The organism is Nesterenkonia haasae (assembly GCF_010119385.1).
Taxonomy (GTDB): Bacteria; Actinomycetota; Actinomycetes; order Actinomycetales; family Micrococcaceae; genus Nesterenkonia; species Nesterenkonia haasae.
Map to the genome: position 1 here is coordinate 460,046 of NZ_VFIE01000017.1, position 57,671 is coordinate 517,716.

Here is a 57,671-nt window from a genome sequence, read left to right on the forward strand (position 1 = left end):
CAGCGCCAGCCCGACACAGAACAGGGCCAGCGGCACCGCAGTGTTTCCGAGCATGGCGACTGGCTCATCAAACAGATTGGGCATCCCGAATGGGGTGAGAACTACCAACAGTGAAAGCACCATGAACCAGAACACCGGATTCAGCAGCAGACCTCGGCGCAGAATGGGCCAGAGCTGTCCGCGCCAAAGTTCGCCGAAGGAACTCGCGGAGCCCTCCCGAGCTCGGGTGAGCACCGCTGTGCGCACCAGCGGATAGCCGTTCATGAAGAAGATGTTGTGCAGCATGTGCACAATCCCCGCGGTCAGTCCGGCCTCGGGCCCGAGTACGCCGATGGAGATTGGAATGCCGAAATATCCAACATTGCCGAAACTACCGGCTAGGGAAACCGGTGCGGCCAAGTCCCTCGACAACCCACCGAGGCCGCGGCACAGGTAGTAGAGCCCTACGGCCAGCGCCGGGGTCACGGTGAGCACGATCAGTGGTGCCGCGAGCGGGAAACTGCCCACGGACGGAGCGGAGATGATGGAGGTGTAGATGAAGCACGGCAGAGCGAAATAGAAAACGAAAGCGTTCAGGTGAGGGATGGCCTGCCGGAAACGGGCGGCAAAACCTGCCGCGAATCCCAACAGGATCAACACGAACAGCGGGGCGATGACCCACAGCATCTCAGCCATCGGCAACCTCCCTCTTCGGCGCCCGCTGGAGAGTCCGGGGCAGCCCAGGCAGCCTGAAGGCGTCGTCGTACTTCCCCACCGGACCGGAGAGCGGATCAGCCGCCGGCTGACTCAGAATGTCGCGAATCACCAAGGTGAGAACCCAGATGAGAGTTCCCATATGGGCCACGATACCGAGCGCGTAGAGCGTCTCGAAGAAGTAGTGGCCTTCCCCGAATGACCCCTCTGAGGTGATCTTGGCACTGATCAGCCAGACGCTCAGCCAGTGAAAGACCTCAGCACCCTGCCAGATGAGGAAAACCCTGGGCCGTGGTAGAGCGAGAACTACCAGCGGGATGAGCCATATGACGAACTGCGGCGAGTAGACCTTACCGAGAAGGACAAAGCACCCAACTATCAGCAGGCACAGTTGAGCGATCGTGGGCCGCTGTGGGGCAGCTAGGCCCAGCCAGGCGATGCCGATACAGCAGAGCAGGAACAACCCATTGGAGATCAGCGAAAACTTCTCCCCCGACCAGCCGGTCGGAGCCAAGGCCAGCCACATGGACGAGAAACCTGGTTCCCGTTCGGAGGAGAAACGGTAGAACATGGCCCACTGTTCAGGCTGGGTGAGCATGAAGGGCAGATTGACCGCCAGCCAGGTCACACCCGCTCCGAGCGCTGTCACTGTCAAGGTTCGCCACTGGGCGGTGCGTAAGCACAGCACAATGATTGCGCCCAGGAACAGCAGGGGGTAGAGCTTCATCGCTGCCCCCAACCCAATGAGCACTCCCGCCGCCACGGGACGGTGACGGCCCCAGGCCAGCAGTGCGGCCGCTCCGAGGAACACTGCCCACATATCCCAGTTGATGGACACGGTGAGGATAATTCCTGGCGCAAGAGCCACCAACAGTGCATGGCGGCGGCGTTCCGGACTAAGCGACAGGGCGGTGATCAGGACTAGGCCGATCCAGCAGAGAATCACCGCCAGGTGGTTGACATCGTGGAAGGCCAAGATGCGTTCTGGGGTAGGACCCTGACCGGGAATCAGGACTGCGGCCACCCCGGCGACCACCCCAATGAGTACCGGGTACTCCAGAACTGCTTCAGGGGGAACGTGATCGATGAAAGGGAACGCGCCACCGGCGAGGCCACGCTCAACGAAGAGCAGGGGGAAATCCGAATAGCACAGGGCAAGGTGCTGCTCAGGATTCGTCCACCCGTTGACCCGGCACCATTGAACCGCCAGCACGGACAGCAGTGCGCCCACGACGGTCGCCGCCAGCAGGACCGTGACGGCCCGGGTAGATAGTCGTCCAACAGCCATCGATTAGCGGGTCCTTCGGTAGACATCGGCGGCGGACCAAGACGCCTCCGGGGTGGTAGTCAGTCCACGCAGCCCTTGCCAACCTTCGGCAGCGTTCCACCTTGCCGAAGGCTGATTGAGCTGGAACAGACTTGTGGTGTTGGGGTCGATGAAAATGATGTAGAGCAGATATCCTGCGGCCACGGCCAGGGCGATCCCCTGGACCAGCAAGGAGTCGACCCATTGAACAACTGATAGTTGCCCCACCATCGACAATAGTGTCATGACGGTGATCAGCAGAGTTACCAGCATCAGCACCCTGCCTCGGTAGACGTGGACCACAGCGAACAGCGGCAGCAGCCACAGCACGTACCAGGGTTGGATCACCGATGAGGCCAGCACAACGGTGGTGAGTCCATAGGCTGCCCAGAGCACAGGGTTGCCCAGTCGCGGCTGCAACAGCAGCCCCGCGAGGACAACAGCAGAAACTAAGCGAGCTGCGGCGTAGACCCAGCCGGCGACGACGTCGTGGTCCGGACCGCCGAGTAACTCCACAGACCAGCCCACCCCGAGACCAAGAAGGCCTACCGGTGCGCCTTGCAGCACGGCCGCACCGGCGCCGAGCGCGGCAGTGAACCAACCGATGCCGATGCCGATCAGCCAGCCCCCGCCGAAGAGCAGCAGGGCAGCCAGTGCCCCTACGAATGCCCACTCCCGGAACCGGTGTGCGTAGCTGGATGTCTTATTCAAAGTGAGCAGCACCGCGAAGGGCAACACCACCATAGCGATGGGTTTGACCGCCACTGCCGCGATCAGCAGCAAGGCGGCAACCAGTCTTTTGCCTCGCAGTGCGTACCAGATCCCGGTCAGCATCAGGCCGATCATCAGAGCATCGTTATGCGCCGCAGGAATGAAGACCATCAGGCTCAGCGGATTGAGCAGGCACAGCCACAGGGCCCAGGCTGGGTGGGACCCGAATGTCTGAGCGAGCTTCGGGATGATCAGCAGCATCAGCGCTACACCGAAGATGGCCAGCAGCCGGAACAACAGCACGGAGAGCTCCGGGACCCCACCGGTGATAAGCCAAATGCCCTGGGCGAGGAGGAGGAAGAGCGGGCCATAGGGAGAAGGGGATTCGGCCCAGAGCTCGTCGGCCCCCACCCCGAACCAGCCCGGTAGCTCGGAGACGCCCGCCTCGTAGGGGTTGAGACCCGCAGAGAGCAGTCCTCCCTGAGCCAGATAGGAGAACACATCCCGGGAAAAGATCGGGAAGCACGCGATCATGGGTGCGCCCCAGAGGATCACAGCTTTGCGCATGGTCGGCAGGGCGGCAGCGTCATCCCAGGACGGGATCCGCTGGGACAGTCGGAGCCAGGAGCGCAGCAGCAGCAAAGCTCCCACCACCAAGAGGACAGCGCAGGTGATGACACCTGCTGTTGTGGTCCGCAGGGGCAGCAGAGAGTTGTGCAGGGGCATCCAGGAGCCCGGAACCATCAGAAGCCATCCCACGCCCCAGGAGCCGACCATGATTAGCACGGCTGCCAGCAGACCCTGCCGCAGAGTATGTGAAATTTCCCCCTCAGGCCCACCGATTAACCACGAGGTCCCGCGAAAACTGCCCAGCGCCTCGCGAGCAGTGTCTGCAGCTCGGGAGACGCGGTTAAGGGGCAGCGGGGTCACCACTCAACACTATCGAGCGCACACGTGCATCTGAGAACCAGATGACTGTGGCGCCCACCACGGACACACCGATCGACACCAGCATCATCGCAAGGTCCACATCAAGGAACTGGTGAATGGAGAGCTGATCGGCGGCGCCGAAGGCGAGGAAGAACCCGGTGGCCCCGATGGTGAGCCAGAGTGGCCACCGCATTGGCGTGTCCGTGAGGTAACCGGCGGCAGCGAAGAGGGGCAGAATCCACAGCAGGTACCAGGGTTGGATCAGCGGAGAGAGCACGACGACGGCGGCGAAGGCCCACATCATTCGCTGAAAGATGCGCTGCTCACCTCCTCGGAACATCAGGTAGAGCACCACAATGATCGCGGTGATCCGCCCGATGAGGCTCATGGTGTCGAAGACGATGTCTGGTGACTGGTCCAGCAGCAGGAACACCACGGCAAAGGGGGCGGCGAGTATGGTCAACGGTGCCCAAAAGGTGGCCCCCGACCCTGCGCCCGCCAGAACAGACACCCAGCCGAGGCCGTAGCCGCCGATCATGCCGATGCCGATCAGTGTTCCGCCGGCCAAGCCGAGGGTGAGGAACCAGTAGGCGAAGCGTCGCGGCCAGCTGGCCCGGGAGCCGGCCCAGAGCAGGCCTATGAAGGGGAGCATGACCAAGGTGATGAGTTTGGTGCCGATGGAGGCCACGAGCAGCATCACGGCGGCGACTCCCCACAGCCAGTGGGCACTACTACCGCTGGTGCCGGCGCGAAGCGCGCACCACGTTCCGGCAAGTGCCAACCCCACCATCAGGGCATCGTTGTGTGCGCTCGCGATGAAGCTGATGATCAGCAGCGGGTTGGCGCCGGTGACCCATTGCGCACTGGCCGGATCAGTGCCGAGTTGCTTGGCGAGGCGGGGAACAAAGATCAGGATGAGGATCACGCCGAGTACACAGAGCAGTCGGAACAGGAGGACAGCAAGTTCGGCAGAGTCCCCCGATAAGCGCATCACGCCTGCGGCCAGCCAGAGAAACAGTGGGCCGTAGGGTGTGGCGTCTTCGGCCCACCCTATATCGGTGCCCAGTTGGAACCAGTTATCCAGCGCTGAGACTCCGGTGGTATACGGGTCCTCCCCCGCCAGGACAATTCTGCCTTGGTTCAGATAGGCAAAGAGGTCCCGGGAGAAGATCGGCACCGCCAGCAGCTGTGGCGCAGACCAAACCACTGCAGCGCTGGTAACAGTGGACAATGCGGCGGCGTCGCCGGTGCCGGTCATCACGTGTCTCAACCGGAGCCAGGCGTGGAAGAGAACCCAGCAACCGGCTGTGAGGGCAATAACGGAGACCGCGACCCCAGCGTGTTCGCTTCTGAGCCAGATAGCAGGTCCCCATCGGCTGAGCGGCGAATCGGTGACGAGCCAGCCCACACCGACCGAACCGAGAAGAATTAGCACGGAGCCGGCTAGCCCGTAACTAATCACTGCGTACGCCTGTTTCGTCACCGCAGAGAGTCTACTTGGCGCTCACTGCGGAGCCGGTGTGGGTAGAGTGTCTGTCCGTGAATGAATCGACTGCTCAAGAGACTCCCTCCGGCGGAGGAGACTGGTCCGGCCGTATGGTCTGGATCGACTGCGAAATGACCGGACTGAGTCCGGAGAATGACGTGCTGATCGAAGTGGCCGCATTGGTCACTGACTCCGAGCTTACTGTGCTCGGCGAAGGGGTCGAGGTGGTGATCCGCCCAGATTTGGAAGCGCTGGCCGGGATGGAGAAGATTGTGCGCGATATGCACACTGCCTCCGGCCTGCTGGCCGAACTCGAAGACGGTATTGCTGTGGAGACCGCGGAGAAGAAGGTCTTGGAATACATCCAGCAGTGGGTGCCGGAAGCTGGCGTGGCCCCACTGGCGGGGAATTCGGTGCACGCAGATAGGGCCTTTCTCAGGGTGGGTATGCCGACTTTGACTCAACACCTGCATTACCGAATCGTGGATGTGTCCACGTTGAAGGAGCTGGCTTCGCGCTGGTATCCGCAGGTGAAGGCAGATGCGCCCAAGAAGACCGGGAATCATCGCGCAATGGGCGACATTCTGGATTCGATTGCCGAGTTGCGGCACTACCGGGAGCACATGCTTCGCTGAGCTCGCTCACGAACCGTTTCCGGTGTATGCTGTATTGGTTGCTTTTCCGGGGTTATAAAACCTGAAAAAGCCAATGGTGGGTGTAGCTCAGCTGGTAGAGCATCGCGTTGTGGTCGCGAGGGTCGCGGGTTCAAGCCCCGTCACTCACCCCATACGAACGAGGTTCGAACTCTAGACCAAGGGACCGTCCTTGGACGAGGTTCGGGCCTCGTTTTTATTGCGGGCACTCGAGGCCCACGTCGGTTAGGGGGTTATGGGTTATAGGCCAAAAACGTGTTGCTGGGGCGGGCGTGTTGACCCTGTTTTAGTGGGTTCTGCCGGCCCATCCTGATCTGTTCCAGAGGCCTTCTTCTGCTGTGGTTGCCTGGCCGTAGAGTTCCGGCCCGAGGGAGGGTTAGCGGCAAGAATGTGTGTACAGCCCGGGCGTGTCATGAGCGTCCTGCCCACCCTTTTCTGGCCCAGAGGCCTTCTTCGGCAGTGGCGGCGGTGCCGTAGGTTTCCGGGCTGAGGAGTTCGTCTTCTGTGGTTTTCTGGGGTAGGGCTTCAGTGGTCTTCTGTTGGTGGCGCTTAGCTAGGCTCCAGGGGTCGTGTGGGTGCTCTGTGAGTGTGTTGAGTAGCCAGTCCACAGCGGTGCGGGCATGCGCATCGGTGAGGCCTTTGTGGTGGCGTAGTAGGTGGGTTATAGGCAAGAATGTGTGTACAGCCCGGGCGTGTCAGGGTCTTCCGGCCCACCTTTGCGGGCCCATAGTCCTTCTTCTGCGGTGGTGGCGGTGCCGTAGCTCTGCGGACCGAGAGGTTCCTCCGGTTCTGGTTTGTGTTTGGCTGTTTGTTCGGCCGCTCGGTGGTGGCGCTGGAGTAGTTCCCGGGGGTCGTGTGGGTGTTCGGTAAGGCTGTTGAGCAGCCAATCGACTGCTTTGCGTGTATGGGTTTCGGGCATGCCCCGGTGATGACGCAGTAGGTGCTTGATGGCACTGTTCGGCCCGCCTTCTAACCGGGAAGTAGCCCGTTCCACTGTCCTGATGCCCTGACTGACATAGTCCTGGTCGAGGAAGGTGAATAAGGACTTATCTCGGATCAGTTGCCGGTAGAGGCCTTGGACTCGGCGCAGTTGGATGTGGGTGTACCACCAGTTTTGGTTCGGCTTGGCCCAGACTGGCCGTTCGAGGCCTTTCTTCGCGTAGGTGCGTTGTTTCAAGAAGCTGCTCCATTTGGCTTCCCACCAGGCGTAGTCGCCCATCCACGCTGCTGCGGCATCCAGGTCCTGGACCCGCATAAGCTCCCTGGTCAGGGCCAGAATCTCTTGGCCTGCCTCGAGTCTGGGGTTGAGTGTGGTGTGGCGGACTACTGCGGCGCGGATGTGGAAGAAGCAGCGTTGGATGCGGGTCCGGCGCCACTGTTGGTCCAGGGCTGCTCTGAGTCCGGTGCCGCCGTCGGTGACCACCACATCGGGGGCCGGGAACCGTTTGAACAGGGCTACCCAGGCTGCTTTGGATTCTCTGTCGCACCATTGCCAGCCGATCACGTGTTGACCGTTATGGGCGATGAGTGCGCACCAGCCGTTGAAATAGGTGCCATCGACGATGATCTGCCGATGAACTTCACCTGTGGGCTCTGGTGGGGGGACCTCGATATTCCAGCACCAGGCAGTGGAGAATCGTAGTGAGCGGCCGGTGCCGCCACCGGCCTGCCTCTGGCTGGTTTTGCCTAGCAGCCAACCCAGGAACGTGTTCAGCTGGGCCTTGCGGGTCACATCAGCCCGGGACTGGGTAGCGGAGGACCCGCATCCTTTACATCGCCACCGAGTACGCCCAGCACTGGTCTTACCGTTCTTCACCAGCTTGGTGCCACATACACCACAAACCGGCTGATTCGAAGCAGGAGTCACCCCACATGCTTTCAAAGCATGTACAAGCCCCTACATCGGCGTTATATCAACCATCCACGGCCATCCTGTACACACATTCTTGCCTATAACCCTAGTAGGTCTTTGATCGCTCGGTTGGGCCATCCCTCCAGCGGTGAGATCGTTCGGGCCACGGTCCGGGTTTGATTCTGGAGGAACTGGTCATCAAGCCAGGTGAATAGTGACTGATTGCGGATCAGTTGCCGGTAGAGGCCTTGGACTTGGCGCAGTCGGATGTGGGTGTACCACCAGGTTTGGTTCGGCTTCGCCCATGAGGGTCTCTCTGCTGCGGTTCTGGCGTAGGTGCGCTGTTTCAGGAAGCTTTCCCAGCGGGCTTCCCAGGATGCGTAGGAGCCCATCCAGGAGGCTGCGGCATCAAGGTCCCTGACCTGCATGAGCTCCCTGGTGAGCTTGAGGATTTCTTTGCCCGATTCGAGTCTTGGGTTCAGGGTGGTATGGCGTTTCACTGCTGTGAAGATGTGGAAGTAACACCGTTGGATCCGGGTTCTGCGCCACTGCTGGTCAAGTGCAGCTCGTAGGCCGGCACCACCGTCGGTGACCACCACATCAGGGGCCGGGAATTGTTTGAGTAACTGGACCCAGGCGGCTTTCTTCTCGGTATCGCACCACTGCCATCCGATGACATGGGACCCGGTGAAAGCTATCAGCACGCACCAACCCTGGAAGTAGGTGCCATCGACGATGATCTGCCGGTGGACCTCACCAGTAGGCGTTGGTTGGGGCACCTCGATGTCCCAGCACCAAGCGATCCGGGCCCGGAATGAACGTCCAGTGCCGCCGTCTGCTTGACGTTGGCTGTCTTTGCCTGGCAGCCAGTTCAGGAAAGCTTCTAGGTCGGCTCTGCGGGTTACATCAGGACGAGACTGAGTTGCTGAGGCCCCGCAGTGCTTGCACCGCCAGCGGGTCCGTCCAGCAGAAGTTGTTCTGTTCTTCACCAGCTTCGTGCCACATACATCACAGAGCGGATGATTCCTGGGATTAGTCACTGAACATGCTCTCAGAGCATGTTCAACCCCCTACATCGGCGTCATACCAACGATCCCGGCCCGGGCTGTACACACATTTCTGCCGCTTAACCCCGAGGGACTCCTCTGCCGGGGCGGGGTTCTTTGGTTGAGGTCGGTAGTGGTGTTCTTTAATGAGCTGGTGGGGTGGTGAGGGGTTTTCGCTGCGTAGGTAGAGAAACCATTCCACTGCCCAGCGCATGTGCTCTGCGGGCAGTCCTCGGTGATCGCGCAGCAGCAGCCGCAGTTGGGCGTTGATTCCGCCTTCGATTCTGTTGGTGGTGGAGGCGGCCTCGAAGCCGAACCCGGCCTCGAGGTAGGTAAACAGCTCCTGATGCTTCGCGCAGCGTTCTAACAGGCTGTAGGCCTTGCGCAGTCGGTCGTGGGTGTACCAGGAATTCTGCCCCGGGCACACCACCCCGGCACCGGCCCGGTGTGCTGACCCCGGTAGGTGCGGGCATAGATGAATGTCCGGTGACGCCATCGGTGATGAGCACTGCAGGAGCAGGAAACCGCTGTAGCAGGGCTTCCCAGGCTGGGCGTTTCTCGGTGTCACACCATTGGTAGCCGAGGCTGAGCGCGACCAACTCATCCAGCCAAGGCATGAGCAACTCTGCACGACCCTCACCGAGGTTTAGTCCCTGGGCCGGTTCGGAGTGCAGTTGTTCAGCGAAGTCCCGCGCATCGAGCCGGTCGGCTGGTGTTGCTGGACATAACGTTGTTGACGGCGGGTGGGTGCAGCAGGTTGGAGAGGTCTGCGCCGGCACGGAGTAGTGCGTCTGAGCGGATGGCGATGTCTCGCAGTCGGTTGTGGAGTGCTTTTCGGGCGTCTGTGGTGCTGTCGAGGGCGTGCAGGGATGTCATGACTGCTCGGATCGCGGGGATACGGTAGCCGCCTGCGCGGAGGGTGGCGACGATCCGGGCGTCTCTCACGGTGTCTGGCGGGTAGCGTCGCGCAGCGAGAGGCACGTCCCGTTCAGGCGTGATCAGCTCTTCCTGCTCCCAGAAGCGGAGCGTGGAGGAGCGCACACCGAGCGCGGTGGAAAGTTCGGTGATGCTCATCGTGTCGCCTGCCGCTGCGGGCATGTCGCGCGCGCTTTCATCGACGATGCTGTCGAGAGCACGAAGCGCGGCGACGGCATCGTCTCGGGAATGCGCGAGATCGACATGGAGCGCGACGATGCAGGCGATCGCTTCGTCTAAGGGCAAATGGTGTACGTCACGCATTGTCGCGCGGGCCGCCACGGGGCCAGCCGCGATAGCCAGGTCGCGGTAGGCGCGTAGTGCGGTGACATGGATGCGGGTGAACTGTCGGTATCCGTTGCTCTGCCGAACAGCGGGCGGGATGACACCCAGGTGGTCGAGGTCACGGACCTGCTGTGCCGAGTACCCAGAGACAGCAGCGAGCTGACTCGTTGTGTACTGCTCGGGCCCATAGGTCTTTGTGCGCCTCATACGATTAAACCCTCCATTAGCACTTCAACCTCATACTCGAACCATGTCTATGGAACAGATCCTGTCAGAAATCCGAACCTTCGACGGTCTCCTGGAACTCGCACCACTGCCAGGAAGCGAACATCCAGAGATCTCGTGGGGCGACTACTACTTCTACTACGCCCCGGACGGCCAGGTGCCACACAACCGCCAGCCATACGCGACGATCATCACGAAGAACTACCCGAACGACACAGAGAGTCGACTCGACCGCGACGGGCGTTGGCGGCTAAACATCCATGTCGGAGCGGAAGCCTTCACCGATCTTGTCGGATACCCACCCGATGAGATAGACGAATCCGGTGCGGGTTACAGCACTACAGATTCATTCCTTCCTCACCCCCTGTATGGCGCATATGGATGGGTATGTGTCGTCAATCCCGCAAGGGCAACCACCGCGGGTGCGCTGGAGGCTCTCCGCGTCGCCCATCTGACTGATCGGCGACGAGTGGAACGCCGGCACAGCCGCGGTGCCTCACGGAACGAATGAGCGTCAACCTTCATCGGAGTGCACCGCTGACGGTGGAGGGGCGGAAGCGGCTTGTCGAACGTTGCCGCAACCGCCCGATCGCTCATGTCGCTGCCGGGATGGGCATCTCCCGCGCAACGGAATCGTCGATGGTGGCGAGGATCGAGTTGCTGCGACTCGAGCACAAGTGGTCAGCGTCGCACATCCAGTTCGAACTCGCTCTCGAGGGCGTCAGTGTCAGCCATCGCACGATCTCCCGCATCCTGCTGGAGCTTGGCCTCAACTGGCGCAGGTTCATCGACCCGAACGGTGCCTCGAACCGCGAGCGACGACGGATCGTCGCTGAACGTCCCGGCCACATGGTGCACGTCGAGGTGAAGAGGGTCGGACGCATTCCCCACGGTGGTGGCTGGCGCGTCCACGAACGTGACAGTCCCGAGGCTCGCGTGGTCGAACGGATGAAGAAGCGCGGCACCCGCTGCGGATACATCAACCTCCACTCCACGCCGATGGGCACACCCGAGTGGCGTGGAGCGAAGCCCTCGACGACGAGAAGAGCGCGACGCGATGGAAAATCACCAACCGCTAAGGTGCGCTCGCCGAACGCTAGGTCATCGTCGACGGTCACCGAACGGTTCGCCACGAACCGCCCTCTGGGCAAAATTCGGATAGTGCGTGCCCAGTGTCCGTCCAACCAACGGATTGGTCGGACAGGCACCGCCCGGCGCAGGCGATGTCACGCCGCGACCGGGACCTCGGCCGTCGTACCGATCGGATGGCGTCGCCGGTGCCACCGATCCCACAACGCGAGCATGCTCGGAAGTACCACCGTGGCGGCGAAGAGTGCGAAGCCAACTGCGTAGACGGTCACTAGTCCGAGCTGGTGGAAGGGCGTGAATGTTGAGGTAATTAGTATGCCGAAGGCCGCACAGTTGGTGATCGCCGCCCCAGCCAAGGCCCCTCCTGTGTGTCGCATGGTTGAGCGGATTGCGTCGGCGGTGCTGGTGTGGCGCAACCTGTCTTCCTGAAAGCGGTTGGTCACGTGGATCGTGTAGGGCACGCCGGCACCGATCGCGAGACCGGTGATTGTGGCCGTGACTGGCCCTAGCGGGATGCCGGTGGCGCCCATGGTCGCGAAAGTCCACAGCACTACCAATCCGACCGGTAACACCGTGATGACACCCAGCAACGGCCGACGGTTACGGAACCAGTAGGTCACAACGAGCAGCACCAAAACCGCACCCAACGCCAGCAACAATGTGGTGATTTGTGACTCGGTCAGTGCTGTAACAATCTCGTCGTCGATGATTCGCTCGCTGGTGGCTACGACCTCAACGCCTGTCGAGACGAGCGGCGCCAACGCGTCATCAAGGTTTTCTCGCAGCGCCCCAACGTCAGAACCACCAACATTAGTCTGAATTGACATGCGGGTCATGTCGAAGTTGCCCGCATCGTTGCGTGCCAGTACGCGTTCTGCCTCGTCCGGTGCGACAGTGAGTAACGTGTCGTAGAGCCCGGCGACGTCCGCATCGGGATCGACGGTGAGGTCCTCCCCTAGCCCTGCGGCTTCGGCGGCTTCAATAAGAGCCTCCGGTGGGGAGTCTCGGTCGGCAGAGGCGAGCAGTGTTGCGAGCAGCCCCACTGGCGAGTCCGCCTGAGCAGTGCCTCCGAAGGTTTGGACACGGGGAACTTCGGAGAGCTCACCCAAGGAACTGACCAGTGCATTGTGGACTTGTGGTGTTGCTACGTCACCGGTGATCAGCACGTCGGTGGTCTCGTCAACGCGGCTGAACCGATCGGTCAGTTGCTCATATACGGCCATCGCAGGGGTATCGTCCTGCACGAAGTCGGTCACACTGAATCGAACTTCGAGTTGGCTCTGGCCCCACACACCAACTGAGCCACCCAGCACAAGCGTGACCAGCAGTGTCGGCACCGGCGCTCGCGCCGCCAAGCCCGCGATCCGGCCCATGATCCCAGGCAGCAGCCTTTCCCCGCCGCGGCCGAACGCCTGCCGGGGCAGTGTGGCGCGCTGCTCCGCGCGTCGGTCGATGAGGTAGCGGGTCGCGGGCACGAACGTCATCATGAGCACGAAGGATGAGACAATGCCGACAGCGGCCAGGACACCAAAATCGACCAGCGCTGGCACAGGGTTGAACACGCCCATCAGAAACCCCACAGCGGTCGTGACAGTCGCCAGCACAAGAGCGACGCCTACAGTGCGCACCGCACGAACGAGGGCATCGCCGACGCTGCGTCCGGCAGCCAACTCCTCGCGGTAGCGACCAGTCAGGTGGATCGCGTAATCGATTCCGAGCGCGATTAGCAGCACTGGCACGATCATGCTGACGTCGTTCATCGGCCCGATCCAGTCGAAGTAGCCGGGCCCGAGCAACACTCCGATGCCGTTCATCCAGATGATCGCCATCACGACGGTCAACAGTGTGAGCAGCACATCGGCGATGGTGCGCCGGATCCCCGGCAAGATCCGGCTTCCCACACCTGGCTTGACCCAATACACGAACCCGAGCAGAACAAAGATGATCAGGAACGCGGCCCCGAACAACTGGACGAGCTCGGTTGCGACCTGGCTTGGGTCGCCGATCAGCAACGCAACACTGAATGTCTCAGCCGAGTAGCCTTCCGGGAGTTCCGTGCCACGCACGGCCTCTGCGATCCGTGTATCTATTGCCAGTCTTGCCTCTTCCCGCTCAGCCTCATCGAGGTGCTCAGGTACCGCTTCGTCGAGTTGAAGGAACACGAGCAGCAGGCCGCTATCCGCCTGCGGCGAGGAATCAAGCGACGCATCGCTGGGCAGCTGGGTCATAGTGAAGTCCGCCTGCTCGGCTGGCATCGACTCGAGGGCGTCGGAGAAGATTTGGTTCACGGTGACGTCGTCGGCCTGGCTGGCGTCCATCCCCTGCTCAGCCAGTGCCAGCTGGACCGCGGACAGCCAGTGCATAACCGCGGGTCGCTCTGCAGTAGCGGAGAGTTCAACCTCGGCAGGCAGAGACGCCTCGATGGAGTCCATGATGCTGTCAGCGGCGGTGAGCCCATCGGCACTGATCACGTCATCCCCGTTGACCAGTACCTGGAGAACCCCTTCGCCAGACTCGTGGAACTGCTCCGCGATCGTATCGCTTGCCAGTACCTCTTGGTTGTCCGGCGCGAGCCCTTCGTTGCCGCTTGCGGACTGGGCCTCGCCAGAAAGGAGGGCGAATAGGGCGGTGAGTACCAAGGCGGTCAGGACCATCGTCGTGCAGATGGCAGCCCCACGTCGCGACCGCCGACGGGAAAGTCCGGTCCTGCCCTCAGCCCTGTCGAGGCGTCCCTGGGTTGTCATGCTGAAGTTTCCTTTCGCAGTTTCGCTGCAGGCGGTCATGGCTGAGTCCTTTCGACCCGAAGACAGCGAGCTACTTGCGGAGCGCCACCGCGATAACTTGCACGTGGGCACAGTCTGATGCGCCGCGGCAAGCAGCCGTTGCCATCATCGGCGGGCTTTGGGGTGGGGTCTACTGTACATGCTCAGCATGCACAGTTAAGAATAGGGTTGTCAACCCGAGCGGGTCAGCCGCGGGGCGTCTGGGCTCTCTTGGCGACCGGAGGCTGGACGACGACACGGTCGTCACGCCTTGACAGCGAAGCGACTAAAGGCCATCCCCGCGACCCGATCAGCTCCGCTGACGCGTTGACTAGAGCAGCAGGATCTTTTCCGCGTCCTGGTCTGACCGGGCTCTCAATCGGAGTCGATGATTTGACGGACCCGCTGGATGCACCTGCTACCTTGCTCGCGCCGGTGAGGCAAGTGCGCGGTCAACCCGGGTGGTCGCCTGAAGTTAGTACTCCCGATGCACGATGCTGATCAGCTCGTCGCGAGTGATGGAGATGCCACGATAGAAGGCGGCGTCGCGATGGAAGCGTTTGACGGCGAATGCTTGGCGCTTCGCGCGGAGGTCTTGGGGAGGGTGGGCGCTAACGAACGCCCCTTTTCCCGGTCGGGTGTAGATGAGATCGTCGGCCTCCAGCAGCTCCCAGGCCTTCTTGATCGTGATGACGCTGATGCCGAGTTCTCGGGCGACTGTGCGGATCGAGGGGAGCATGGCGTTGGGCTCAAGTCGACTGTCGAGGACCTGGGCGGCAAGCTGAACATGGATTTGCTCGTAGATCGGCATATCGCTGCGCTCGGAAATGACGATGTCCACGTGAAGAGTATCCCGTCTACAGGTTCACACGGTCGAACCGGCGTACCGAGAGTCGATAGGAAGCCGAGGTCAAGCCGAGGTAGACCAGCGCGCCAAGGGCGAGGACAAGCAGTTGTGGGCCGGCGTCGGCCGGATCGAGAGTGTCTAGAGTGTCGCCCGCGCCGGGAGTGAGAATGACCAGCAACTCGAAGACGCCGTAGGACACGAAGAACGTGATACCTGCCAACACGCCGGCACGGCCAATCTTGTATCCGGTTGCGAAATAGCCGGGCAGAAAAATCACATTGAACAGCCCGAGTGAGGTCAGAACCAACCCGAAGAATGCGTAGTTGCCGTCCATGCCCACGATGTTGCCATCGGGGTTGATCAGCGCGGCGCCGATCGCTACAAGGGCAAGTGCGGCGAGCTGCGCCATCTGGACTGCCATCACCGTCAGGTGCTTGGCGAGCACGACGCGGTTGCGAGGTACGGGCAACGAGATAGTGAATTCATGGTCCTTGTTTGCGTTCGCCTCAGAAAATGCCATGAACAATGCGAGCATGAAGTACGAAGCCCCAATGACCATCGGGTAGTTCGGGATCAGGTTGAACAGTGTCAATGCCACAACGCCCAAGTAAGCCGGAGGCACCACCAATCGGGCTTCCTTTAACAGCAGCGCGGAGGTAGTGCTCATTGGGCCCCTTCCAAGTCGTAGTACAGCATCAGCGTTTCCAGATTTGGACGCTCAGCGTGCAGCGACCCGACTGTGTCCAGATCTCCAAGATCATCGGTTCGCGCGAGCCCAGTAAACCCGAAGGCGTGGCTCTTGTGCCCGATCATCCGTCCCCGCAGGTCGTCGGTGTATTCGGCGGTGCTGCCCTTGAGAAGGACATGGTTCGCAATCAGATCGTCCTTCGTGTCATTCCCAATGATTCGCCCGTTACGGATGAACACGATGTAGTCGGCACATTTGTCTAGATCGCTAGTGATGTGAGTGGAGAAAAGCACGCCGCGCTCGCCATCCTCGACCACTTCCTGAAGCAGATCGAGCAACTCATCCCTGGCCACCGGGTCCAGACCGCTGGTCGGCTCATCCAGCAGGATCAGCTTGGCACCGTGCGACAGAGCCATCGAGACGCCGAGCTTCACCCGCATTCCGGTGGACAGTTCACTGATCTTCTTGCGAGCGTCGATCTCGAACCGGTCTAGAAACGCTCCGAAAGCCCGATCATCCCAGTCCTCGTAGAAGCGCCGGTACACGTCGACAACGGTGCGGATCGAATGCTTGGGATAGACATCAACCGGACCGAGCATGAACCCGATCCGCTGCTTTGCCTCAGCCTCGTGGGCGTGCAAGTCGCTCCCCTCGAAGGTGACCTTCCCAGCATCCGGGCGAACGATGTTCATGATCGACTTCAGGGTCGTGGTCTTGCCAGCCCCGTTCGCACCAATGAATCCGGTGATGTGGCCAGCAGGCACCTCGAACGAGACTTCCTTTAGTCTGAACGATGGATACCTCTTGGCCAGGCCGTCGACAACGAGCATGAACACCTCCGTAAACCACTGTGTATGTCCAGTATGAACAGTTGTTGAAGTCCAGTCAACTCGGTCGCCGACAGCTACTGGGACCCAGCAGCACCGACTCCCACCGGAACTCCCCCGGCGAGCAATCCTTCTAGCTCGAAGACGAAGGATCAACCGTTGCGCCACGCTTGGGGGACATGAGCGATGCCGGGTTTCGCCATGCGCCTTCGAACCGGTCAAGGTTGCGCCTGACCTGCGCCGGCTCCTTCGACAGGACCGCGTTGAACGGCTGCAACTCCACTACCTCGTCACACACGGGGTCGATGGTCAAGTCGCGCTCTGTGATAGTGCACGCGAAGTTTCGGATGCGCGGCGATCGCCGCCGGGGCATCGACTCGTCCGTGCGTCCGTGATCGGGGCGCGCCTGTCAACGCGGCCCTCGTCACTTCAAGGACCGTGAGTCACTGTTTCAGCAGATGCTGGCAACCTGGGAGCATGAAGCCTGTCGACGATGTGCTTGCAGCCGCCGCGAACGAGCACGAGCCGAAGGCGCGGGCTCGCCGGGACCCTACCGCCGCCGAACGGCTGCGGAGGGTGCATGAGGCTCGGATGAACCTGCTCCGGGAAGTGGTTGGCACCTTCTGTGACGATCCTGATGAGGTCGAGGCGCGGAGCCTCCTGGCATTCTGTACTGCGATCGGCGCATCTTACCTGACTGCCGACCACGGTGATCAGACCCGTCAAGAGGTTCTCACCTGGGCGACTGAATTGCTCCTAGGCTGCCAAACCCAAGACGCGCCCCGCTAAGCCCACAGTGCCCAACTGGGATCCCGCCATAGGGAGATGCGAACAAGCAGACGCATGGAAAGTGGAAGGGCATGAGAACCTGGAACGCCCACGAAAGTAGCGTCGACCTCGGCCTGTTCGGACGCTGGCCATCTGGATTTCCGCACAGTGGTGCGGTGCGAGCCGATAAGGACCGTGATGAGCGGTGCCTTGCAGCTGCACAGTCGGCTCGGAGATGGCACGGCACACCAGGATCACCGCAGCCACCGATATGCCGATCTACTTCGCCGACCCACACAGCACCTGGCAACGAGGCTCGGACGAAACGCCAACGGCCTGCTGAGCCAGCACTTCCCGAAAAGCACTGACCTATCGTTCTACGGCGCCGGAATCCTCGATAACGTCACCGCCAGACTCAACACCCCACCCCTCAAATGTCATGGATTCCGCAGCCCGACACACATGGGCAACTAGTTGCTCGACTCACCGCCAACAGATGCTGTTGCATCGACCGCGTGAATCAATCGACGGCGCGCGCCATAGCATCCTGAGCTCGTCGAGCGCGGTGGAGCGATGAGGATCACAGCTCCCGTGGGCCCGGTGCGGAGTTCAGGTGTGGGTGCCGACGTTGATCACTCGTCCAGATGAGTCGCCGTAGAAGAACCGACGTACACCCCACGTCTCGGTGGTCAGTGGATACACAATCTGGACATCCGATGCCACAGCCGCGGCGTGCGCCGCCTCGACGTCGTCGACGAAGACTGAGATGTCCGGGTTGACCGGTGCCGTTGCATCAGTTGTCATCAGACCGATCTGACGGCCGGTGTCATCGGCGAGGAAGACGATCCATTCCATATTCATCACCACCCGCATCCCGAGTACACCGGTATGTTCGTCAATCGCGGTGGCGAGGTCGTCAACGGTTAAGACGGGCGCGATTCGCTCGATCTTCATTCTACGATCCAACCACGTCCTACCGTCTCGATCCATAGATCGATTGACTACGGAACCCGGTTGAGTCACCGCTTCACATTAATGCGCGGCTGCGGCCCGCAGATTAAGCAGCCGTTCCCTGGTGCCCGATCCTGGCTGGGGACTAAGGAAGGCCAACCACGGTTCCGGATGGTCGGTGACGCGCATTGTGATACGGTCGAGCACCAGCCGGTCGACGGAGAGGTGGACGATCTCATTCACCCCCAAGGCGGTATCGCGGACCTCCTGCTTGCTCCGCAGCCGGGCTAACTGTGCGCTGTATCCCCGCAATAGTCGCCGGGACGGGGATTGCTCCCTCTCAACTCCGCTGACGCGGTACTCGGCCGAAGTGAGCACAGTGCCTTCAGCGTCATTGCGTTTATAGCAAGAGCCGAAGGGCTGTCGCGGCTTGGAGGGGAAGGACGCCGTTACCTAAGGCGGCGAGTTGCTGGTAGTCGGTCAGCCCACGAGCAGCGTCAGTTACCCAGCCCTGTTCGAGGCCCATCATCCACTCCACGAGCTCTGACGCAGGCCGCGGCCCCATCGCCTCATTTAAGAGCGCTGGTGCGGGCGCGGGTCGTCCGGTGATGTGTTCCCATCAGGCGATGGCTCGGGCGTAGCGTCCCTAGCTAAGAAGATGTCCTCGATTGGGGCCCACAGGGTCTCCGATTCGCCACTGTTCTTCGGTGAGCCGTGGGGCCCGTGGATGGTGAGGTCGATGATCTGATGCGACGGCGCGATCGTCCCTCGCCGTGACTTCACCTGCTCCAGGCTCTCCCCTCCACGGGAGTAGTCTGAAGCCAACGGGGTCCGGAATAGGGCGGTGGGCGAGGACGAACACACGGAAGCGGTGGTGAGGCACCCCGACGCGAGGAACGGGTGGGCCGATCCATCGTGCAGATTGCCTGAGGTCGGCCAGGCCTCCGCATATGGCGCCCATTGCCTGAAGAGGTCGGGTTGACTCGTTTCCCAGACTCCACGGGTCGGGATCCACGTCGCGAAGGGTTGCGGTTTCGGAGTTGCGTCGGTCATCAGTTGCTCCTTCCGGGGTGGGGCGGACAGCGGGTGCCGACAGCAGCCCGCGGAGGTTTTCGATCACGACGAAATCCGGCTGCAGCGCGACGATCGCCGCAGCCATGTTCGACCAGAGGCCAGATCGGATTCCTGACGCTAGACCGGCCTGTTTGCCCACAGTTGAGACGTCCTGACATGGGAACCCGCCACAGAGAATGTCTATCGGCGGCACGTTGTTCCAGTCGATGGTGGTGACGCCGCCGGGGGCTCGGCGCCTTGGGCCTGTGATGGGCGAAGACACGGACGATGGGTTCGTTGATCTCGGAGAACCATATGGTTTCGGCGTTGAAGACGTGCTCGACGGCGAGGTCGAGGCCGCAGTATCCAGAGCACAGCGACCCGACCCGCAGGCGACGTTCCAACGAGGAGATGTTGTCGTACATGAGGGCTCCGGCAGGTTGGTGACCCCGGACTCGAACTCTTTCCGGAGTTCATCGCCGGGCTGGTCACCTGCTAGGTGCACAGCCCTCAGCCGCCTACCAACCGAACTCGCATGCCGACGCCCACGAAGCCGGTCCACCGTCGAGCGTCACAGCGCTAGATGTCGATGCCGCCGATGGCCCACCTGATCCCTCGTCGTCACCTAGCCTTAGATCGATCACGCGTCTTGCAACTGAGGCGGCGTGGCAGTCGACTCGTGCAAGATAGAGAACATGACGATCAGCAAAGCAGACGAACCTTGGAAGGCCGCGCGGTCCTTGGGCGATCTGGCTGCCGCGACGATCGAGTTCCTGGAAGGTCGCCTTCCAGAGACGCCGCTTCACGGCGGGCCGCCACACTCCGAGAGCTCGCCGCTCATCCCCAGCTTGGTAGCTATGAAGCGTGCAGGGTTCGTTACCACCGATTCTCAACCAGGCTGGATGGACGAGTCCACGCGTTGCACCCAGCGTGCTTATGTTGAGGGGATCTGTAACGAGTCAACCGCAGCCAAGATCACGGAAGATCTCCTAGCTGAAGATCTCGTGGTCATCTCGTTTTCACCAGGCAGCGATGTCTACAGCAGCATCGCGGTTACGGTCGACCAGGGATCGCCATTCACCTTTCTTGGCCGGTGGTCTGTAGACGAGCTGGATCACCTCCGCAATGGCCACACTCAACTTGACGCTGACCTAGATGCCGCTTGGGCACTACAGATCTTTGACCCAACTTGGGCGCGCAACGATCGCTTCTGGCCCGCCGTTCTTCGTGCACTTGCCATGGAGTGACCAGGGACCGGTGCCCTCAGATCGCTCTCAGCCTCGGATAGGACTGTCCATCTAGTCGCAGTAAGGAGGCGACGGTGACGGTCTCGATGCGCGTCATGAGCTCGGGCGATGGCTACAAGTACTTGCTGCGCACCGTCGCTGCCGGTAATGGTGATCGGTCGCTGTCTACGCCGTTGACCCGCTATTACGCCGAGGAGGGGAGTCCGCCGGGCCGCTGGCTCGGGGCAGGACTACCCGCCCTCGGCGGCGGACGTATCAGTGCTGGCGATCAGGTCTCCGAGGCCCAGCTTCAGCCCCTCGTTGGGATGGGCCGTGATCCGGTCACCGGTGAAGCGCTGGGGCATGCCTACCCACAGTACGCCTCCGTGGTTGACCGGATTTAGCAGCGGATCGCCGACCTTGACTCATCGCTCGGGCCGGCAGCGAGAGCCGAAGCGGTGACAGCGACCGAGGCCGAGGAGACCACGTGAGGGACCCGGCGAGCTGTAGCGGGGTATGACTACACGTTCTCGATCCCGAAGTCTGCGAGCGTGTTGTAGGCGGTTGCCGATGCTGGGACGCAGGCTTTGATTGCCGATGCGCATCATCGGGCGGTTGCTGAGGTGGTGGCGTTCATGGAGCGCGAGGTTGCAGCCACCCGTACTGGCGCGTCCACTGGTGATTGTGCGGTTACGCAGGTAGACGTCGCAGTGCTCATTGCCACAGCTTTCGATCACTACGACTCGCGCGCCGGTGACCCTCGTCTGCAGACCCACGTCGTTATCAGCAACAAGGTCCGCGCCGTCCAGGACGGCAAGTGGCTCGCCCTGGACGGGAGACCGATGCACGCCGCCTCTCTCGGAGCTGTATGAGGCAGTCTTTGCCGACCACTTCACCGGCAATCGCGGTGTCGAGTGGCAGACGCGCGAGATGGGTCGGGACCGCAACTCCCACGTGGGCTATCACGAGCGTGTCCGAGGAACTGGTGGTCGAGTTTTCCTCACGCTCGCGCGACATCGATGCGGAGAAGGACCGTTTGATCGCCGCCCACGTCGAACGCCACGGGAGGCAGCCGGCCGGCGATGATCATCAAGCTCCGAGCGCAGGCCACGCTCACCACCAGGCCGGAGAAGCAGGTCCGCTCCTTGGCCGATCTGACGGCCGAATGGCGCCAGCGAGCCGGCGCCATTCTCGGCAGTGACGCGACAGAGTGGGCGCGAGCGGTGACCGCGGACGAGACTCCGCTGTTGCTGCGTGCTGACGACATTCTTCTTGATCTCATCGCAGTTCTTGGCCGCCGAGTCGTTGAGGTGGTCGGTGAGAAGCGCTCAACATGGCGGCGGTGGAACCTCACCGCCGAAGCCGCGAGGCAGACGATGGGCTGGCGTTTCGCGACCACCGGCGACCGCGAAGCCATCGTCGGGCTCGTCGTCGATGCGGCCGAACGAGCGTCCCTGCGGCTCACGCCTCCGGAGCTGGCCTCCAGCCCTGTGCTGTTTCGGCGCGAGGACGGCACCAGCCGGTTCCGCCCCAAGCACTCCACCGTGTTACTCCTCGAAGATGCTGTTGGAAGCCGAGGACCGCCTCCTCGAACGATCACGGGCCACAACTGCTCCCACGGTGCCGCTTGCCACGGTGGAACAGATCGCGCGGCGACCCGACCGTGAAGGCCGGGTGCTCGGTGAGGACCAGGCCGATGCACTGGCGAAGGTCGCCGTTTCCGGACGGACCGTGGACGTGCTGGTCGGGCCAGCCGGCGCGGGCAAGACCACAGCCGTGTCCGCGCTGCGACAAGCCTGGGAGACCGAGCATGGTCCCGGGTCCGTGGTCGGACTCGCACCTTCGGCGGTCGCCGCGCAGGTTCTCGCCGATGACCTCGGGATCGCGACGGAGAACACGGCGAAGTGGTGGACCAACCACCTTACCCACGGCACGACCTTCACGGCAGACCAGCTCGTCATCGTCGACGAGGCCTCCCTGGCCGGCACTTTGTCTCTGGATCGCATCACCCACCTCGCAGCGCAGGCAGGGGCCAAGGTGCTGCTGGTCGGCGACTATGCCCAGCTCCAGTCTGTCGATGCCGGCGGCGCCTTCTCCCTGCTCGTCTCTGACCGCGATGATGCACCGGAGCTGGTCGATGTGCACCGGTTCACCAATGCCTGGGAGAAGACCGCGTCCCTGAACTTGCGCCACGGGCGCAGCGAGGTCATCGACACCTACGCCGACCACGGCCGCATCGTGGGCGGTGAGACCGAGCAGATGATGGACACCGCCTACCCCGCCTGGCGCACCGACACCCAACACGGCAAGGCCAGTGTGCTGATCGCGGACGCCAACGAGACCATCACCGCCCTGAATGCCCGCGCCCGAGCTGACCTGATCCTCGACGGCACCGTGGACGCCACCCGCGAAGCCCCGTTGCACGACGGCACCGCCGCCGGCATCGGAGACACCGTCATCACCCGCCGCAACGACCGCCGCCTGCGCAGCGGAAAATCGTGGGTCCGCAACGGCGACCGGTGGACCGTCACCGACGTACGCCGAGACGGTTCACTCACCGCGCGGCCCGCCAGCCGACGCTGGGGCGGCTCGGTCGTCCTGCCCGCCGGCTACGTGGCCGAGCATCTCGACCTCGGCTACGCCGTGACCGCCCACCGCGCACAGGGCATCACCACCGACACCAGCCACGTCCTGGTGGACGCCTCGACCACCAGGGAGAACCTGTACGTTGGCCTCACCCGCGGCCGCCACCACAACATCGCCTACGTCACCACCGACAAGCCCGACGACGCACACGCCGAACCGCATCCGGGCGACAACCCTGACGCCACCGCACGCAGCGTGCTCTACGGAGTGCTCCAGCACTCAGGCGCCGAACTGTCAGCCCACGAAACGATCACGGCCGAGCAGGATGCCTGGGGTTCACTCGCCCAACTCGCCGCCGAGTACGAGACCATCGCCCAAGCCGCCCAACACGACCGCTGGGCCACCCTGCTCAGAGCCTCCGGTCTCACCGATGAACAGACCGAAGAAGCAATCGTTTCCGATTCCTTTGGTGCGCTCTCGGCTGAACTACGACGGGCCGAGGCCAACCACCACAACGTCGAGACCCTGCTCCCCCGCCTCATCAGCGCTCGGAGTCTCGATGACGCCGACGACATCGCCGCAGTGATTCACGACAGGGTTGCCAAAGCCACAGCACGCCCGGCTGGCTCTGGCCGCACGCGCAAGGCCCCGCGACTGATCGCCGGCCTCGTCCCCGAAGCCACCGGCACCATGAGCCCCGACATGCGCCGGGCGCTCAACGAACGCCGCGACCTCATCGAGACCCGCGCCGACGCACTGGTCGACCAGGCGCTCAACGAGCGAACGACCTCCTGGCTGACCACACTCGGTGAACCACCTAGCGACACGAGAGCAGCGAAAACCTGGAGACGCCAGGTGCACACCGTCGCGGCCTACCGCGACCGGTACAACATCACCAGTACCAACGCTCTCGGCCCGGTCCCGGACAGCACGGCCCAAAAGATGGACGCCGCCCGCGCCCGCGCGGCACTAGAGAGCGCTCATCGCTTGAGCGCCGGACAGGAAGCCAGGCCTCGGACGCCCCAGAAGGCGATCGACCGGCATGGGCTGGCACTGTGAGGCCTTCCGCCTGTCTGACCGCTCGCATACAGTGGAAGAAGAGGCAGGTCCTCCTCAACTTCGGGTCCTTCGGGACGGCCCACTCTGTGGGCGCTCATACACGTACTGCCGCACCAGACGGCCCAACGTGCATGAGGAGATCAGACACCATGTTCCGCCTACTATGGTCCGCCAGCGTCGCTACCCGGTACTTCCTGCGCCGCTACATGCCCACCAACATCGCCCTCGATGCGATCCGCACCCGCCGAGGACTCAGATGGGGCACCCCTGCCATGCTCCTCGCCATCCCGTACCTCTACGCGGCCAGCATCTGCGTGGCGGTTGTCGAGGACGATGGTCCTGGCTGGCTCAATCTGCTGGTGATCCTGCTTGTTTGGAACGCGCTGAAGTTCGTGATCATGGGGCCCGTCAGCCTCGCGATCCTGGTAAGCACGCGCCTGTCCGAGCGACGCCAGTGGCAGATCGACACCATCTGCACTGACACGAATCAGATCGCTCCCACGTTCACTGCGAGGCGGCCCCACAGGGTCTGAGCCCAGCCAGATCTTCGGGGCGCGAACTACGACTCAAGCTTCATCCGCAGGTAGCTGTGGCCGCAGAGGCCCTGACTCGGTCGAAGGTCCGGTCGGACGAGTAGACTCGTCTTGGTCCGTCAGGCCAGCTCAGGGGCTGGAGTTCTGGGTTCGATTCCCATTGCTGCGGTTGCTGCGGGCGTCTTCGTGGTTCTCGTATTCACTCGGTTCGTAAGTCTGATGTTCACGCTGAACGATCCATCGGAAACCAGGAAGCACAAGGCTAAGGAGGCGCCTATGAACAAAACAAGGGTAGCGCTCAATTCTCTTACTCAGACCGCGTGGGCGCTCGGGGTATCCGTATCGGCTGGTCTGCTGCTCCTGACCTGACGGCTCAGACGACGACCTTCGGTTCCCAGTTGGGCGACCGGGGGAAATCGTCATCAGAGCGCCATCCCTCCGGGCACTGCCACGGCGGGCCCGTCGGCGCCTGACTGTCGTCCCACCTCCACACATCGGGGTGGCGCCGTTTGCTGCTTGTGGATGGGCGAGCTGCGTAGCCGAGGACTCGACCGGCGGGTAGCTTGTAATGCCACCAGCACCCTGTCTCATCGTCTCCAACTGTGAACGAGGCTGGGTCGAGCCCCACCTTGCGCGCGACGTCCGATCCAACCGTGCTTGCGTGGAATGCATCTTGACCCAATAGGACATCGTTCGAGTAAGCCACGTCGAAGTCCCAGGCGAACTGGTGGATCTCCGGGATGTGTCTGTCGTCGACGAATCGTCCTAGGTCGTCCACGGCTTGAGTGCCGGCCACCTGTTCTTCATGCTGTCTGCGTAGTCGCGCACCGGCATCATCAGCGACCCGCGGGAAGTACTCGGCTAGTGCTGCGACCAGCACAATCGTTTTGGTGGAGTTCACGCGCGTGGCATAGGTGAGGTCACGCCCGTGCAGGACACCGTGACGTGAGACGAGCCCGTACCTGCCCGATTCCTTGACGTCGGTAGAGAACACTCGACGGACAATCGGTAGGTTGGTCTCCATTCCTGACAAAGTCACGTCATCGAGATAAGGATCGGTATTGGCCTTGGAGAAGAATGACTGGCCAGTCAGGTCTCTACTAATCCCATCGATCTGAGCCAGAATGATAGGAATCGACGCCTCATAAGCACGTGCTTGGTGATGGGCGATCGCCTTCTCAATTAGATTGACGCGCTCCCAGAGCACCTGCTTGAACGGATAGTGGGAATTCGACCATCGCCGGATCGGTGTCGCTGCGTGCTGGAGCCATATCCGGTTTTCGGTGTTCCAGACGTCTGTGATGACCTCATCGAGTTCGGAGGATCCGGCTCCTGTGGCCGCCAGCTTTAGAGCGCGGAGTGTGCCCTTCATGTGCCAGCGTTCGCTCATCGCTCATCCCAAGGGAGCAAACACCGCGACAGCCTCAGCGATCTGGGCCGCGCTCGGATGCGCGGCAACACCGAGACGCCGCGCGACCTGTTTCGCCTGCTCGGACCTACCCATGCCAAGACGTCCTTCCCTGATCCCCCTAGCATCTCAGTCGAAACCGACCCTCGCCTCTGCCTCCTCGCGCGAAGTGTGTCCCTGACACGTGCCTACAACATGGCGAGCGGTCGCGGACCACATCTCTCCGGCGTTAGCACACAATGGACGAGGCGCTACTTAGAGGCGCGGATTCTTGCCACGGCGTGTCGTCTCGTCCGCGTGGCATTCGGCTGAAATGATGATGAAGTGATCTAGGTTCGTCGGTAGGGGTCCGCGTGAGCGCATTCGATGAGATAGGTCGGCGCGCGGACGCGAGCGGACCTGAGACGATCCGCTTGCTGCGCCAACTCGGAGCACAGGTGACTCGCACATCGTCCTTTCCTCCACCGAGCGGGCACGCGAGCTGGAGCGCTGACGCGGTTGACGACCTCCTTGCCGACATGTTCTCGCAAGAGAGACGGGCCAAGGTCTTCGTGCTTGCCTGCTACACCCAAGCGACCGACCAGGCATCCCTTGAACGGCTCATCTTGAAGGCCATTCGGAACTTTCTGATTGATCAAGCCAAGGGGACGGAACGCGGAAAGCTTCGTCGTCGCCTGGACACCCTGCTCTCGGAGGACACCCGCTTCATTCGCCCTCCTGACTTGAAGGGCATCCGGGCCTGGGCGCTACTGAACCACCTCCTTGTTCTGTGGCAAGGAGATATCGACGAACTCCATGAGGCCGCGGCCCGCGTTCGCGGTTACCAGATTCTGAGCTGGAACAGCGCCGGAAAGACTCCAAGAGGAACAATCATTGCCCTTACCGCCGTCTGTCATGGAGTGATCGATCATGCGGACGGTTCTGTCCGCGATGAGGACCTGGCCAAGGTGGTTGAGCGCCGGTTCGCGCTACTCGCGCCGCCGGTCTTCATCGAGATGCCTGACGGCTCTTCAGCCGCTGCGGTGGCTGCTCGGGTCGTGAATAGCGATGATCCTTGGACGAATCTCGGCCTGCAGGAGCGAGCAGAAGAGCTTTGGGTGACCCTCAGCACGGAGGAGCAGTCGTTGCTGCCTGTGCTCGGGTGCGGCATGAACGAACGGAGAGCCGCTACAGGATTGGGGCGCGCCGCGACGCAGGCACTTAGCGATGCTCTGGCCGATCGGCTGAGGCTCGCCACATTCGATGACGAGGATCGTGAGGAGATCGTCCTGCGAATGTTCGAGATCGCGGCCAAGGGTTCCGAATCAGGTCGTCTGTCCCAGGTGGGATCGCATATGTCGCGATCGCCGAGAAAGGAGCCGATGTGACTCGTGACGATGCACCTCGACGATCCAGACTTGAAGATGCCGCTGCAAGCGTCGCCATTCCCGAGGATCTGCACGCGGCATGGACCGGTGTCGCACCAGAGCTCTCGGTCGGGCAAGTCTGGCGTGCGCGATGGCACGACCGAGTCCAACTTGTCGTCATTCTCAGCACCGACCAACGAACCACTGTGTTGCCCTTGTCGTTCGACCTCGACTACGCCGACACCAACAGCGCGAGCATCGCCGCCGAGGCCGGTCCGTTTGGCCTTCCGACATTGGCTTGGCGCACCCTCAAGCGGGGCGTACCCAATGCAGTCCTTGACCGGTTCGCTGGTTGGTTGGAATCCGAAGTCACGGCAGCTCTCCTTGCCGCGGAGCCGGGCCAGGGCGGCGACGATCGCGCTACACCACATCCGGTGCGCGTGTATCAGGCATTGATCGAGGACACTATGGATGAACTCTCCGCTGTTCGATGGCACGGGGACGGTTCCGGGGAACTAAGCACTATGCTGCAAAACTCGGATCTGAGGATCCAAGACGTCGCGGATACCCTGGGGACGACGCCACAGAAGGCGCTCGCCATCTGGCGCGGGCAGATCCCCCTCACCAATGAGGAGGCCAGGAAGCTTGCACCTGGACTAGGTGAGCCAGTCGAGACGATATTGGCCGCAAACCCCACCCCACCATCGAAACTGATCGACTGCCTAGAAAACCCCCGACGCCACCATCAAGTCCTTGCCTACGCCGCTCAGCGTGGCGGCGATGTCGCCACCGCCTATCGCGACCTTTCACACCAAACATGGGCTCTTGCTGCACGTCAGACGGGTCAGAAGGCCACCAACTGGGATCGCCGCCTCGACACACTCTTCGCGGCGGTCCTTGATGAGCACTGAACAGAGCCGCCCGATCGCCGTGCCAAAGAGTCTGGTCATCGAGCAGGTCACTGCAATGCTCGACCACATTGACATGTCCGAGCCCGAGCTTCGTTCTCAGCTGTTCGAAGATGCCATTGCTACATTTACGGCGAGGGACGACATCGACGTGCGCTTGGTCCCCGACCGGGAGGTCGATGCATCCAGATGCAGCGTCGCAGGTGGGTACCTCGCAGATCAGATGCCTCCCGTACTGGCGATATCAGAATCGGCTAGTCATGGTCGACGAGCCTTCACCGCGCTTCATGAGTACGGTCACCATCTCCAGCAGAGCGTCTACGACCTCATGGAACGCCCCACGCAGCAACCTGACGGCGGGCTCGCGTTGGAGGACGCCGCTTGCGACTTCTTTGCCTCTGCCCTCCTACTACCCAAGGACCTGGTTCAACAACACATCGGTGAAAAGGGACCCTCTGCAGCGAGCGTCGTGTCCTTGTGGCAGGCCGCGCCGCAGGTGTCCAGAGCCGCCGTATGCGTCCGCGCTGCCCTAGCACTCCGAACACCCGGTCACGTAACGCTGCTTGACAATCAAGGTGAGGTGGTCTTCTCTTCATCCCGCGAACTGCCTCCACTCCGTCGAGGCAGTGATCAATCACGAGTGAGCATCGTTGATGCTGCCCTGCGCGCCCCGGAACGCACGATCGACGGTGAGGCTGAGTTCTACTACCGTGACGGCATCCGTGGTCAAGAGTTGTATGCGCAGGCCGCCGATCTCGGTGGCATGACCGTCGTCGTCTCGGTCAGTGACCGAGCGGCCTGGCGCGTCCTGTCGCTACCGCGAAGAGACAGCGGCCCAAAGGGCGCATTCAGAATCTGCGAGCACATCGCTTGCGGACATGAGTTCCGCACGTTCGACCCACCGTGCGCGCAGTGTGGAGCTCCTACCTGCCCTGAGTGCAGACAGTGCAACTGTGCATTCCGAGTCCAAGAGAAACAGTGTCCGTCCTGCTTCCTGCTGAGGTCGACTCAGCAGTTCGACCCCGCTACCGGAATATGTCTTGAGTGCAGTTGATCCCGGGCGTCGTCACGCAGAACGAATTACGTCGTCCGTCCCCTGTAGAGCATCGAGGTGATGCTTCGCGTGGGACTCCAAGCCGGAAGAGTCACCAGCTCACAGTCTCGGCAAGGAGAACACCATGACAACCATCAGCCCCACGATCACACTCGAACAGATCCTCAAAGAAGCACGCCGAAGGATCGAGGTCTCTGACGACGAACTCGACGAGGCCCGTAAGCGCCGCACTGCTATTGGCGCTGTGCTGCTTCAGGAATTCCCGGGGAGCCGGACCTACGTCAATGGCAGCATCGCCCACGGGGACGCACTCACGCCGCTGACCGATGTCGACCTCGGCATTGTCGTACCTGACCCCGACCAGCAATACCGTCCCGGCAAGCGCGGCCCGAAGGACCTCAAGGAGCGTGCCGCAGAAGCCATCCGCGCGGGTCTCAAGCAGCGGTACGGCGACCTGGCAGTGGAGGTGAAGGGACGCAAGCGATCCATTCTCGTACGCTTCCGCGACCCGGTCGCCCCAGGCAAGCCGGACTTCACCGCAGACGTGATCGTCGCCATCGACAATCCCGGCGGCGCAGGTCTCTACATCCCACGGTTCGAGAGTTGGGATCGCTCGCACCCCGAAAATCACACCGAACTCATCGTCGCCGCCAACAAGATCACCGATGCATGCTTCGCCCGCGTCGTGCGACTTCTCAAGCACTGGAACCGGAGTAATAGCAAGTCGCTCTGCTCCTGGAACATCAAGGCTCTAGCACTAGGGTGCATCGACACACCGACCGCACTGATCGCAGGCATGCGCGAGTGGTTCCGATACGCCATCGAGGAGCTGTCACGCGGCGAGACTCCCGATCCCGCCGGAGTCGCCGCGAACCTCATCAAGCTCAACGACACCCGCACCGAGGTCGTGCGCCGGCTGAAGCGCTCTCTCGAGAAACTCGATCGAGCTATCTCCTACGAGAGGGCCGGATACATGACCCTGGCACATAACGAACTTGCCAAGTTCTTCAACGATCCCGAGATGCTTCCCGCACCCAGTCCTCTGGCCGTCCTGGAGGAAGAAGGCCGTCGCGTCGCTGCTGAGAAGGCCAATGACTCCAAGACCTTCGGCGCTCCCGCGCTCCTGACCGGCACCGGTCCGTCGGCTGGCCGAGACCGGGGAAACGTACGCTCATGGGGAGCATGATCCCTCGCTGGTACGGAGCCGATCCTGTCTGGACGCTTCCATTCCAGCGAGATGCGCGACGCCACTATGGCGACGAAATCACGGTGGATCTCCGGCGCGACCGGCTGATCTATCGCCACAGTGGCCTCGAAGTTCCCGGACGGGATCGGACAGTGCCCGTCACGATCCTGTTCGAGGCCCGACCGCTCTACGACACCTACGGACTCGCTGCACGGGACTATCCGCGAGTGTTCGCCGACGCCGGACTGGAATCCCCGCACCGAATGCCTGACGATGGCCTTTGTCTCTTCTATCCGGGGGACCCGCCGGACCGGCGGTGGACTGCAGAGGACGGCCTACTCGCTCTGCTCAACCTCACGGGGGACCACGTGTTCTTTGAGACATACTGGCGCCATACCGGCGGGCATCGCGGTGGAACGTGGCTGGCACCCGAAGCACCACACGGATATGAAGGGAGTCCACGATGAGTCCTACCGCACCTCCCTCCGAACATGTGCTCGCCATGATCGAACCGATCAGCTGGGACGGCATCGCGACGATCATCGCGGCACTCCTCGCGACCGTTGTCGCTGTTGCTGGCTACAGCATCCAACAACGAATCGCGCGTAAACAACGACGTGCAGAGATCTACAGCGAGGCTCTGCGCGCAGTCGAGGACTACTTGGAAGCCCCGTACCTCGTCCACCGTCGCGACGGATCAGCCGCCGCACGCCAGAGCATCACCACGCATATCAGTGACATACAGTCGCGACTGTCCTACTACTGTGCCCTTCTGGACATCCACGCGCATGCCGAGATAAGCACCGCATACAAGGCGTTGGTATCTGCTACAAGAGCTGAAGCCGGAAAGGCGATGCGGGAGGCGTGGGAAGATCGTCCAACACGACGAGACCGCGGCGTATCTATCTCTTCACGTCTCGACCGTTCCCGCAGTGATGAAGCCAAGAGAAGCTACATTACGGCTGTGAAAAAGAATGACGCATAAGCTCTGGTAGTTTCCAAAAACGGAGATCGGAAAGACTAAACGGAACAGCAGATAGAAATCCGTTCCACTGGCAAGACCTCGCCGACAGGCTCAAACCCTCTCCTCCGGCCCGGTGGAGATCAGCTTGCTCGCGCATCAGTCTGGACCGGACTGTGCTCTGGGTCCCGAGCATTCCTCACTGTCCTGGTCGCCGACACCGGGGAAGTGCTCATGCACGACCCGCAAGAATTTTTCTACGCATGGTTGCCCAAGAACGTGTTCCTGGCCGCCTGGGGCAGCCCGACCGGCTACTGACCGCACCCCTAATTCACACACACGTAACTCGCGGTGTTCAGGTAATCCACGAGGGGCAGTGTCGCTATAGTACCGGCCATGGCGTTAACCGAATCGGAGCGGGCGGCGCTAACGCAGATGCTTGACACCGCACCCGACCTAGACCGCTGGCGGCTCAGGGCCCACCACGTGGAGACACCAGAGAGTGGTAGCGACCTGGCGATCGATGATGAGATCTTCCCGTACATGGCGATTAGCCAGCTTGCGCGGATGTCACTCGTTCTTGCCGGCGAGCACCTCCGCCTGGCGCTTGATGCGATTCAGGCCAAGCAACTCTATCCCTCGTCGCACTTCACCGTGCTGCGTGGAGCACTGGTCGGCGCATCTCAGGCAGTATGGATCTTGGGCCCCGAAGATCGCGGTCAGCGCCGCGAGAGGGCGCTCACGGTCCTCGCCGAGATGTACGCCCAGATGGGCAAGTACTACGGAATCCTCGCCGGTACCCACCTCGATCAGGACGATCAGGGGAACCTTGATGATCAGCGGACGTGGTTGAGTGCGCGTCAGGCTAATGTTGCTGCGGTGCGAATGGGTAAGGCGAGCCTCAACCTCACTGAGGTCATCGGTGCAGCATCGGACCACGCTTTTGCGGACGGCCCACGTCAGGAAGGCGCCCGGCGCCTTTGGCGGGAGATGAGCGCCGACGCACACATCTTGGGCTGGTCGCTCTTTCAACGGTCCAACTTCGGAACGGCCGATCGACGAACTGGTGTTGGCGAGGGCCAGGCGCCCGGAAGTCCCGGTCACGTCGCGGAGCCGTTTGTTGCCTCATACCAACTGCTGAAGTGTGGATGGTTGCTGTTCGACCGCCGATGCGGAGCGCCTACCAAGTCTTGAAAATCGCCGAGTGACGTTACTCCGTTGAGGCCTCTCGGCGCCGGTAGGCCAACTCATGATCCCAATTACAGCAGCATGTCGCACGTGCGACGCTGAGTATCCTCTGCAGCCAAACTTCTCGAGCCCGTCAGGGCGTCGGCTTCCAGTCGATTTACTCTTCGGCGGTGCCCGTCCACCTTGGGTCATCCGGATCTCGGCTGCTCTAGGTCAGTCCAGATACGTGGGGCTTCCGCACGACCCGCGGACAGGGGGCTGACCGAACCATGACTCTTTGAATCGGCCTGGGAGGGATGGAGTTCTGGCTTAGGCCGCAGCGGTTAGCTGAGCCCTCGGGGTTGATCGTAGTAGATCTACTCGAACTCCTCCGGTGGGAGGTTTCCGATGCTGGAGTGCAGCCGCTGCTGGTTGTACCAGTGGACCCACTCCGCGATAGCTTGCTCGACTTGTCGCCAGGAACTCCATGAGGGCCTCTGGTGGTCGATGACCTTGGTCTTGTACAGACCTACAGTGGACTCCATCTGCGCATCGTCCAGCACATCGCCGACGCTGCCGATCGAACCAGTGATCCCAGCATCCGTTGGCGTGGGCATTGAGGTTGGCTGGTCACGATGCTGAGACACCCTGAACCCATCGATACCCTGGAACGATGGAACCTGTCGATGCCCTTCGATCTGTAGAGACACGGCTGCGGCTAATCATCGCTGAGCGATTGGGGTCGGGCTGGGCCGACATGCTGCCAGACGGTCAGCAGCGACGGCTCCGCACGTGGCGCGATAACGATGCGAAGAAGCGGGGTCCGCATGTAAGCCGCGACGACCTCATCGACTACACCATGACGGGTGAACTTGGCAGAGTCGTCGTCGACAACTGGTCACTGTTTCAAGACGTATTTCCGGAGAGGGACGAGTTCAATTGGCTAATGCGCACAATTGAGAGCGTGCGAAATACTGTCGCACACAGCCGTGAGTTGCTTCCCTATGAGCGTGATCTCCTCTCTGGTGCCGCTGGCCGGATCAACCAACTCGTTGCGGCACATCGCGCAAGTAGTCACGACTCTCGTTCCTATTTTCCGTTGATCGAACGACTACAGGACGACTTGGGCAACAACTGGGCGAAGCACTCGACCGAGGAGACCGCATTCGGTGGCCGTGTGGACGTTGGAACCATGTTAATACTGCAATGTGCGTCCACACCGGTTCGTGGCAAGGTGCTCGTCTGGCAGCTCTGGAGAGAGCCTGACTGTCACTCCTTCATGGTTCCGGATCGCGACCCGGACATGACTACAGATGGTGAGAAAGTCGAATTCTCTTACGTGATACGCCCAGAGGATATCTCTGAAAACTTCGCACTTCATCTCACGCTCCGCACCAACTCGGCCTATACACGCTCCACAGGCTATGGGCAGGATTTTGACGACATGCGCCTCCTCACTTATTCGGTGAATCCCGACGACTAAGCCCTCTTATAAGCGCCTCGCCAAACTCCCTCTATTCATCTCCGAATCTCGACCCTGACCTCGACCAGCGCTGCACGAATGACCTTTCGATCAGCCCCCATTCGCCGACCGATGGCACGAAGCGAGAGGCCCTCACGGTAGAGCCTGACGGCTTCGGCCTGCTCGTCGACATCAAGCCCGGCACGCCGACGCGGAGTGTTGCGCCGCCGTAGGTGAGCGAACACGGTTGCGCGGTGAATCCCGTAATGTTCAGCCAACTCCTGGATGCCTGCACCTGCGAGATAGTCGCCGATCAGACTGTCGATCTCGGCGGCGGTAAGAAAAGTTTGAGCCGTCTCGATCCTCCGCACGATCGGCCCCCGAATGTCCTTGAATGGAGGGCCGACGGGGCGTCGCACGTCCCGGTAGACGCCCCGATACCAGCGGGTTGCCAGGGTTTTCGCCCGAGGGGGAAAGTTTGCGAACGTGTCACGTAGGGACCCCATACGAACGAGGTTCGAACTCTAGACCAAGGGACCATCCTTGGACGAGGTTCGGGCCTCGTTTTTGTTGCGGGCACTCGAGGCCCATTCAACGCGGCCTGGCCTCTGCGTCGCACAGGGCATCGAAGGGCCGGGCGCAGATGCCCGCGCAGTGCTCCAGCAGCTCCAGCGAGTCCTCTAGCGTTCTAAATCCATGCATGTCAGGGGCGTGCCATTGCGCATGGTTGGCCGCGTTGGGTGACACGGCGTCGGTATTAGGCGCTGTGGTCGAGGTGGGAGACGATCTCACGGGTGACGGCAGTCATGTCCGGGTAGGGGAATTGGTGGCCCACACCCTCCAGCCAGAGGTACTGAGCACCGGGAATAAGTTCGACGAGCTTCTCGGCGTGCTCCACCGGGATAAAGGTGTCTGCCGTGCCGTGGACGACCAGGGCCGGGACTCGGAGATTGGGCAACAGTTCGTATCGCGACCTGGTGGCCGCCACGGCAGCCTGGTGCTGGAGGATAGCGCGCAGATTGATGCCCCGGCGGTACCGCAGGTCATACAGCACGAGTTCGGTCAGCTCCTCGGCATGCAGGCCCTCGTAGCCGTTCCCACTGATCGTCTTCGCGATGACTTCCTTGACGAGGTTCTTCTCGCCGCCCATGAGTCGGTACCGCAGGAGGGGCAGCCCGGCCAGAGCCGATCGCAGCAGCGGGCCACTCCGCAGCCCGGGCAGGCTGGCGTCGGTGGGGTCGGCCGCGCTGGACATGAGCGTCATTGATGCCACCTTGTCGGGATGGGCTATCGCGATCTCTTGGGCGACGAACCCCCCGAGCGAGAGCCCGATCAGGTGTGCTCTGTCCACCTGTGTCGCATCGAGGACCGCGATGGCGTCAGCGGACATGTCAAGCAACGAGTACGCGTGCTTCCGGTCCCAGTCCTCCAGCCAATCCGAAGCACCGGTGCCGCGCTGGTCGTAACGGATGACCCGGTACCCAGCGCCGGTAAGTCCACGGATGAAGCTCGGCGGCCAGAACAGCGAGTTTCCCGCCATCGAGATATTCAGCAGCACGACGCCCTTCTCAGGCGCCCGGGCGGGTATGGCCTCGTACCAGATGCGCACGCCGCTGGAGTCCGCGTATCCCGTCTCACCAGCGACGACATGCGAGAGGTCGCTTTGCGACAGACGCTCAATGATCGCATCGGTGTCGGGCGGTAGCCTCGGTCCACCGCGCAGGAGCCAAGCCGCCACGGCCCCAAGCCCGGCGAGCACCCCAGCTCCTACGTACCGCATGATGAGCCAATTGTCTCAGAGAGCACACCCGGCAGAATCGACATCACGCCCTCCAAGGTGCCGAAACGCCTCCACCAGGGACCCATATTCTGGGCCGCTCCATCTCAGATTCCCTTGTCGTTCCGGTTCTCTTCAGGGTCGCAATGTCTGGGGGAATCCCGTCCATTGCAGTTCGGGTTCCAGATGGCTCATGTCGTTGAACATGACGATACTTGGGGGCAGCTCGGGCCGATTCTCGATCACGGTCAGCGCCGCGTTGGCACTGTTGAGTCCGAGCCACGGAGCTAAGGCGGTCTGGCTGCAAGTCGGAGTTCTTGATCACGAGGCGGCCGCTCGCGCCCGTGACGCCGGTCTCGACGTAGTAATGGACACCTGCCCTGCGATTGAAGCCCCCAAATTTGGTTTGTGACCCAGCGTAGTAAGTACGGGGTCATCACACCTGCGCGCCAACCCTCTGACCAGCAGATATGAAAGGATACTGTTGGTTGAGTCACAACTCCATCAGCTAAGTAGGGGACGAAATGCCCGCGAAACTCACCGTCAGTACCGAAACCAAGAAGTTCACCGCAGAGGTACCAACTGCTCAAGGCGAACTCATCGACACAATGATCAAGATTCGATTGGAGAAAGGGCTCTCCACTCCCCTTCTGATGGAGACTCCGGACGGTCAGCGTTCAGAGCATGTCGAGATAGCCACTGCCGACCAATACACAATGGAGTTTGGAGCAGAGGGCACTTCCTCCGTGACGACCGACGCCCTAGCCCATGAAGCAATGGAGGCCGATACCTACATTGATCAGGGAGGCTACATTCGGATCACTACCGATGAATTGTGATGCTCTCAGCACTAGCCTCACATCAGTAGCGCTCGAGGCTTCTCTAGGCACCACCTGAGCACGCCACGAGAGGACGAAATGTCAACGACGACGAGAATAGCGATCAATGGCTATGGACGGATTGGACGTAGCCTGCTGAGGGTCATTGAGGCACAGGGACAAGCCCTCGAAGTCGTCGCCATCAACGACCTCACAGATCCCGACTCGATGGTCAATCTCACAAAATACGATTCCATTCTCGGCCGATTCCCAGCGGTAGTCGCCAGGGACGGTGACTACCTAGTGGCCGGTCAACACCGGATCAAACTACTTTCTGAGACCGAGCCTGCCGACCTTCCCTGGGCAGAACTCGATATCGACATCGTCTTGGAATGTACTGGGCTCTTCAGAACCCATGAGACTGCCTCGCGACATATCGAAGCCGGAGCGAAAAAGGTCATTGTCTCTGCACCAGCCAAGGGGGCGGACGCGACTCTCGTGCTGGGCATTAACGAGTCGACCTACGACCCCGCCAGCCACACCATAATCTCCAATGCATCTTGCACCACCAACTGCCTTGCACCACTGGTCAAAGTCCTCAATGACGAATTCGGCATCGTCGAAGGTCTTATGACGACGATTCACGCCTACACCGCAGATCAGCGCCTACACGATGCTCCTCATAAGGACCCCCGGCGCGCCCGGGCGGCAGCGGTCAACATGGTGCCTACCTCCACCGGAGCAGCCAAGGGCATCGGTCTGGTGATCCCCGAAGTGGACGGAAAATTGGACGGTTTCGCCATGCGTGTTCCAGTGCCCACTGTCTCGGGCACCGACCTTACCGTCACCATCCGAAAACAGGGTGTCAGCGTTGATGACGTCAATTCGGCTTTTAAGAAAGCCGCTGCAGGACCTTTGGCCGGGCCGCTTGCGTACAGTGAAGATCCCCTTGTCTCGTCAGACCTCATTGCTGATCCACATGCCTCGATCTTTGATGCGCCCTTGACGAAGGTCATTGGCCAAACGGTGAAGGTCTTCGGCTGGTATGACAATGAATACGGTTACGCTTCCCGCATGGCGGAGACAGCCGTTTACATCGGCGAACGGCTTTAGGCCAAGTACCCTCAGCGACAACCATCGGAAGCGAGGAGTTGGACCATGCGAATAGGGTTACTCACCTCCGGAGGTGACTGTCCAGGCCTCAACGCCGTCATACGCGCCGCGGTCCTCCACGGCATTAAGAGCTATGGAGACGAGTTCGTAGGGTTCAAGGACGGATGGCGCGGACTCATCGAGGCCGACTATATGAAACTCTCCCGCCATGATGTGCGCGGCCTGGCCCGCGTCGGCGGCACCATCCTGGGAACCAGCCGCACACATCCCTACAACTACCCAGGTGGCGGGCCGGAGAACATGGCAAAGCAGTTGAAACGCCATGAGATAGACGCGGTGATCGCTCTAGGCGGTGAGGGAACTCTCGCCGGAGCTAAGCGCCTGGCCAATGAGGGTCTTCCGATAGTGGGTGTCCCGAAGACCATCGACAACGATCTCAACGCCACCGACTACACATTCGGATTCGACACGGCCATTTCCATAGCAACGGACGCTATGGACAGGCTTCGCACAACTGGTGAGTCTCACCACCGATGCATGGTTGCCGAGGTGATGGGTCGCCACGCAGGGTGGATAGCCCTGCATACAGGCATGGCAGCCGGTGCCCACGCCATTCTGATTCCAGAGCAGCGAGTCGGCATAGACCAGGTGTGCAAGTGGGCCGAACAGGTGCATTCCCGGGGCCGCTCTCCTCTTGTAGTCGTGGCAGAAGGGTTCATTCCTGAGGGCGCAGAGGAAGCCCTAGCCGGCAAAGGAGAGGAGGCTTCCGGTAGGCCCCGTCTTGGCGGAATCGGTGAATGGGTCGCCGCACAGATCGAAGAGCGAGCCGGCCTCGAAACTCGCAGCACCACGCTTGGCCATATTCAACGCGGAGGAAATCCCACCGGCTTCGATCGAGTGCTGGCCACCCGGTTCGGGATCAAAGCCCTTGATCTGGCGCATGAGCAAGCCTGGGGTTTCATGGCCTCCCTACGTGGCACAGAGATAGTCAAAGTCGACCTCACCGCCGCGCTGGACGGCCTCAAGACGGTCCCAACAGAACGCTACGACGAGGCGAAAGTCCTCTTCGGCCGGTAAGCGGTGACTCTGCGCAACCCTGTGCGCGCCCGCATCCGGGGCCGCACCTACAAAGAGGACACTTGGCGGCCACGATACAAGGGTACTTTGAGAGCCTCAGTCGCGAGAAAGACCGCAGCGCCGGCGCAACTAATGACTATTATCTGTGCGGCGCTGAGCGGCGCGGAGTCGACAACTTGCTGCAGGCGCGGTGCATAAATGAACAGTAGCTGCAGAACGGTCAGGCCAAGCACACAAAGCCAGGCGATGCGGTTGTTGAACAGTGCGAAAATCTTCAAGCGCCTCGCCCGTCAGAGCCGACTCTTCGGCGGTCAGCTCCTGGGCCTCGTTGAGTCGCAGATCGGCTGGTACTTTGTCGCCGGCGCGAAGCCGGACAAAGTCCCCGACCACCAGGCCAGTGGCGGGAACAGAATGCCACACGTCATCACGCAACACAGTGGCCGAGGGCGAAAGCATCTCACGAATACTCTCTAAAGCACGTTCCGCCCGGCCTTCCTGAAGAAACCCCACCGTCGCGTTGACCACCACCACTGCGACGATGACGATGGTGTCAATCCAATGCTGCAGCACGGCAGTGAGTACCGCTGCCCCGAGCAGCACATAGATCAACACATCATTGAGGTGGCGCAGGAATTGGATGACGACGCCAGTTTTCTCAGCAGCCGGCAATTCATTAGGTCCAAAATCGGCCAGCCTGTCCTGAACGTCGAGACTGCTTAGCCCTGAGCTGTGAGCAGCCCGATACCTCGTGAGGACCTCTTCGAATGGGAGTGCATGGGGATCTGACAGGTGCTCAAGCCTCACGTTGCTCCTGTTTCTAGAGGTCCTTCGGACGGACGAGAAAGTGGCTCTTCGACTCTATCTCGAAGCGGAGAGGCGCTTCTACGACCAGTAGAAACACGGTGAATCTCGCGATTACCAGCAAACGTTTAGGTGCCTTAGAGCATCCTTTCAAGTAAAGTCATATCGGCTTCTCGCAATTGCGTGAGAAGACACACTCAACGCACAGCCACTCCCTTGAAGAGGAACACCCATGACTGAGCCTTACTACACTTATCCCACTCCAGAGCAGGCACCTCCAGCGCGCAAAGGCCTGGGCATCAGCGCGATGGTCCTGGGAATCGTCTCGATCGTCTTAGCGTTCATCCCGTTCATTGGACTGGTCAGTTTTCTGCTTGGTCCACTGGCTGTCATTCTCGGCATCGTGGCCATCGTGAAGCACCGTGGTGAAGGTCAAGGCATCGCCGGTGTCATCACCGGCGCGATCGGTACCATCATCGCCATTGTCGGAATCCTCCTCACCAGCATGGTCTTCGACGCAGTGGAAGAGGAAAGCGAACGGCTCAACGACGACGTAGCCGATGCCGACCCTGATGACGACGAAGAAGTGGCCGAAGTTGAAGAAGAAGTCCAAGATCAGCAGGAAGAAATCGCCGAAGAGCGTGAAGAGGCTGAGGAAACCGGGACGGATGGGGACCAGGGGACCCGGGAAAACCCGCTGGCACCCGGCGAAACCGTGTCGAACGAAGAATGGGAAGTCACCATCCATGGTGTGACACCCAACGCAGACGACGAGATCGCGGCCGAGAATCCGTACAACGACCCAGCTCCCGAGGGTATGAGCTACATGATGGTCGATATGAGCGCCACATACCTTGGGGAGGACTCCGACACACCCATGATGGGCGTAGAGCTCTCATATGTGACCACCACGGGCGAAACAATTGCCAGTTACGACTACTCCGCAGTGACCCCGGACGCTTTCGAGAGCTTTGCTGAGCTGTACACCGGTGGAACCGAAACCGGGAATGTGGCACTTGTGGTCCCCACCGATGACGATGGAACGCTGCGTGTCCGGCTTGGTTTCCTCGACACCCAGGACTTCTTCTTCGAAACTTCCGAGTGATTGAAAGCTCAAATGGGCAACGGCAGGCACATTAGCAGCCTGCTGTTACCCTGAGCTTAACGGCAAGGTGCCGTTGATCAGGGAAGACATCTTGTCGACCGACCGGGCCATCGCCTCCTTTCGTTCTGACGCCTCCTCTGGATAGCCCCAAGGAGACTCTTGTCACAGCCAAAGCAGCACCCGGCAGCCGATCCTCGGCGCCAGTTCGCTCCCCGGACGGCGACCCAGCTGCCCTCAGGCAGCACCGCAATCGTGTATTGCGAAGGACAGTTCGGCGAGCAGGACGGCAAAACAGCCAACGGTCTTGTCCGTCACTCTGAGAAGTACGAAATCGTCAGCGTCATCGACAGCCGCCAGGCCGGAACAGATGCGGGTTCTTTCCTCGACGGCACGCCCAACGGCATTCCGGTCCTCACCGACTTGCGCCAGGCAATTGCCCACGCCGGTCACGTGCCCGACTACCTCATCTGTGGTGTCGCACCAGCCGATGGCCTACTATCGGCCGATCAGCGCGTCGTCCTACTGGACGGAATTGCCCGGGGTATGCACATCATCAACGGACTGCACGAGTTCCTCAACGACGACGCCGAATTCGCCGCTGCCTCACTCCTTGCCGACGTGACGATCACCGACATTCGACGGCCCAAAGAGAAAAAAGACCTTCACCTCTTCTCCGGGAAAATTTTTGATGTCACATGTCCGCGAATTGCGGTGCTAGGCACTGACGGCTCCATAGGTAAGCGCACCACCGCAACCCTGCTGGTGCAAGCTCTGAACGCCCACGGAATCAAAGCCGTCATGGTCGGCACCGGTCAGACGACACTCATCCAAGGTGGCAAGTACGGCGTTGCGCTCGATGCGTTGGTGCCCCAGTTCTGCTCGGGCGAGGTGGAGCACCAAGTAGTCTCCGCGTTCGAAGGGGAAAACCCAGATATCATCATCGTCGAGGGGCAGGGCGCCCTCAGCCACCCCGCCTACCTCACCTCAGCCCACATCCTGCGCGGCAGTCGGCCAGCTGGTGTGATCGTCCAACATGCCCCTAAAAGGCAGGTTCTGGGTGATTTCCCCATGGTGGCGATGCCCACTGCAGCACATGAGGTACAGCTTATTGAAGCCTTTGCCGACACCAAGGTTGTGGGGATCACGGTCAACCACGAACATATGACCGGCGAAGAGATCGGCGAAGCTATCAACGCCCTGGAACTCGAATTCGGCATCCCCGCAACCGACCCCCTGACCCGTCCCCTCGACCAGCTGGTCAAGATGGTTCTGCTCGCTTTCCCCGAACTCGAGACGACCATCGCATCGACTACCCGGTGACCACCCCCAGGCTGGAGACTGACCTCGACGCCATTACCCACAACACCCGCTCCCTGGCGAATCAGCTGGCACACCGCGGAATCGGTATCACCGGGGTTGCTAAGGCCACGCTCGGATCTCCGAACGTGGCAGCCGCCATGATTCGCGGCGGGGTCCGCGGGATGGGCGACTCCCGAATGGAAAACATCGCACGGCTGCGCGCAAGCACTCTGCAGAGCTCGCTCACACTGATCCGGTCGCCAATGCGAAGTCAGGCGGAGTGGGTGGTGCGAGAGGCCGATTGCAGTCTGAACACTGAGCCGAGGGTCCTGGATGCGCTCTCGGCTGCCGCTGTGCGCAGGCGCACCGTGCACGCTGTGGTGCTCATGGTTGAGCTTGGGGACTTGCGTGAGGGGGTCGCCAGCGAAGATGCTGTCGAAATGGCGAGCACCGTCGCGAAACGTCCGGGACTGCGACTGGCAGGCCTGGGGACCAACCTGGCGTGCAGAAGTGGCGTCATGCCTGACCAGAACAAGATGGATGAGCTCTCCAGTCTGGTCGAACAGGTCGAAACACGGGTCGGACACGGACTGACCGTGGTCAGCGGCGGGAACTCGGCCAACCTCGACTGGGCGCTGAGCACACCAGACACCGGCCGTATCAACGACCTGCGTATCGGGGAGTCAATCCTACTGGGGACTGAACCGCTGCATCGCCGCCCGCTCAGTGGGCTCCGCGCGGATGCGTTCACTTTGGTGGCCGAAGTGATCGAGCTCAAAACGAAGCCAGCACAGCCATGGGGCCAGACAGCACAAAGCGCCTTCGGAGATCTCCCCTGGCGTCCCCGTACCGGTTCGGTGCGCCAGGCGATTATTGCTCTGGGTCGCCAGGATGCAGATCCGGAGGGACTCACTCCCCCGGTTGGAATGACGGTCCTATCCGCCAGCAGCGACCACCTGGTCTTGGACGTCGGCGATCACGAGCTTGCAGTCGGCGACGACGTCGCCTTCGGCCTCAACTACAGTGCTCTGCTCCGGGCTATGACGTCGCCCTTCGTTCGCAGCAACGACCTGGGAACAGCCCCACACGGCGCCACCGTCGCGCCCAAGGACCCGTTGTTCACCAAATACGCAGCCTAACTTAGACCGGCTGCGGACTCCTCCGGGAGACTGTTATGGCCATGAGTGGCCCTACAAGGGGAATCACCACGGCGAGCACGATATAGGCAAGCTGTGTGCCGAAAGTCAGCTGCTGTGCCCGCAGGACGCTCCATACAGCCCATACAGCATCTCGAGAATCATCAAGACCCACGTTATAGCAACACAAGACTCAGGATCGATTTCCCATTTAAGATGAATAGATTGCCATCCACTTGTAGGGAGAACATGCGACCGCAGGTCCAACGTGTACGAATCAGCTCCGCGACGGCAGCTACCGTCGGATTGGCAGTTATAGCTTCGGGATGTTCTCCCGCAGAAGATGATGAGTCCGATACAGCCGCTGGTGAGGATGCCGGCCCTGGAGTCGCTTCGCAGACTGACGTACTGCCCGCAGATCGTCCAGTTTTCGGTGTAAATCCTGCCCATGGCTATCCCGGAGACCGCAGCGTTCGTCACAGAGGAAGCCAGCGCAGACCTCGGCATAGAGATCAAGCAAACCTGGTGGCGCCAAGTTTTCTCCGAAGAGACCAGGTCCCAGTTTCCGCACGTGCGACTCATCAATTGGTTCAACTGGGACAAGCACGAAGCCGAAGTTGATTGCTTGTGCGCTGGTCCGTCACTAGTGATGAAAAGACCGCTGAAGCTTTTGGGGACGACCTTCCCACGTGGCTGGCCACCGCCGACGACCTGCGGAGCGCCGAGTAACTCTGCGCCAAAGCAGTCGAAAACCTCTACTGCTCCGGCAATGCTGGTGGTTTCTTCGTGGTGAAGGAGATAGTGATCCAGCTGTGCGGATCCTCCCCATCCAGCCGAGCAAGGGCGAGGTCGCGTACGGCGTCCCAGTCTTCTAACGCTCTGGGCGGCTGCCCGGCTGGAACATAGAACACGATGTCTACGGTTCGTGCTCGACCCTGCTGGGACACATATGCCCGAGCATCGGCGAACCCTTCTGAATCAACAATGCTTGCGGCGACACCATCAGCGCGGGCCTTCAACTCTGGTGGCGTGACTAGGGAAATCTCTGCCACAGACTTTCGTAGCGTGGAAAACGGTATTGGAATGAGCACGAGTGCTACCAACGCCAACACCGCCGGATCTACGTAGGGCATGAGCCAGGCCGCGTCAGTGCCGTCAATCACCGCGCCCAGGCCGAAAGCGATCAGCAGCGCTGAAGTGACTCCCCCAGCCATGATCCACCCTTTGACGTCAATGGCTACCAAGGCGGACTGAATCTTCCGATTGGCCCGGCTTTCAACGAAGCCGATGACGCCGGTCAGGACCACGACAACCGCTGCATAGAGCACTGCGGGACCGAATTCCACTTCCCTGCCACCGGAGATCAGCGCGGAGACTGCCTGGAACAGGGCGTATGTCGCCACCGACATCATCAGCAGGGCGTTGACCGCCAGGACGATCGGTTCGAAGTGCCAAAACCCCATGTTGAAGCGGTACTGCGTCCGCCTTGACAAGGAATTCGTGGCAGATTTCGCGATCAATCCGGCCAGTGTGATGGAGACGATCGACATCACAGCATCGACGAGCGAGAAGACTCCGTCGAAGAGGATCGCGAAGGAGCCCGAAAACAGGCCAAAACTAATGCCCAGGGCAGAGACTAACAGCACCCCAGCCAGGGACAGTTTCAGCACCTGCTGCTCCGTGCGCAAGAAAACTACTTCCTTTCAGCTCACCACACCGGGACCAGTTCAGATGTACTGGCCTATCTGCTCGAAGTCTGGGCGGCGGCCCGTGCCGACTGCGCCCGCTCATCACTCGGGTTGGGCTCGTACCCAACGTTGGCCATCGCCATGGTATTCCAGCCAGGCCTGCTGTGACAGGTCTGATCTATTCCCGCGGCGTCGATCCCGGTCATCGGCCCGACCACCAGACCATGGGCTCGCAGGGCGATCACGAGGCTCATCGAGCCTGCCTCTTCAGCGGTAGCCGGCCCCGTATTGAGTCGGGACGTAGTCCAACGGGTGGTCAAAGTACTGGGCTGCCCGGAGCGGAAAGTGCGGGTCGCGAAGAGCCTCGCGGCCGATCAGCACCACATCAGCCTGGCCAGTAAACACGATGTGCTCGGCCTGAACCGGTTCGGTGATGAGGCCGACTGCCGCGACCGGCAGCCCCGTCTGCTCCCCGATGGCCGCTGCTAGACGAACCTGATAACCCGGCCCAATGGCGAAGCGGGCCGGTGCTGCGCCACCGCTGGAGACATCAATCATGTCCACACCGTGGTCCTTCAACCAGTGGGCCACCTGGATGGTGTCTTCCAGGGTGAGCCCCTCTTCGACCCAGTCGGTGGCGGAGACTCTGACCACGATGGGCACATGCCAACCCACACGGTCCCTGACCGCGTCGACGACCTGGAGCAGGAGCCGAGCGCGATTGGGCAATGAGCCGCCGTAGGCGTCGTCGCGAGTGTTACTCAGCGGTGAAAGGAACTCGTGCAGCAGATACCCATGGGCGGAGTGAACCTCGATCAGGTCGAAACCGGCTCGGACTGCTCGTTCCGCTGAATCGGCGAATGCCTCGACGATCGTGCCGATGCGCTCAATATCAAGGGCCTGCGCGGGATCCAGACCCGGGTAGGGCTCTGCTGTAGCCCCCACGGAAGTCCAACCGCCCTGCTCGACGGGTACAGAGCCGCTTTGCTCAGTGAACGGACCGAACGTAGATGCTTTGCGGCCGGCATGAGCCAGTTGGATGCCGGCAGCTGCTCCCTGAGAATGCACGAAGCTGACGATGCGTTCCAGGGCTTGTTCCTGTTTGTCGTTCCACAGACCCAGGTCTTCTGGTGAGATGCGCCCCTCAGCGGTGACGCTCGTCGCCTCGGCAATCACCACCCCGGCGCCTCCCCGCGCGAAAGATCCCAGGTGCGCCAGATGCCAATCGGTAGCCACTCCATCCCGTGCGAAGGCCGAATACTGACACATCGGCGGAATCCAGATTCGGTTCCGCACAGTCAGGCCGCGGAGTGTCATCGGCTCAAAGAGCTTCGGCTGCACACGTTTCATTGACGGTTGTTCCTTCCACCTCGGGGTCCACCATGTCTAATACCCGTCGGGGACAGTACATTCCCGGTCCGGTTCGGGCTCAGCGTGTAGCAGAATCAACTGTCTTCAAAAGTGCACGAACCGCAGGGGCTACTTGTTCTGTGAGCAAAGGTGCAAGATGCTCCGCTGGTGTCAGAGACTCAAGCGCAATCCACCGCAGCTCGGCGATCTCCGCTGCCGGCCGCAGCGAGTCCAGCAGGTCCAGACCAGTCTCGTCGAACTCCACGAGGAAGTTATGACACATCACGGCCGTGTTTGTCTCATTGGCGGCCTGGGCACTGAATGTGCCCAAATCGACGAGCTGTGCGGGTTGAAGGTGCAGACCTATCTCCTCCGCGACCTCGCGCACGGCGGTCTGCTGCGGGGTCTCCTGGAATTCCGGTTTGCCGCCGGGCTGCATGAACCGGTGAGTGCCTTCCTTACGCACCGTCAGTACCCGGTGGAAACGATCGAGGATCACGACTGCGGCCACTCGAATAACGTTCTGATGAGTCACTTGAACCAGCCTATAGAACTATCGCGCAGAACGGGACCGGAAAGATCCAAACTAAAGGCCCTGACCGGCGTCCCAAAGACGTTCAGAAGTTCCAGTGAGCAGTGCGTCCAAAGATGTTGCCTGAGCGTCCGTCAGGGAGGCGACGTAATCGATGATCCCCCGGCCCTGCGCGTGCCGCAGCAGCCTCGGCTCGTCGTCAGCGTCCAACAGATGAGGTTCATCCCTGCGGAGTCTGAACACATCCTCGGTTGCCAGCTCAACTAAATCCACCAGGCGGCGAGGCGCACGGCGCGCATCGTGGGCATCAGCGAGCCAAGCGTCGAATCCCAGCACCAGCCGCTTCAGTAATCGGGCCTGCCCCCGTTGGTAGACGGTGAGATCCGGTCGGTCCAGAATGAACCGTTCATGGAGGAACTTCAGCACTGCCACCTCATGCCAGGCTGCGCGGTTGAGATTCACGTGCCCCGACCGCACGTCAGGATCCGTGTGGACCTCCACTGACTTCTGCAGGTGACTGATCCACCTAGACGTAAACGTCGCCAAAGACCGTTCGGCTTCGCGCGAGCCGTCAAAAGGGGCCACCAGTAGGCCATCGACGACGTCTTCACTGACCAGGTCTACCGCTGCGGCAAACGCGTCCTGATCTGCGATCCACTGGTCCTTGGTCCGCAGTCTCCGCCACAGCAGCTCGAGGGAGCGGCCGGGCAGGCGTAGTGAACGGTTCAGCTCATAAGTCGTGAGCTCGTTGAGCTGAGTACGGTCCGCTCGCCATGCCTTGAACTCAGCGGAAATCGCCGACTGATTCAACAAACCTGCCCGGTAGAAATCGTCCAGGTCGTGAAGTGAATACGCAATGTCGTCGGCGATATCCATCACCGAACATTCAACAGTCTGCTGCCGGGCACGGATCTCCGGGTACGCCTGCCGGGCCGTACGCATAGTGTGCAGGTCCAGTGTGTACACCGCGAACTTCTTGGCACCCCCACCCTGCGGGTCTGGCGACAAACCGCGCTCCAGGTGGGGACCCGAGTGCTGGCCAGCGCCCTCGGCGCGTATCCAGGGGTACTTGAGCACCGCGGAGCGCACTGCGGCTGTGAGGTTCAGACCCGCATCGGCGCGGTCGTACTGGTCTAGTCGGGTCAAAATCCGGAAACTCTGCGCATTGCCTTCGAAACCTTCCGAGAGCCCAAAGTGGTCCCTGGCCAACCGATCCAGAGTCTGCTCACCCAAGTGCCCGAAGGGCGGATGGCCCAAGTCGTGAGCGCACGCCGCCGCCTGCACGACCACTGGGTGGCAGCCGCCGAGCCCTTGAAGTGTCTGGTGTGCCTGTCCTGCGCTGACTGAGATGGACACTGCAATAGCCCTCGCCACTGCCGCTACTTTGAGCGAGTGGGTCAGGCGGTTGTGGATGGCCATCCCCGCCCCGGTCTGAGAAATGACCTGAGTGACGGCCGAGAGGCGGGAAAAGTAGGGCGAGAACCGGATGCGTTCCAAATCTGCGCGGAACTCGGGCCAACGCTCGAGACGCTGGTACGCATCCAGGGTCTCCGGTTCGTCCCGGGCGAGTCGAGGATCGGGTTGCTCAGTCATCCGTCATTCTCCCGTCTAGTCCAATCGCGCCAGCCTCCCTCGAAGCCGCGCCGCAGTCCGAGTCTATGTGGGCCCCGGGGTGGGGATACCTTCACCTGCACTGATTGTGGAAACATAAGCAGCATGAATGATCTCTTTGTGGGCTCTGAAGTGGGTCAGCTGCGGCAGGTGATTGTGCACCGGCCAGGCACCGAGCTCCTGCGCCTGACACCCGAAACCAAGGAGGACCTGCTCTTCGATGATCTCCTATGGGTTCGCCGGGCCCAGGAAGAGCACGACCAGTTTTCAGCTGCCCTGGAATCCGCGGGGGTTGAGGTCCTGCACCTTGATGTTCTGTTGCGCGAGACGCTGGCTGTGTCCGAAGCCAAGGACTTTATTCTCGACCGCACATTCGATGAGCGCTTGCACGGTCCTGCTGCGGCACCTCTTCTGCGCCAGGTGGCAAGTGAGCTCGACGACGCTACGTTAGCTGAGTTGGTTATCGGCGGACTCACCAAGCGCGAGCTGATGGAACTCACAGATGAGCCACGCTCCATAGTGCTGCACTCCATGGGGCCGGATGATCTGGTGGTTGCGCCGCTACCGAACCACTTGTTTGCGCGCGATGCATCCTGCTGGGTCTACGACGGTGTGGCAGTGAACTCGATGCAGAAACCTGCCCGTATGAGGGAAGCTGTGACCTACGAGGCGACCTACCGCTGGCACCCTCGCTTCGCAGATGTGCCGTTCCACCGCTGGTCCGATGGGCTCACTGATGCTCAAGCCACTGTGGAGGGTGGTGACGTTTTAGTCATCGGCAATGGAGCGGTGCTCATAGGGATGAGCGAGCGAACCACACCGCAGGGAGTGGAGCGGATCGCAAAGCGGCTCTTCGCCGCCGGTTCAGCAGATCGCGTCGTCGCCCTTGACCTTCCGAAGGCGCGGTCCTTCATGCACCTGGACACGGTAATGACGATGGTAGATGAGCGGTCCTTCATTGAGTACGCGGGGTTGGGCGATCTCGCCTCCTATACGATCACCCCTCGCAGCGGCAGCGGAGACACCCCGCAGGAGGTCGACCTCAATATCGCCGACCATGACCCAGGGCATGCGCACCGGGCGATCGCGGACGCACTCGGTCTGCATGGACTGAGGATCCTCACCGCGGAACAAGACCTCCACTCAGCAGCACGCGAGCAGTGGGACGACGGGTGCAATGCTCTGGCTGTGGCGCCCGGGGCAGTCGTCACCTATGACCGCACACCCACCTCGAATGCTTTCCTGCGGGAGTCCGGCGTCGAGGTCATTGAGGTTCCCGGCGGGGAGCTCGGACGCGGCAGGGGCGGACCAAGGTGTATGAGCTGTCCGACGCTGCGTGACCCTGTGAGCTGAGAGTTGAGGGCGAATCGCCGCATGGCGTGACTGGGCACCGCGCAACGGGCAGGCGAGCACCAACCAGGGACGCTTCTCAGGAGGTGCTGGACTCCGAGACCTGCCAGAGTTGGACGAAGTTTCCCTCGGGGTCCTGCAGGGAGGCGAACCTCCCGTTCGGGTAGGTCTGCGGATCGACCTCAACGTCAATACCGGCACTACGGAGTCTCCCGACCATGCCATCGAGGTCATCTACACGTAGGTTCAGTCCCCACCCAGAATGGCCGAGGTGATCATTGGGAGCGTCATCGCCGAATGGTGCGAATATCGTAGGCCCAACGGCCTGAATCCAAACCGGGGCATCATAGGAAGCTGGTGGGCGGGGAATATCAAGATGCTCGGCGTACCAGTCACCCAATCGGTCAGGATCTCCTGCACGGAAGAAGAACCCGCCAATTCCAATCACCTTCGCCATGGGCCGATTTTACGTAGCCGACCGACCGGAGTCGAGCCTGCCCGGCCTGACTAGAAGTGGCATTAGACGGCTGGCTAATACCCCGCCTCGTGACGTCCAAGGTGCACAGTCGATTTTTATTCACATAAAACTCACAGAAACTAAGATCACGAGATGATAACGCTAGTGCATGACTGATTTTCCGGGGTTCTTGCCTCTTGGGACCCTCGCGGAAGCCGGTTGACGTGACCATTCTGAGACACTTTACTGGAGTGCGGACATTGAAAGTGATGTTGGCGTGACATTCCCATCGCGTCACCCGCATCACAGAAAACAGACCACCAACCTCTGTGAGGAATCAAGACTCTTATGAAGACCACCCCCACTTGGAAGAAGTTCGTCGGAGGCTCCGTAGCGGCCGCTGCTCTGGCCGGCGGCGCAGTCGTGGCCCAGGCCCCCGTGGCAAACGCTCAGAGCGACTGGGACCGTTTGGCTCAGTGCGAGTCCGGCGGCAACTGGTCCATCAACACCGGTAACGGTTTTTACGGTGGACTCCAGTTCATGAAGGCCACCTGGGACTCCATGGGCGGCCAGCAGTACGCGGAGTACCCGCACCAGGCTTCCCGTGACCAGCAGATCGCCGTGGCTACAAAGCTGCAGGCCGCCGCAGGCTGGGGCCAGTGGCCTTCATGCTCCAGCCAGCTCGGACTCTCGGGTAGCCCGAATGGTGGAGGCAGTGCACCTGCCCCTGAACCAGCTCCTGAGCAGACCCAGGAAGCACCCCAGCAGCAGGCCCCGCAGCAGACCGAGCAGGCCCCCGCACCACAGCCGGAGCCAGAGGCTCCGCAACAGGCAGAGCAGGCACCTCAGCAGCAGGCGCCGCAGCAGCAGCAGCAGTCGCCGCAGCCGGCCGGAGAATTCTCCGCCCAGCCTAACGCTGACGTCCAGCTCTCAGGCGAGGCGTACACTATCCAGTCCGGTGACACACTGGGCTCCATCGCAGATGCGCTGGACTTGGATTGGAAAGACATCTGGGGCGCAAACACTGACCAGATCGATGATCCGAACCTCATTTTCGTCGGTGACGAGCTGAAGCTCCCCGTCGTCAGCGGCTAGGACTGTTCCACGAGTTCAATAACACTGGGTTCAGAGCCTCCTCGGAGAGGGTGAAACCAACGGTTCCATGCTCATCGGTGCGGTAGGTGGCAGTTCCTAGATCATCTAGGACTGCCACCACCTCCTCCGATGGGTGACCGTAATCGTTGTTCTCCCCTACCCCGATGAGGGCTATGGCTGGCTCCGTGTGTTTAAGGACAGCGGTCCCGCCGTTAGCGGCACCGTGGTGGGAGACCTTCAGAACATCAACAACACTCGGTAAAGCGTCTCGGGCGAGCAGGATGCCCGCGATGTCCTCTTCGAGGTCACCCAGTGTCAGCAGGCGCAGCGGATCGGTCGCGGATCCGACTGCGCCTGCTGACGTTTCGGCCTCCCAGAGCTCAAAGTGCACGACCAATGAATTGTCATTGGTATTGGTGTGGTAGTCCGCCGCGGCCCATACCTGCCAGCTCACCGGAAACGAGCCATCATGGCGCTGGCGCTGTCCCACCCGGCCCCGGGACTCAGGTACATGCAAAACAGTGCCATCGTGGGCTTCCACAGCCTCTAGCACGCTCCACCCGGCAGCTCCTGAGTAGATGATCGTCCCAATCGCTGCCGCCTCCGCGACACCAGGAGTACCTCCATAGTGGTCAAGATGGTCATGCGTGATCATCAGAATATCCACGTGCTCCACCCGAAGTGTGCTCAAGCACGCTCGAGCCAACTCTGGTTCTTCACCCGTGTCTACTACAACCCCCGCGTTCTCACCGGTCCGAACGACAAGCATGTCACCCTGCCCCACGTCACAGAGCGCCAACCGCCAGTCATCCGGTGCTGTTTGCCCGAGAAGTGGCACAGGCAGGGCGCTCAGCGGAAGAATCACCGCGACCAGGGCCCCGCATGCCGACCCAAGCAGGAGTCCTTCTCCCCTGTGTGGACGACGTCGAGAGTCGATGACCATCCGGCACAGCGCGAGGGCGGCGACTGTGTACAAACCTGCCAGCACCCAGCCGACTATCCCCGTCGGCCACGGTGCCAATGCCTGGGGCAACGAGGCAGCTGCGTAGCCAATGATGGCAATACCGGCGCCGGGGAGTCCGGCCAGCCAGAGCAGTCCGGTGGAGAACCAGGGCACAGTGGTGGACACCACTGCGGCCAGCGTTCCTGGAACCGTGACGAGAGGCAGCAATGGGCCGGCGAGAATATTCGCCGGAATGCTGTACAGGGTGACTCCCTCTGCGATGGGCAGCAACACCGGAGTGACGAACAGTTGGGCTGAGACTGCAAGTGCCAAGGGAGCCGCGACGAAGCTCGGCAGGCGTTCGACGAAGATGTCCTTGAGCCTGGCGCCGATCAAGACAATCCCGGCAGTGGCTGCCACAGAGAGCTGGAAAGCTGGTTCAACAGCAAACCACGGGTCGAAGACCAGAAGCAGGATCACGCACAGACACAGCAACGCCGAAGAAGCCCGGCCACGCCCAGCAAATACGGCCAAGGCTCCGATAGATCCCATCACAGCGGCGCGAACGACGCTCGGGGCGGGTTGAACGAGCAGCACGAACAGCACCAACCCAGTGACGAGCAGCGGCAACATGCACCAGCGGGGCATGCGCAGCATACGTGACAGACCCAGGAGCGCACCCATGACCAAAGCGCAGTGAGTCCCGGAGACCACCGTCATATGCGTCAGGCCGGAGACGCGCATGGCATCGGTAAGTTCCTCGCTCTGAGCAGATCGGTCCCCCAAGATGACTCCAGGCAACAGTGCAGGCGACTCCCCCACTGCGTAGGACGACTGGTGTGCTGTCGCGTCGCGGAGACCGTTGAAGACATCAGCCATATGGGCCCAGCGGTCCGATTCCTCACGATGCGGCTCAGCGGATCCGAATGGGCGCAAAACAGCGGTGGTGCGATCGGTGGCTTTGGTCGCGGAGAGACTCATCATCGCCGTATACCGGTGCCCAGCACGCAGCTCGGTCTCAGTGAAGATCATCACGTTCGCTCGGACCGGCTGAGGTCGCTCCCCCCAACTCAGCACAACAGCTTGGGTCCTAAAACCGTCTCCGCTGAGCTGCTGGACGGGAAGTGCATCCCTGGTGACTCGAAAAGTGACACTCACCGGCACCTGCGACTCCACGGCATTCGCCCACCCGGACTCTTCGTGGCCGTGCTGGGTCTGGGCGGCCGATAGGGCGATGCCCGATGCTACGCCGGAGCTCAGCGCCAGGTGGAGCAGCACCGCCGCCAGGAATCGTCTGCGCTCTGAGGGAGCGTTTGCTGCCGTGTGTGAAGATCGCCCAGTTCTTGTCAGCAGCAATGCACCGGCAGCAGCAACCAATGCACCAAGGAGCAGTCCACACCCCATGCGCAGCGAATGGGGAAGCCCACTCTGTACAACCACCAACGCTATGATCCATCCGGTAAGCGCCGCCGGAGCCAGGCGCAGGTCGAGAGGCTGATGCCGCTCAGCCATGCTTACCACGTGACATCGTCAGCGATACTCTCGATGATGGCCGGACCGATACCACTGACTGCGGCCAGTTCCTCCAGGGAACTGAACCCCCCGTTGGTCTCGCGATACGTGAGGATCCTGTCGGCCAATGCTGGACCAATACCTGGAAGCTGCTCCAGTTCATCAGCATGGGCGGAATTGAGGTCCACCTGTGCGCTCTCTACGGTTCCGCTCAGGTCATCGGACCCGGCTCCCACCGGAGGCGCCTGTCCAGCGTCCAATTCCTCAACGGTAGGTACGTAGATCATCTCCCCGTCAACGACAGATGCTGCGAGGTTCGCACCCTCGGGGGCGGCATCCTCAGTGAATCCGCCGGCAGCTTCCACTGCATCTACGACTCGGTCATCGGCCTCCATGTGAACCACCTGCGGCTCCTGAACAGCCCCTGCGACGTGCACCACCACCAAGTCCGGTGAGTCAAAAGCTTGAGTGTTCTGCTCCGCTAGCTCGTCACCTGGTGACTCACGGGGACGGTTTTCGGATGTTTCTGCAAAGGAAGGCGGTTCCGGCAGGGATCGATCAGTGGGCCGCGAGGTAAGCCAAGAGACCGTGGCCCAGGTGATGAGCAGCACCAGAAATACCGCCACTGCGCCCCACCGCAATCCGAATCGAGCTGGGGACGCGTGATCGGCCTGACGCTGCGCTCTGAGCTGTTCACGGCGAGTCATCAGCTCTTCAGCCGGGTGCCTCGCGCCATGCCGTTCCATGGATATCAGGCTAGGTTTCCCCCGCGTGGCGCCCCCGACCCAAAGTCAGACTGTGTGGAGTTTCCGGAGGGTCAGAGGCCTTAGAGCAACTGCTGGGGATAAGTCTGTCGAAAGCGCAGTGTCCGGTGGTTCAGCTACCAGCACTAACGCTGATTCCCAAGGCTCCGAGTCCCAGATGAGCAGCTAACCCAGGTGGCAGTTCAATCACAGGTACCGGCTGCGCAGAATAGGGCAGCACCTCCGCCGCGAGCTCGGCAGCATCCGCCGGATTCCCACAACATTGGACCCCCAGCCGCGGATTCTGCAATGTCTGAGCATATTCGATGGCTGCCTCAGCCATTCGGGCAAGAGCCCGAGGCATGGAGTGCGTTCGTTCCACCAGCACGATCTCGCCGTTTCGCAGCGCGAGGAGCGGTCTAATGCGCATCATCGACCCCAGCAGCGAAGCCAACCTGTTGATTCGCCCTCCGCGACGCAACTGTTCCAAGCTAGGCACTGCGAAGAAGGAGCGCGAACTGGAAGCGACGGTTTTAGCCGTCTGCTTGACCTGCTCCTCTGTTCCGCCCAGACGGGCTGTGAGGGCAGCCGCTACCACCGTGTGGCCGAGCCCGAGGCCCGCCTGCGCTGAATCGAGAACTGTCACGGGCAAAGGCGCATCACGTGCGGCGAGCCGTGCTGCATCGACAGTGCCTGAGAGCTTCGCCGACAGATGGATAGACACCGCACCTGCGAACCCCGCCTGGTGCAGCTGCTCGTATGTCTCAGCAATCCTGCCCGGTGAGGGGCGTGAGGTGCGCACCGGCAGTCCCTGCGCCAGAGCTAGGGGCAGGTCCCGAACAAGCTCATGTGACCACTCTGGGTACATCTGACCTTGCTGCGGGCTGGCGTCTATCATCACTGGGATGGGCACGATCCGTATGTGGTCCCCGAGCAGGCCCAACTCTAGGTCACCGGTTGAAGCGTCGACAGGCAGGGCACAGGCGGCGTCTGTCACCACTGCGATACGTCCGCGGGTACGTCGCAGGACCGGTTTGCGGCCCGGCATCGCTGAGCGCCTGGAGTACAGCTCAGTGTCCAGGGACTGCACCCAGCTCACAGTGTCCATAGTCGCCTCTGACTAAGTAGGGAGATCTACCCTGTCACAACATTCACGAGTTTCGGTGCCCGAACAATCACTTTACGTATTCCGCCGTCATCAGCGATGTACTTCTGAATTTTAGGAAGTGCCAGCGCCTGCTGCTCCAGCTCTTCCTCGGTGATGTCCGTCGGTACCTCGAGTTTATCGCGCAATTTGCCCTTGACCTGGACTACCGCAGTGATGGTGTCCTGGACCAACAGTGCCTCCTCGACGGTTGGCCAGGTGGAGTTCGCCACAGACGGCTCATGGCCTAGCTTCGCCCACATGTCCTCCGCCGTATACGGAGCGACGAGGGAGAGGACCTGTGAGGTGAACTCAGCGGCTTCCCGGACAGCGGGGTCGTCCGAACCTGCCCCGGAGTCGAGTTCCTTGCGCGCAGCATTGACCAGTTCCATGGCGCGGGCAATCACGACGTTGTACTTCTGATCATCCAACAATGTCTGAGCATCAGCGATGGTTCGGTGAGTCACAGCCCGCAGCTTCTTGGCACCGGCGGCAGGGTCCGTACCAGGTTCACTCGTGACGTCCTGCGCCAGTCGCCAGGCTCTCGCTAAGAACTTCTGACTGGCCGCCGGGCTGACATCGGCCCAGTCGACGTCGTCCTCAGGCGGTGAAGCGAAGACCATCGTGAGTCGGATGGCATCGACACCGAACTCGTCCAACTGTTCGCCCAAGTGCACGCCGTTACCCAGTGATTTCGACATGGCCTTGCCGCCATTGAGAACCTGTCCTTGATTGAGCAGGGCACGGAATGGTTCTACAAAATCTACTAACCCCATGTCGTGAAGCGCCTTGGTGATGAATCGCGAATAAAGCAGATGCAGAATCGCATGCTCCACGCCGCCAACGTACTGGTCGACGGGCAACCACTCGTTCGCCTCATCGGTGGGGAAGATCACGTCGGTGGAGGTGGGATCGATGTACCGGATGTAATACCAGGAGGAGTCGACGAACGTGTCCATGGTGTCTGTGTCCCGGGTCGCGGACTTGCCGCAGCGGGGGCACTCAACGTTCACCCAGTCGGTGTTGGAAGCCAGTGGAGACTTGCCCTTGGGTGCTAGTTGCTCCCCGCGCATATCGGTGGGCAGCGTGACTGGCAACTGGTCCTCGGGAACGGGCACCTCGCCACACTCGGCGCAGTGGATGATGGGGATTGGTGCACCCCAGAAGCGCTGGCGCGAAACCAGCCAGTCGCGCAGCCGGAAATTGACGGTGCCGCGACCAGTTCCTTTGCTCTGCAGCCAATCTATGATGGTCGCCTTAGCCTGCTCGACCTCTAACCCGTCCAGGGAGATGTCGCCATGTGCGGAGTTGATGGCGGCTCCGGCACCCGTGTAGGCCTCACCGTCGAACTCGGCAGGCGGCTGCACCGTCCGCACGATGGGCAGGTCGAATGTTTTGGCGAACTCCCAGTCGCGCTGATCCTGACCTGGAACGCCCATCACAGCGCCCGTGCCATAGTCCGCCAAAACGTAGTCAGTGGCGTAGACCGGCATCTGGGCTCCGGTGGCAGGATTGGTCGCGTAGACGCCGAGGAAGACCCCGGTCTTCTTGCGGTCAGTGGCCTGACGCTCGATGTCCGAAACGGACTTCAGCTGCTCGCGATAGGACTCCAGATCAGCGCGCTGATCCTCTGTGACGAGCTCGGCGGCCAGCTGCGCATCAGCAGCAACGACGAAGAATGTGGCACCGAAGAGTGTGTCCGGACGGGTGGTGAACACGGTCACGGTGTGTCCACCATCAATGGCGAAGTCGACGTGCGCCCCCTCCGACCGGCCAATCCAGTTGCGCTGCATGGCCAGCACACGCTCCGGCCAGGAGCCCTCCAGCTGGTCCATATCGTCCAGCAGCCGATCGGCATAGTCGGTGATCTTGAAGTACCACTGGTTGAGGGCCTTCTTGGTGACCATGGTGCCGCAGCGTTCACAGGCGCCGGAGACGACCTGCTCATTGGCGAGCACGGTCTGACAGGATGGACACCAGTTGACCGGCGAGTCTTTTCGGTAGGCCAGGCCCTGTTCGTAAAGTTTAAGGAACAGCCACTGGGTCCACCGGTAGTACAGCTCATCCGATGTGTGCA

Annotated in this window: 53 protein-coding genes, 1 tRNA gene and 7 pseudogenes (1 of these 61 cut by a window edge); 26 read left to right on the forward strand and 35 right to left on the reverse strand. The window is 61.4% G+C overall.

The window, feature by feature from the left end:
- From FH975_RS02200 to mptB (FH975_RS02215), 4 genes are all read right to left on the reverse strand, one after another.
- A partial coding sequence (locus FH975_RS02200) for an AEC family transporter (protein WP_162319826.1) occupies positions 1-675 on the reverse strand: 675 nt, incomplete at its 3' end.
- Positions 668-1,981, reverse strand: coding sequence for a glycosyltransferase family 87 protein (locus FH975_RS02205; RefSeq protein WP_162319827.1), 1,314 nt, complete (start codon positions 1,979-1,981; stop codon positions 668-670). The genes FH975_RS02205 and FH975_RS02200, both read right to left, overlap by 8 nt.
- A gap of 3 nt (positions 1,982-1,984) precedes the next feature.
- A complete protein-coding gene (mptB, locus tag FH975_RS02210; RefSeq protein ID WP_162319828.1) occupies positions 1,985-3,640 on the reverse strand; it encodes a polyprenol phosphomannose-dependent alpha 1,6 mannosyltransferase MptB in 1,656 nt (551 codons plus the stop codon).
- Positions 3,621-5,123, reverse strand: coding sequence for a polyprenol phosphomannose-dependent alpha 1,6 mannosyltransferase MptB (gene mptB / locus FH975_RS02215; RefSeq protein WP_162319829.1), 1,503 nt, complete (start codon positions 5,121-5,123; stop codon positions 3,621-3,623). The genes mptB (FH975_RS02210) and mptB (FH975_RS02215) overlap by 20 nt, the downstream gene beginning before the upstream one ends.
- 56 nt (positions 5,124-5,179) lie before the next feature.
- Between mptB (FH975_RS02215) and orn the strand changes: the two genes are divergently transcribed.
- Both orn and FH975_RS02225 read left to right on the forward strand, forming a co-directional pair.
- Positions 5,180-5,761, forward strand: a complete 582-nt coding sequence (orn, locus tag FH975_RS02220) for an oligoribonuclease (RefSeq protein ID WP_328821737.1) — start codon at positions 5,180-5,182, stop codon at positions 5,759-5,761.
- Positions 5,762-5,837: 76 nt separating this feature from the next.
- Positions 5,838-5,913, forward strand: a tRNA-His gene (locus FH975_RS02225).
- A gap of 276 nt (positions 5,914-6,189) precedes the next feature.
- Here the strand turns inward: FH975_RS02225 and FH975_RS02230 are convergent.
- From FH975_RS02230 to FH975_RS02250, 5 genes are all read right to left on the reverse strand, one after another.
- Positions 6,190-6,450, reverse strand: a complete 261-nt coding sequence (locus FH975_RS02230) for a hypothetical protein (RefSeq protein ID WP_162319830.1) — start codon at positions 6,448-6,450, stop codon at positions 6,190-6,192.
- Entirely contained in the window at positions 6,441-7,646 is a 1,206-nt protein-coding gene (locus FH975_RS02235; protein WP_328821738.1) for an IS1249 family transposase, read from the reverse strand. The genes FH975_RS02230 and FH975_RS02235 overlap by 10 nt, the downstream gene beginning before the upstream one ends.
- Before the next feature lie 83 nt (positions 7,647-7,729).
- Positions 7,730-8,671: an IS1249 family transposase gene (locus FH975_RS02240; protein WP_328821739.1), complete on the reverse strand. Its 942-nt coding sequence runs from the start codon at positions 8,669-8,671 to the stop codon at positions 7,730-7,732.
- A gap of 22 nt (positions 8,672-8,693) precedes the next feature.
- A complete protein-coding gene (locus FH975_RS02245) occupies positions 8,694-9,173 on the reverse strand; it encodes a hypothetical protein (RefSeq protein ID WP_162319833.1) in 480 nt (159 codons plus the stop codon).
- Between the two features lie 182 nt (positions 9,174-9,355).
- Entirely contained in the window at positions 9,356-10,144 is a 789-nt protein-coding gene (locus tag FH975_RS02250; RefSeq protein WP_162319834.1) for a MerR family transcriptional regulator, read from the reverse strand.
- A gap of 43 nt (positions 10,145-10,187) precedes the next feature.
- Between FH975_RS02250 and FH975_RS02255 the strand changes: the two genes are divergently transcribed.
- Positions 10,188-10,673: a DUF6194 family protein gene (locus FH975_RS02255; protein ID WP_162319835.1), complete on the forward strand. Its 486-nt coding sequence runs from the start codon at positions 10,188-10,190 to the stop codon at positions 10,671-10,673.
- Positions 10,670-11,217, forward strand: a pseudogene (locus FH975_RS16435) (IS481 family transposase); the annotation flags it as partial. The gene FH975_RS02255 and the pseudogene FH975_RS16435, both read left to right, overlap by 4 nt.
- Positions 11,218-11,388: 171 nt before the next feature.
- Here FH975_RS16435 and FH975_RS02265 read toward each other — a convergent pair.
- From FH975_RS02265 to FH975_RS16440, 5 genes are all read right to left on the reverse strand, one after another.
- Positions 11,389-13,995, reverse strand: a complete 2,607-nt coding sequence (locus tag FH975_RS02265) for an efflux RND transporter permease subunit (protein WP_162319837.1) — start codon at positions 13,993-13,995, stop codon at positions 11,389-11,391.
- Between the two features lie 493 nt (positions 13,996-14,488).
- On the reverse strand, positions 14,489-14,854 hold the full coding sequence (locus tag FH975_RS02270; RefSeq protein WP_162319838.1) for a GntR family transcriptional regulator: 366 nt from the start codon (positions 14,852-14,854) through the stop codon (positions 14,489-14,491).
- Positions 14,855-14,870: 16 nt separating this feature from the next.
- A complete protein-coding gene (locus FH975_RS02275; RefSeq protein WP_162319839.1) occupies positions 14,871-15,527 on the reverse strand; it encodes an ABC-2 transporter permease in 657 nt (218 codons plus the stop codon).
- On the reverse strand, positions 15,524-16,378 hold the full coding sequence (locus FH975_RS02280; RefSeq protein WP_162319840.1) for an ABC transporter ATP-binding protein: 855 nt from the start codon (positions 16,376-16,378) through the stop codon (positions 15,524-15,526). The genes FH975_RS02275 and FH975_RS02280 overlap by 4 nt, the downstream gene beginning before the upstream one ends.
- A 130-nt stretch (positions 16,379-16,508) precedes the next feature.
- Complete coding sequence (locus FH975_RS16440; protein ID WP_235928280.1) at positions 16,509-16,688, reverse strand: hypothetical protein; 180 nt, start codon at positions 16,686-16,688, stop codon at positions 16,509-16,511.
- A 164-nt stretch (positions 16,689-16,852) separates the two neighbouring features.
- Here FH975_RS16440 and FH975_RS02285 point away from each other — a divergent pair, with 164 nt between their 5' ends.
- Together FH975_RS02285 and FH975_RS17025 are read left to right on the forward strand one after the other, a co-directional pair.
- Positions 16,853-17,164 carry a hypothetical protein gene (locus tag FH975_RS02285; RefSeq protein ID WP_162319841.1) on the forward strand — a complete coding sequence of 104 codons (312 nt, stop codon included), beginning with the start codon at positions 16,853-16,855 and terminating at the stop codon, positions 17,162-17,164.
- 205 nt (positions 17,165-17,369) lie between these two features.
- Positions 17,370-17,617: pseudogene (locus tag FH975_RS17025) on the forward strand (transposase); the annotation flags it as partial.
- A 135-nt stretch (positions 17,618-17,752) separates the two neighbouring features.
- Here the strand turns inward: FH975_RS17025 and FH975_RS02295 are convergent.
- The 5 genes and pseudogenes from FH975_RS02295 to FH975_RS16860 form a co-directional block, all read right to left on the reverse strand.
- Positions 17,753-18,097 carry a VOC family protein gene (locus FH975_RS02295; RefSeq protein ID WP_162319843.1) on the reverse strand — a complete coding sequence of 115 codons (345 nt, stop codon included), beginning with the start codon at positions 18,095-18,097 and terminating at the stop codon, positions 17,753-17,755.
- A 78-nt stretch (positions 18,098-18,175) separates the two neighbouring features.
- Positions 18,176-18,472 (reverse strand): MmyB family transcriptional regulator, encoded by a 297-nt coding sequence (locus tag FH975_RS02300; RefSeq protein ID WP_162319844.1) that lies wholly within the window; start codon positions 18,470-18,472, stop codon positions 18,176-18,178.
- A gap of 22 nt (positions 18,473-18,494) precedes the next feature.
- Entirely contained in the window at positions 18,495-18,659 is a 165-nt protein-coding gene (locus FH975_RS02305; RefSeq protein ID WP_162319845.1) for a hypothetical protein, read from the reverse strand.
- 8 nt (positions 18,660-18,667) lie between these two features.
- Entirely contained in the window at positions 18,668-19,147 is a 480-nt protein-coding gene (locus tag FH975_RS16450) for a hypothetical protein (RefSeq protein WP_235928418.1), read from the reverse strand.
- A gap of 94 nt (positions 19,148-19,241) precedes the next feature.
- Positions 19,242-19,709 (reverse strand): annotated as a pseudogene (locus tag FH975_RS16860) (DNA cytosine methyltransferase); the annotation flags it as partial.
- A gap of 133 nt (positions 19,710-19,842) precedes the next feature.
- On the opposite strand from FH975_RS16860, the gene FH975_RS02315 reads away from it, so the two are divergent.
- From FH975_RS02315 to FH975_RS02325, 3 genes and pseudogenes are all read left to right on the forward strand, one after another.
- Positions 19,843-20,394, forward strand: a complete 552-nt coding sequence (locus FH975_RS02315; RefSeq protein WP_162319846.1) for a DUF6919 domain-containing protein — start codon at positions 19,843-19,845, stop codon at positions 20,392-20,394.
- An 86-nt stretch (positions 20,395-20,480) separates the two neighbouring features.
- Positions 20,481-24,018, forward strand: a pseudogene (gene mobF / locus FH975_RS02320) (MobF family relaxase).
- 149 nt (positions 24,019-24,167) lie between these two features.
- On the forward strand, positions 24,168-24,551 hold the full coding sequence (locus FH975_RS02325; RefSeq protein WP_235928281.1) for a sulfate permease: 384 nt from the start codon (positions 24,168-24,170) through the stop codon (positions 24,549-24,551).
- Positions 24,552-24,924: 373 nt separating this feature from the next.
- On the opposite strand, the gene FH975_RS02330 is transcribed toward FH975_RS02325, so the two are convergent.
- Entirely contained in the window at positions 24,925-25,941 is a 1,017-nt protein-coding gene (locus tag FH975_RS02330) for a hypothetical protein (protein WP_162319847.1), read from the reverse strand.
- Positions 25,942-26,312: 371 nt separating this feature from the next.
- Here FH975_RS02330 and FH975_RS02335 point away from each other — a divergent pair, with 371 nt between their 5' ends.
- From FH975_RS02335 to FH975_RS02365, 7 genes are all read left to right on the forward strand, one after another.
- Complete coding sequence (locus FH975_RS02335) at positions 26,313-27,326, forward strand: hypothetical protein (RefSeq protein ID WP_162319848.1); 1,014 nt, start codon at positions 26,313-26,315, stop codon at positions 27,324-27,326.
- Positions 27,323-28,216, forward strand: coding sequence for a hypothetical protein (locus tag FH975_RS02340; RefSeq protein WP_162319849.1), 894 nt, complete (start codon positions 27,323-27,325; stop codon positions 28,214-28,216). Before FH975_RS02335 ends, FH975_RS02340 begins: the two co-directional genes overlap by 4 nt.
- Complete coding sequence (locus tag FH975_RS02345; protein WP_162319850.1) at positions 28,206-29,267, forward strand: ImmA/IrrE family metallo-endopeptidase; 1,062 nt, start codon at positions 28,206-28,208, stop codon at positions 29,265-29,267. The genes FH975_RS02340 and FH975_RS02345 overlap by 11 nt, the downstream gene beginning before the upstream one ends.
- A gap of 124 nt (positions 29,268-29,391) precedes the next feature.
- Positions 29,392-30,453, forward strand: coding sequence for a nucleotidyltransferase domain-containing protein (locus FH975_RS02350; RefSeq protein WP_162319851.1), 1,062 nt, complete (start codon positions 29,392-29,394; stop codon positions 30,451-30,453).
- Positions 30,441-30,920, forward strand: coding sequence for a hypothetical protein (locus FH975_RS02355; RefSeq protein WP_162319852.1), 480 nt, complete (start codon positions 30,441-30,443; stop codon positions 30,918-30,920). The genes FH975_RS02350 and FH975_RS02355 overlap by 13 nt, the downstream gene beginning before the upstream one ends.
- A complete protein-coding gene (locus FH975_RS02360) occupies positions 30,917-31,438 on the forward strand; it encodes a hypothetical protein (RefSeq protein WP_162319853.1) in 522 nt (173 codons plus the stop codon). The genes FH975_RS02355 and FH975_RS02360 overlap by 4 nt, the downstream gene beginning before the upstream one ends.
- Before the next feature lie 372 nt (positions 31,439-31,810).
- Positions 31,811-32,608 (forward strand): hypothetical protein, encoded by a 798-nt coding sequence (locus tag FH975_RS02365; RefSeq protein ID WP_162319854.1) that lies wholly within the window; start codon positions 31,811-31,813, stop codon positions 32,606-32,608.
- Positions 32,609-32,958: 350 nt separating this feature from the next.
- Here FH975_RS02365 and FH975_RS02370 read toward each other — a convergent pair.
- Positions 32,959-33,183: pseudogene (locus FH975_RS02370) on the reverse strand (integrase core domain-containing protein); the annotation flags it as partial.
- Positions 33,184-33,254: 71 nt separating this feature from the next.
- Here FH975_RS02370 and FH975_RS02375 point away from each other — a divergent pair.
- Positions 33,255-34,064 carry a Swt1 family HEPN domain-containing protein gene (locus tag FH975_RS02375; RefSeq protein ID WP_162319856.1) on the forward strand — a complete coding sequence of 270 codons (810 nt, stop codon included), beginning with the start codon at positions 33,255-33,257 and terminating at the stop codon, positions 34,062-34,064.
- A gap of 35 nt (positions 34,065-34,099) precedes the next feature.
- Here the strand turns inward: FH975_RS02375 and FH975_RS16460 are convergent, their stop codons facing one another.
- Together FH975_RS16460 and FH975_RS02385 are read right to left on the reverse strand one after the other, a co-directional pair.
- A complete protein-coding gene (locus tag FH975_RS16460; protein WP_235928283.1) occupies positions 34,100-34,549 on the reverse strand; it encodes a helix-turn-helix domain-containing protein in 450 nt (149 codons plus the stop codon).
- A gap of 251 nt (positions 34,550-34,800) precedes the next feature.
- Complete coding sequence (locus FH975_RS02385; protein ID WP_162319857.1) at positions 34,801-35,823, reverse strand: alpha/beta fold hydrolase; 1,023 nt, start codon at positions 35,821-35,823, stop codon at positions 34,801-34,803.
- Positions 35,824-36,103: 280 nt separating this feature from the next.
- Between FH975_RS02385 and FH975_RS02395 the strand changes: the two are divergent.
- The 4 genes and pseudogenes from FH975_RS02395 to FH975_RS02410 all read left to right on the forward strand — a co-directional run.
- Positions 36,104-36,232, forward strand: a pseudogene (locus FH975_RS02395) (CoA-binding protein); the annotation flags it as partial.
- 112 nt (positions 36,233-36,344) lie between these two features.
- Positions 36,345-36,659 (forward strand): hypothetical protein, encoded by a 315-nt coding sequence (locus FH975_RS02400; RefSeq protein ID WP_162319858.1) that lies wholly within the window; start codon positions 36,345-36,347, stop codon positions 36,657-36,659.
- Positions 36,660-36,737: 78 nt separating this feature from the next.
- A complete protein-coding gene (gene gap, locus FH975_RS02405) occupies positions 36,738-37,751 on the forward strand; it encodes a type I glyceraldehyde-3-phosphate dehydrogenase (protein ID WP_162319859.1) in 1,014 nt (337 codons plus the stop codon).
- Between the two features lie 45 nt (positions 37,752-37,796).
- Positions 37,797-38,828: a 6-phosphofructokinase gene (locus tag FH975_RS02410; RefSeq protein ID WP_162319860.1), complete on the forward strand. Its 1,032-nt coding sequence runs from the start codon at positions 37,797-37,799 to the stop codon at positions 38,826-38,828.
- 47 nt (positions 38,829-38,875) lie between these two features.
- Here FH975_RS02410 and FH975_RS17030 read toward each other — a convergent pair whose 3' ends face one another.
- Positions 38,876-39,061 (reverse strand): cation transporting ATPase C-terminal domain-containing protein, encoded by a 186-nt coding sequence (locus FH975_RS17030; RefSeq protein WP_407938603.1) that lies wholly within the window; start codon positions 39,059-39,061, stop codon positions 38,876-38,878.
- A 55-nt stretch (positions 39,062-39,116) separates the two neighbouring features.
- A pseudogene (locus tag FH975_RS02420) lies at positions 39,117-39,632 on the reverse strand (cation-transporting P-type ATPase); the annotation flags it as partial.
- A gap of 229 nt (positions 39,633-39,861) precedes the next feature.
- Here FH975_RS02420 and FH975_RS02425 point away from each other — a divergent pair.
- From FH975_RS02425 to FH975_RS02435, 3 genes are all read left to right on the forward strand, one after another.
- On the forward strand, positions 39,862-40,734 hold the full coding sequence (locus tag FH975_RS02425; RefSeq protein ID WP_162319862.1) for a DUF4190 domain-containing protein: 873 nt from the start codon (positions 39,862-39,864) through the stop codon (positions 40,732-40,734).
- 159 nt (positions 40,735-40,893) lie between these two features.
- On the forward strand, positions 40,894-42,054 hold the full coding sequence (locus FH975_RS02430; RefSeq protein ID WP_235928285.1) for a DUF1611 domain-containing protein: 1,161 nt from the start codon (positions 40,894-40,896) through the stop codon (positions 42,052-42,054).
- Complete coding sequence (locus FH975_RS02435; RefSeq protein ID WP_162319863.1) at positions 42,051-43,172, forward strand: alanine/ornithine racemase family PLP-dependent enzyme; 1,122 nt, start codon at positions 42,051-42,053, stop codon at positions 43,170-43,172. The genes FH975_RS02430 and FH975_RS02435 overlap by 4 nt, the downstream gene beginning before the upstream one ends.
- Before the next feature lie 752 nt (positions 43,173-43,924).
- Here FH975_RS02435 and FH975_RS02440 read toward each other — a convergent pair.
- The 5 genes from FH975_RS02440 to FH975_RS02460 all read right to left on the reverse strand — a co-directional run bounded on the left by FH975_RS02440 (position 43,925) and on the right by FH975_RS02460 (position 48,332).
- Positions 43,925-44,857, reverse strand: a complete 933-nt coding sequence (locus FH975_RS02440) for a cation diffusion facilitator family transporter (RefSeq protein WP_162319864.1) — start codon at positions 44,855-44,857, stop codon at positions 43,925-43,927.
- A 53-nt stretch (positions 44,858-44,910) separates the two neighbouring features.
- On the reverse strand, positions 44,911-45,111 hold the full coding sequence (locus FH975_RS02445; RefSeq protein WP_162319865.1) for a nitroreductase family protein: 201 nt from the start codon (positions 45,109-45,111) through the stop codon (positions 44,911-44,913).
- A 13-nt stretch (positions 45,112-45,124) separates the two neighbouring features.
- Entirely contained in the window at positions 45,125-46,198 is a 1,074-nt protein-coding gene (locus tag FH975_RS02450) for an NADH:flavin oxidoreductase/NADH oxidase (protein WP_162320054.1), read from the reverse strand.
- Between the two features lie 88 nt (positions 46,199-46,286).
- A complete protein-coding gene (locus FH975_RS02455) occupies positions 46,287-46,742 on the reverse strand; it encodes an NUDIX hydrolase (protein ID WP_162319866.1) in 456 nt (151 codons plus the stop codon).
- 51 nt (positions 46,743-46,793) lie between these two features.
- Positions 46,794-48,332, reverse strand: a complete 1,539-nt coding sequence (locus FH975_RS02460) for a deoxyguanosinetriphosphate triphosphohydrolase family protein (protein ID WP_162319867.1) — start codon at positions 48,330-48,332, stop codon at positions 46,794-46,796.
- 123 nt (positions 48,333-48,455) lie between these two features.
- Here FH975_RS02460 and FH975_RS02465 point away from each other — a divergent pair, with 123 nt between their 5' ends.
- Complete coding sequence (locus FH975_RS02465; protein WP_162319868.1) at positions 48,456-49,703, forward strand: arginine deiminase; 1,248 nt, start codon at positions 48,456-48,458, stop codon at positions 49,701-49,703.
- Positions 49,704-49,779: 76 nt separating this feature from the next.
- Here the strand turns inward: FH975_RS02465 and FH975_RS02470 are convergent, their stop codons facing one another.
- Positions 49,780-50,157 (reverse strand): VOC family protein, encoded by a 378-nt coding sequence (locus FH975_RS02470; protein WP_162319869.1) that lies wholly within the window; start codon positions 50,155-50,157, stop codon positions 49,780-49,782.
- A gap of 348 nt (positions 50,158-50,505) precedes the next feature.
- Between FH975_RS02470 and FH975_RS02475 the strand changes: the two genes are divergently transcribed.
- Positions 50,506-51,252, forward strand: a complete 747-nt coding sequence (locus FH975_RS02475) for a transglycosylase family protein (RefSeq protein ID WP_162319870.1) — start codon at positions 50,506-50,508, stop codon at positions 51,250-51,252.
- On the opposite strand, the gene FH975_RS02480 is transcribed toward FH975_RS02475, so the two are convergent.
- From FH975_RS02480 to leuS, 4 genes are all read right to left on the reverse strand, one after another.
- Positions 51,242-53,707 (reverse strand): ComEC/Rec2 family competence protein, encoded by a 2,466-nt coding sequence (locus FH975_RS02480; RefSeq protein WP_162319871.1) that lies wholly within the window; start codon positions 53,705-53,707, stop codon positions 51,242-51,244. The genes FH975_RS02475 and FH975_RS02480 overlap by 11 nt on opposite strands.
- Positions 53,708-53,709: 2 nt before the next feature.
- Positions 53,710-54,453: a helix-hairpin-helix domain-containing protein gene (locus FH975_RS02485; RefSeq protein ID WP_162319872.1), complete on the reverse strand. Its 744-nt coding sequence runs from the start codon at positions 54,451-54,453 to the stop codon at positions 53,710-53,712.
- Between the two features lie 130 nt (positions 54,454-54,583).
- A complete protein-coding gene (locus tag FH975_RS02490) occupies positions 54,584-55,558 on the reverse strand; it encodes a DegV family protein (RefSeq protein ID WP_162319873.1) in 975 nt (324 codons plus the stop codon).
- Positions 55,559-55,584: 26 nt separating this feature from the next.
- Positions 55,585-57,671, reverse strand: partial view of a leucine--tRNA ligase gene (gene leuS, locus FH975_RS02495; protein WP_407938610.1) — the 3' portion only. It continues 418 nt past the right edge of the window; the window shows 2,087 of its 2,505 coding nt (coding positions 419-2,505); the start codon falls outside the window, past its right edge; the stop codon is at positions 55,585-55,587.

Excerpts from the sequence above, each read along its gene's own strand:
- FH975_RS02205 (WP_162319827.1), bottom strand. The coding sequence starts at position 1,981 with ATGGCTGTTGGACGACTATCTACCCGGGCCGTCACGGTCCTGCTGGCG.
- FH975_RS02245 (WP_162319833.1), bottom strand. The coding sequence starts at position 9,173 with ATGGCGTCACCGGACATTCATCTATGCCCGCACCTACCGGGGTCAGCA.
- FH975_RS02250 (WP_162319834.1), bottom strand. The coding sequence starts at position 10,144 with ATGAGGCGCACAAAGACCTATGGGCCCGAGCAGTACACAACGAGTCAG.
- FH975_RS02255 (WP_162319835.1), top strand. The coding sequence starts at position 10,188 with ATGTCTATGGAACAGATCCTGTCAGAAATCCGAACCTTCGACGGTCTC.
- FH975_RS02265 (WP_162319837.1), bottom strand. The coding sequence starts at position 13,995 with ATGACAACCCAGGGACGCCTCGACAGGGCTGAGGGCAGGACCGGACTT.
- FH975_RS02275 (WP_162319839.1), bottom strand. The coding sequence starts at position 15,527 with ATGAGCACTACCTCCGCGCTGCTGTTAAAGGAAGCCCGATTGGTGGTG.
- FH975_RS02280 (WP_162319840.1), bottom strand. The coding sequence starts at position 16,378 with ATGCTCGTTGTCGACGGCCTGGCCAAGAGGTATCCATCGTTCAGACTA.
- FH975_RS02285 (WP_162319841.1), top strand. The coding sequence starts at position 16,853 with ATGAAGCCTGTCGACGATGTGCTTGCAGCCGCCGCGAACGAGCACGAG.
- FH975_RS02295 (WP_162319843.1), bottom strand. The coding sequence starts at position 18,097 with ATGAAGATCGAGCGAATCGCGCCCGTCTTAACCGTTGACGACCTCGCC.
- FH975_RS02305 (WP_162319845.1), bottom strand. The coding sequence starts at position 18,659 with ATGGGGCCGCGGCCTGCGTCAGAGCTCGTGGAGTGGATGATGGGCCTC.
- FH975_RS16450 (WP_235928418.1), bottom strand. The coding sequence starts at position 19,147 with ATGACCGACGCAACTCCGAAACCGCAACCCTTCGCGACGTGGATCCCG.
- FH975_RS02315 (WP_162319846.1), top strand. The coding sequence starts at position 19,843 with ATGACGATCAGCAAAGCAGACGAACCTTGGAAGGCCGCGCGGTCCTTG.
- FH975_RS02325 (WP_235928281.1), top strand. The coding sequence starts at position 24,168 with ATGTTCCGCCTACTATGGTCCGCCAGCGTCGCTACCCGGTACTTCCTG.
- FH975_RS02330 (WP_162319847.1), bottom strand. The coding sequence starts at position 25,941 with ATGAGCGAACGCTGGCACATGAAGGGCACACTCCGCGCTCTAAAGCTG.
- FH975_RS02345 (WP_162319850.1), top strand. The coding sequence starts at position 28,206 with ATGAGCACTGAACAGAGCCGCCCGATCGCCGTGCCAAAGAGTCTGGTC.
- FH975_RS02350 (WP_162319851.1), top strand. The coding sequence starts at position 29,392 with ATGACAACCATCAGCCCCACGATCACACTCGAACAGATCCTCAAAGAA.
- FH975_RS02355 (WP_162319852.1), top strand. The coding sequence starts at position 30,441 with ATGGGGAGCATGATCCCTCGCTGGTACGGAGCCGATCCTGTCTGGACG.
- FH975_RS02360 (WP_162319853.1), top strand. The coding sequence starts at position 30,917 with ATGAGTCCTACCGCACCTCCCTCCGAACATGTGCTCGCCATGATCGAA.
- FH975_RS02365 (WP_162319854.1), top strand. The coding sequence starts at position 31,811 with ATGGCGTTAACCGAATCGGAGCGGGCGGCGCTAACGCAGATGCTTGAC.
- FH975_RS02375 (WP_162319856.1), top strand. The coding sequence starts at position 33,255 with ATGGAACCTGTCGATGCCCTTCGATCTGTAGAGACACGGCTGCGGCTA.
- FH975_RS16460 (WP_235928283.1), bottom strand. The coding sequence starts at position 34,549 with ATGGGGTCCCTACGTGACACGTTCGCAAACTTTCCCCCTCGGGCGAAA.
- FH975_RS02385 (WP_162319857.1), bottom strand. The coding sequence starts at position 35,823 with ATGCGGTACGTAGGAGCTGGGGTGCTCGCCGGGCTTGGGGCCGTGGCG.
- FH975_RS02400 (WP_162319858.1), top strand. The coding sequence starts at position 36,345 with ATGCCCGCGAAACTCACCGTCAGTACCGAAACCAAGAAGTTCACCGCA.
- gap (WP_162319859.1), top strand. The coding sequence starts at position 36,738 with ATGTCAACGACGACGAGAATAGCGATCAATGGCTATGGACGGATTGGA.
- FH975_RS02410 (WP_162319860.1), top strand. The coding sequence starts at position 37,797 with ATGCGAATAGGGTTACTCACCTCCGGAGGTGACTGTCCAGGCCTCAAC.
- FH975_RS02425 (WP_162319862.1), top strand. The coding sequence starts at position 39,862 with ATGACTGAGCCTTACTACACTTATCCCACTCCAGAGCAGGCACCTCCA.
- FH975_RS02445 (WP_162319865.1), bottom strand. The coding sequence starts at position 45,111 with ATGAGCCTCGTGATCGCCCTGCGAGCCCATGGTCTGGTGGTCGGGCCG.
- FH975_RS02460 (WP_162319867.1), bottom strand. The coding sequence starts at position 48,332 with ATGACTGAGCAACCCGATCCTCGACTCGCCCGGGACGAACCGGAGACC.
- FH975_RS02465 (WP_162319868.1), top strand. The coding sequence starts at position 48,456 with ATGAATGATCTCTTTGTGGGCTCTGAAGTGGGTCAGCTGCGGCAGGTG.
- FH975_RS02470 (WP_162319869.1), bottom strand. The coding sequence starts at position 50,157 with ATGGCGAAGGTGATTGGAATTGGCGGGTTCTTCTTCCGTGCAGGAGAT.
- FH975_RS02475 (WP_162319870.1), top strand. The coding sequence starts at position 50,506 with ATGAAGACCACCCCCACTTGGAAGAAGTTCGTCGGAGGCTCCGTAGCG.
- FH975_RS02480 (WP_162319871.1), bottom strand. The coding sequence starts at position 53,707 with ATGGCTGAGCGGCATCAGCCTCTCGACCTGCGCCTGGCTCCGGCGGCG.
- FH975_RS02485 (WP_162319872.1), bottom strand. The coding sequence starts at position 54,453 with ATGGAACGGCATGGCGCGAGGCACCCGGCTGAAGAGCTGATGACTCGC.
- FH975_RS02490 (WP_162319873.1), bottom strand. The coding sequence starts at position 55,558 with ATGGACACTGTGAGCTGGGTGCAGTCCCTGGACACTGAGCTGTACTCC.